General features: G+C 68.5%; 45 protein-coding genes (2 of these 45 running past the window's edge). 18 read left to right on the forward strand and 27 right to left on the reverse strand.

Annotated features, from left to right (window positions below; genetic code table 11):
* Nucleotides 1-366, reverse strand: partial view of a hypothetical protein gene (locus DMC61_RS37840; RefSeq protein ID WP_125695291.1) — the 5' end (the start) only. Its footprint begins 9,507 nt before the window's first position; only the first 366 of its 9,873 coding nucleotides appear in the window; the start codon lies at nt 364-366; its stop codon lies beyond the left edge, outside the window.
* 684 nt (nt 367-1,050) lie between these two features.
* On the reverse strand, nt 1,051-1,308 hold the full coding sequence (locus DMC61_RS37845) for a hypothetical protein (protein ID WP_125695292.1): 258 nt from the start codon (nt 1,306-1,308) through the stop codon (nt 1,051-1,053).
* Nucleotides 1,309-1,618: 310 nt separating this feature from the next.
* Here DMC61_RS37845 and DMC61_RS37850 point away from each other — a divergent pair, with 310 nt between their 5' ends.
* Nucleotides 1,619-2,398, forward strand: a complete 780-nt coding sequence (locus DMC61_RS37850; RefSeq protein ID WP_125695293.1) for a GntR family transcriptional regulator — start codon at nt 1,619-1,621, stop codon at nt 2,396-2,398.
* Here DMC61_RS37850 and DMC61_RS37855 read toward each other — a convergent pair.
* Nucleotides 2,384-3,436, reverse strand: a complete 1,053-nt coding sequence (locus DMC61_RS37855) for an alcohol dehydrogenase catalytic domain-containing protein (RefSeq protein ID WP_158634164.1) — start codon at nt 3,434-3,436, stop codon at nt 2,384-2,386. The genes DMC61_RS37850 and DMC61_RS37855 overlap by 15 nt on opposite strands.
* A complete protein-coding gene (locus tag DMC61_RS37860; RefSeq protein ID WP_125695295.1) occupies nt 3,436-4,293 on the reverse strand; it encodes a VOC family protein in 858 nt (285 codons plus the stop codon). The genes DMC61_RS37855 and DMC61_RS37860 overlap by 1 nt, the downstream gene beginning before the upstream one ends.
* Before the next feature lie 117 nt (nt 4,294-4,410).
* On the opposite strand from DMC61_RS37860, the gene DMC61_RS37865 reads away from it, so the two are divergent.
* Nucleotides 4,411-4,869 (forward strand): MarR family winged helix-turn-helix transcriptional regulator, encoded by a 459-nt coding sequence (locus tag DMC61_RS37865; protein WP_125695296.1) that lies wholly within the window; start codon nt 4,411-4,413, stop codon nt 4,867-4,869.
* 132 nt (nt 4,870-5,001) lie between these two features.
* Complete coding sequence (locus DMC61_RS37870; protein ID WP_125695297.1) at nt 5,002-7,407, forward strand: hypothetical protein; 2,406 nt, start codon at nt 5,002-5,004, stop codon at nt 7,405-7,407.
* 64 nt (nt 7,408-7,471) lie between these two features.
* Here the strand turns inward: DMC61_RS37870 and DMC61_RS37875 are convergent, their stop codons facing one another.
* Both DMC61_RS37875 and DMC61_RS37880 read right to left on the reverse strand, forming a co-directional pair.
* Nucleotides 7,472-8,659 carry a cytochrome P450 gene (locus DMC61_RS37875; RefSeq protein WP_125695298.1) on the reverse strand — a complete coding sequence of 396 codons (1,188 nt, stop codon included), beginning with the start codon at nt 8,657-8,659 and terminating at the stop codon, nt 7,472-7,474.
* Between the two features lie 59 nt (nt 8,660-8,718).
* On the reverse strand, nt 8,719-9,555 hold the full coding sequence (locus tag DMC61_RS37880) for a TauD/TfdA family dioxygenase (protein WP_125695299.1): 837 nt from the start codon (nt 9,553-9,555) through the stop codon (nt 8,719-8,721).
* Nucleotides 9,556-9,708: 153 nt separating this feature from the next.
* On the opposite strand from DMC61_RS37880, the gene DMC61_RS37885 reads away from it, so the two are divergent.
* Nucleotides 9,709-10,731 (forward strand): methyltransferase, encoded by a 1,023-nt coding sequence (locus DMC61_RS37885; RefSeq protein ID WP_125695300.1) that lies wholly within the window; start codon nt 9,709-9,711, stop codon nt 10,729-10,731.
* Nucleotides 10,732-10,733: 2 nt separating this feature from the next.
* Here DMC61_RS37885 and DMC61_RS37890 read toward each other — a convergent pair whose 3' ends face one another.
* From DMC61_RS37890 to DMC61_RS37915, 6 genes are read right to left on the reverse strand one after another with little or no spacing between them, the layout of a single operon-like run.
* Nucleotides 10,734-11,975, reverse strand: a complete 1,242-nt coding sequence (locus DMC61_RS37890) for an NAD(P)/FAD-dependent oxidoreductase (protein WP_125695301.1) — start codon at nt 11,973-11,975, stop codon at nt 10,734-10,736.
* Nucleotides 11,972-13,636 (reverse strand): prenyltransferase/squalene oxidase repeat-containing protein, encoded by a 1,665-nt coding sequence (locus tag DMC61_RS37895; RefSeq protein ID WP_125695302.1) that lies wholly within the window; start codon nt 13,634-13,636, stop codon nt 11,972-11,974. Before DMC61_RS37895 ends, DMC61_RS37890 begins: the two co-directional genes overlap by 4 nt.
* Entirely contained in the window at nt 13,633-14,619 is a 987-nt protein-coding gene (locus DMC61_RS37900) for a UbiA family prenyltransferase (protein WP_125695303.1), read from the reverse strand. The genes DMC61_RS37895 and DMC61_RS37900 overlap by 4 nt, the downstream gene beginning before the upstream one ends.
* Nucleotides 14,609-15,589 (reverse strand): polyprenyl synthetase family protein, encoded by a 981-nt coding sequence (locus tag DMC61_RS37905; protein WP_125695304.1) that lies wholly within the window; start codon nt 15,587-15,589, stop codon nt 14,609-14,611. The genes DMC61_RS37900 and DMC61_RS37905 overlap by 11 nt, the downstream gene beginning before the upstream one ends.
* Nucleotides 15,586-16,596 (reverse strand): aminotransferase class I/II-fold pyridoxal phosphate-dependent enzyme, encoded by a 1,011-nt coding sequence (locus tag DMC61_RS37910; RefSeq protein ID WP_125695305.1) that lies wholly within the window; start codon nt 16,594-16,596, stop codon nt 15,586-15,588. Before DMC61_RS37910 ends, DMC61_RS37905 begins: the two co-directional genes overlap by 4 nt.
* A gap of 20 nt (nt 16,597-16,616) precedes the next feature.
* The gene (locus DMC61_RS37915) at nt 16,617-17,105 is read right to left on the reverse strand and encodes a nucleoside deaminase (protein WP_125695306.1); all 489 of its coding nucleotides are present in this window, start codon (nt 17,103-17,105) and stop codon (nt 16,617-16,619) included.
* Between the two features lie 515 nt (nt 17,106-17,620).
* Between DMC61_RS37915 and DMC61_RS37920 the strand changes: the two genes are divergently transcribed.
* From DMC61_RS37920 to DMC61_RS37940, 5 genes are all read left to right on the forward strand, one after another.
* Entirely contained in the window at nt 17,621-18,964 is a 1,344-nt protein-coding gene (locus DMC61_RS37920; protein ID WP_125695340.1) for a ferric reductase-like transmembrane domain-containing protein, read from the forward strand.
* 19 nt (nt 18,965-18,983) lie between these two features.
* Entirely contained in the window at nt 18,984-19,400 is a 417-nt protein-coding gene (locus DMC61_RS37925) for an FMN-binding protein (protein WP_125695307.1), read from the forward strand.
* Nucleotides 19,397-20,131, forward strand: coding sequence for an FAD:protein FMN transferase (locus DMC61_RS37930; RefSeq protein ID WP_199750199.1), 735 nt, complete (start codon nt 19,397-19,399; stop codon nt 20,129-20,131). The genes DMC61_RS37925 and DMC61_RS37930 overlap by 4 nt, the downstream gene beginning before the upstream one ends.
* 27 nt (nt 20,132-20,158) lie before the next feature.
* Nucleotides 20,159-21,298 carry a homoserine O-acetyltransferase gene (locus DMC61_RS37935; RefSeq protein ID WP_370456445.1) on the forward strand — a complete coding sequence of 380 codons (1,140 nt, stop codon included), beginning with the start codon at nt 20,159-20,161 and terminating at the stop codon, nt 21,296-21,298.
* Between the two features lie 156 nt (nt 21,299-21,454).
* Entirely contained in the window at nt 21,455-28,102 is a 6,648-nt protein-coding gene (locus tag DMC61_RS37940) for a hypothetical protein (protein WP_125695308.1), read from the forward strand.
* A gap of 507 nt (nt 28,103-28,609) precedes the next feature.
* On the opposite strand, the gene DMC61_RS37945 is transcribed toward DMC61_RS37940, so the two are convergent.
* Nucleotides 28,610-29,377 carry a helix-turn-helix domain-containing protein gene (locus DMC61_RS37945; RefSeq protein ID WP_125695309.1) on the reverse strand — a complete coding sequence of 256 codons (768 nt, stop codon included), beginning with the start codon at nt 29,375-29,377 and terminating at the stop codon, nt 28,610-28,612.
* Between the two features lie 293 nt (nt 29,378-29,670).
* Here DMC61_RS37945 and DMC61_RS37950 point away from each other — a divergent pair, with 293 nt between their 5' ends.
* The 4 genes from DMC61_RS37950 (at nt 29,671) to eccCa (ending at nt 37,292) form a co-directional block, all read left to right on the forward strand.
* Nucleotides 29,671-31,038, forward strand: coding sequence for a cytochrome P450 (locus DMC61_RS37950; RefSeq protein WP_125695310.1), 1,368 nt, complete (start codon nt 29,671-29,673; stop codon nt 31,036-31,038).
* 5 nt (nt 31,039-31,043) lie between these two features.
* Nucleotides 31,044-32,069 (forward strand): hypothetical protein, encoded by a 1,026-nt coding sequence (locus DMC61_RS37955; RefSeq protein ID WP_125695311.1) that lies wholly within the window; start codon nt 31,044-31,046, stop codon nt 32,067-32,069.
* On the forward strand, nt 32,066-33,088 hold the full coding sequence (locus tag DMC61_RS37960; protein ID WP_158634165.1) for a polyprenyl synthetase family protein: 1,023 nt from the start codon (nt 32,066-32,068) through the stop codon (nt 33,086-33,088). The genes DMC61_RS37955 and DMC61_RS37960 overlap by 4 nt, the downstream gene beginning before the upstream one ends.
* Before the next feature lie 235 nt (nt 33,089-33,323).
* Complete coding sequence (gene eccCa / locus DMC61_RS37965; protein ID WP_125695313.1) at nt 33,324-37,292, forward strand: type VII secretion protein EccCa; 3,969 nt, start codon at nt 33,324-33,326, stop codon at nt 37,290-37,292.
* A gap of 573 nt (nt 37,293-37,865) precedes the next feature.
* Here the strand turns inward: eccCa and DMC61_RS37970 are convergent.
* Entirely contained in the window at nt 37,866-38,333 is a 468-nt protein-coding gene (locus tag DMC61_RS37970) for an SsgA family sporulation/cell division regulator (RefSeq protein WP_125695314.1), read from the reverse strand.
* Nucleotides 38,334-38,506: 173 nt separating this feature from the next.
* Here DMC61_RS37970 and DMC61_RS37975 point away from each other — a divergent pair, with 173 nt between their 5' ends.
* Both DMC61_RS37975 and DMC61_RS37980 read left to right on the forward strand, forming a co-directional pair.
* Nucleotides 38,507-38,899, forward strand: a complete 393-nt coding sequence (locus tag DMC61_RS37975; protein WP_125695315.1) for a DUF6069 family protein — start codon at nt 38,507-38,509, stop codon at nt 38,897-38,899.
* A complete protein-coding gene (locus tag DMC61_RS37980; RefSeq protein ID WP_125695316.1) occupies nt 38,896-39,387 on the forward strand; it encodes a hypothetical protein in 492 nt (163 codons plus the stop codon). The genes DMC61_RS37975 and DMC61_RS37980 overlap by 4 nt, the downstream gene beginning before the upstream one ends.
* On the opposite strand, the gene DMC61_RS37985 is transcribed toward DMC61_RS37980, so the two are convergent.
* From DMC61_RS37985 to DMC61_RS37995, 3 genes are all read right to left on the reverse strand, one after another.
* On the reverse strand, nt 39,380-39,901 hold the full coding sequence (locus tag DMC61_RS37985) for a LuxR C-terminal-related transcriptional regulator (protein ID WP_158634166.1): 522 nt from the start codon (nt 39,899-39,901) through the stop codon (nt 39,380-39,382). The two genes, DMC61_RS37980 and DMC61_RS37985, sit on opposite strands and share 8 nt — an antisense overlap.
* Before the next feature lie 799 nt (nt 39,902-40,700).
* Nucleotides 40,701-41,120: a hypothetical protein gene (locus tag DMC61_RS37990; RefSeq protein ID WP_125695318.1), complete on the reverse strand. Its 420-nt coding sequence runs from the start codon at nt 41,118-41,120 to the stop codon at nt 40,701-40,703.
* A gap of 91 nt (nt 41,121-41,211) precedes the next feature.
* Complete coding sequence (locus tag DMC61_RS37995; RefSeq protein WP_233595081.1) at nt 41,212-41,673, reverse strand: CAP domain-containing protein; 462 nt, start codon at nt 41,671-41,673, stop codon at nt 41,212-41,214.
* A gap of 464 nt (nt 41,674-42,137) precedes the next feature.
* Here DMC61_RS37995 and DMC61_RS38000 point away from each other — a divergent pair, with 464 nt between their 5' ends.
* The gene (locus DMC61_RS38000; RefSeq protein WP_125695320.1) at nt 42,138-43,304 is read left to right on the forward strand and encodes an ROK family protein; all 1,167 of its coding nucleotides are present in this window, start codon (nt 42,138-42,140) and stop codon (nt 43,302-43,304) included.
* Between the two features lie 394 nt (nt 43,305-43,698).
* Here DMC61_RS38000 and DMC61_RS38005 read toward each other — a convergent pair whose 3' ends face one another.
* The 3 genes from DMC61_RS38005 to DMC61_RS38015 all read right to left on the reverse strand — a co-directional run bounded on the left by DMC61_RS38005 (nt 43,699) and on the right by DMC61_RS38015 (nt 46,276).
* Nucleotides 43,699-44,796: a transglycosylase SLT domain-containing protein gene (locus tag DMC61_RS38005; RefSeq protein WP_125695321.1), complete on the reverse strand. Its 1,098-nt coding sequence runs from the start codon at nt 44,794-44,796 to the stop codon at nt 43,699-43,701.
* A complete protein-coding gene (locus tag DMC61_RS38010; protein ID WP_125695322.1) occupies nt 44,793-45,179 on the reverse strand; it encodes a hypothetical protein in 387 nt (128 codons plus the stop codon). Before DMC61_RS38010 ends, DMC61_RS38005 begins: the two co-directional genes overlap by 4 nt.
* 125 nt (nt 45,180-45,304) lie before the next feature.
* On the reverse strand, nt 45,305-46,276 hold the full coding sequence (locus tag DMC61_RS38015) for a LysR family transcriptional regulator (protein WP_093935471.1): 972 nt from the start codon (nt 46,274-46,276) through the stop codon (nt 45,305-45,307).
* A gap of 233 nt (nt 46,277-46,509) precedes the next feature.
* On the opposite strand from DMC61_RS38015, the gene DMC61_RS38020 reads away from it, so the two are divergent.
* Nucleotides 46,510-47,151, forward strand: a complete 642-nt coding sequence (locus tag DMC61_RS38020; RefSeq protein WP_233595082.1) for a sigma-70 family RNA polymerase sigma factor — start codon at nt 46,510-46,512, stop codon at nt 47,149-47,151.
* A gap of 40 nt (nt 47,152-47,191) precedes the next feature.
* On the opposite strand, the gene DMC61_RS38025 is transcribed toward DMC61_RS38020, so the two are convergent.
* Entirely contained in the window at nt 47,192-48,598 is a 1,407-nt protein-coding gene (locus DMC61_RS38025; RefSeq protein WP_125695323.1) for an amino acid permease, read from the reverse strand.
* A 716-nt stretch (nt 48,599-49,314) separates the two neighbouring features.
* On the opposite strand from DMC61_RS38025, the gene DMC61_RS38030 reads away from it, so the two are divergent.
* Nucleotides 49,315-51,414 (forward strand): BTAD domain-containing putative transcriptional regulator, encoded by a 2,100-nt coding sequence (locus tag DMC61_RS38030; RefSeq protein WP_125695324.1) that lies wholly within the window; start codon nt 49,315-49,317, stop codon nt 51,412-51,414.
* Nucleotides 51,415-51,579: 165 nt separating this feature from the next.
* Here the strand turns inward: DMC61_RS38030 and DMC61_RS38035 are convergent, their stop codons facing one another.
* From DMC61_RS38035 to DMC61_RS38060, 6 genes are all read right to left on the reverse strand, one after another.
* Nucleotides 51,580-52,326 carry a type VII secretion system-associated protein gene (locus DMC61_RS38035; RefSeq protein ID WP_233595083.1) on the reverse strand — a complete coding sequence of 249 codons (747 nt, stop codon included), beginning with the start codon at nt 52,324-52,326 and terminating at the stop codon, nt 51,580-51,582.
* A gap of 178 nt (nt 52,327-52,504) precedes the next feature.
* Nucleotides 52,505-52,843, reverse strand: coding sequence for a hypothetical protein (locus DMC61_RS38040; RefSeq protein ID WP_093935474.1), 339 nt, complete (start codon nt 52,841-52,843; stop codon nt 52,505-52,507).
* A gap of 2 nt (nt 52,844-52,845) precedes the next feature.
* On the reverse strand, nt 52,846-53,310 hold the full coding sequence (locus DMC61_RS38045; protein ID WP_125695325.1) for a YbaB/EbfC family nucleoid-associated protein: 465 nt from the start codon (nt 53,308-53,310) through the stop codon (nt 52,846-52,848).
* 5 nt (nt 53,311-53,315) lie between these two features.
* Nucleotides 53,316-54,887 (reverse strand): WXG100 family type VII secretion target, encoded by a 1,572-nt coding sequence (locus tag DMC61_RS38050; RefSeq protein WP_125695326.1) that lies wholly within the window; start codon nt 54,885-54,887, stop codon nt 53,316-53,318.
* 3 nt (nt 54,888-54,890) lie between these two features.
* Nucleotides 54,891-57,239, reverse strand: coding sequence for a hypothetical protein (locus DMC61_RS42045; protein WP_125695327.1), 2,349 nt, complete (start codon nt 57,237-57,239; stop codon nt 54,891-54,893).
* 63 nt (nt 57,240-57,302) lie between these two features.
* Nucleotides 57,303-57,671, reverse strand: partial view of a hypothetical protein gene (locus DMC61_RS38060; protein WP_125695328.1) — the 3' portion only. It continues 63 nt past the right edge of the window; only the last 369 of its 432 coding nucleotides appear in the window; its start codon lies beyond the right edge, outside the window — the gene reads right to left on this strand; the stop codon is at nt 57,303-57,305.

Raw genomic sequence — 57,671 nt, forward strand, 5'->3', positions numbered from 1 at the left:
TCCCGCGCCGACCGCCTTCAGCACATGGATCCCGAGTTCCCGATTGAACTTCAACGCGGCCAGCGCCTGCATCCTCGCCACCAGACCACGCCACACCGCCATCAACGCCTGCCGCGCCGTCAACTGCGCCAACCCCACAAAGGCCGCACCGATCAGCGTCGCCAGCAAATGCACGATCGTCGCCAACGCCATCGCCGCCATCGCGACCATCATGACCTTGGCCTTCACCACATCAGCCGCGGCCGTCTTCGCCATCGACGCCAGATCGCCCGACGCCTCCCCCAACGCCTCCACACCCGACACCATGTCCTTGCCCAGAGAAGACGAAAAGAACTCCCCCGTGTCCCCCTCCAACGCCGCATCCACCCCAGCACCACTCGCCCGCAACGCAGCCTGATACTCCCCCGCCGCCACCTCGAACCCACGCCACGCCCGCTCCAACGCCGACAACGCCACATCATCGCCCTCAGGCCACGACATCCCCAACGTCACCAAAAAAAACTTCTGCAACTCCGGGGGCAACCTCACCGAACCACCCGACACCTCTCTTCACCTCCTCCCGCCAGGCTTGAGTGCGCGTGGTGTCTAGGCGAATATCATTCTTTCGGAGTAGTTCCTGGTCGGAAATGCGCTTACCGCTGATTCATCGGGAAATCCCTCGCCCGCGGACGTCCGACGTCCCGTAAGCGGGTGCGCGTGAGTGGCGTTTCGGGTTCTCTTGAGAGGTAAGGCAAAGGTGTCTTGCTGGAGGTGATGTCCGTGAAGGCCTCCTTGAGGGACCGACGTTCAGGAGACGTGAGCGAGGCGAAGGGGCTTTCCCCTCATCACATGAGCGGAAAGCCCCCTTCACCACCGGCCTTGCGGGTACTGCGGGACTCGCGGGCGGCTGAGGTACGCCGTGTCGCGAAAGCCGCTTTCGCAACCTTCAACGTCGCCAAAGCGGCTTTCACAACCTGCCTGACCAGCGGAGAGGCGACTTTGCCGAGCCCCTGGCGCCTAGGTACAGGACGGGGGCCTTCGCGGACTCGGCGAGGCCTTCACGGACCATGGTCAGGCTGTCAGGGTGCGGGCGGCCGCGAAGGCGTCACGCGCGGCGTCCGTGAGCTGGGCGGGCACCAGATCGCCGACTCTCGCCGGGCGTGCCGCGCAGATCCAGCCGCCGAGGATCAGCCGCGTGACGGCGACGCGGTCGCACCAGCCGCCGTCCACGGCGAGGCCCGGCTCGCAGCCTGCCAGCAATTCGCCTCGGCCGGCGGCGACAGCGCCCAGAATGGCGCGTTCGCGATGATTCAGCTCCGCAGGATCCATTCCCGATCACCGTCCCGGTGCTCTCGTTCGAGGACGTCTCAGGCATCCTCTCTTCCCAGTGAGCCCGATCCGCCCCGCCAGGACAACAGAACGGACCACGTTCGGAGGTATCCGGACAGCACTTCGGCCCTAGCGGGCAGAAATGGCGGGCATTGCGCCATCCGACGGCATTCCGTGGCCGAAAGTGCGGATACGACCGGACGAAAACACCCTTCGGCGTTGGCGTCCGCCGGAAAACCGGCCGAAATGGTTACGATCGGCGTTCGTGAAATCTCGCTGCGTAGAACCGCACTGCACGGACTCGGGCACCATGACCGATCCGGCACGCGCCGGAATCCCGGAAGACGGCCGCATTCCGCGCTACTACCGGGCGAAAAGGCAGATTCTCGCACTGTGCAAAACGCTGGGCGAAGGCGTCGCGCTGCCTTCCGAGCGCCAGTTGTGCACCCAGTTGGGGGTCGCGCGCGCCACTCTTCGGCAAGCGGTACTACAACTCGTGGTCGAGGGCTGGGTGGACTCGCGCCAGGGCAGCGGCAGTTTCGTCGTCGGACGCCGGAAAATCGCGCAGCACCTGGGTTCGGCCGACGGGCCGGACCAGGACGCCCTGACCGGCCGGACCTGGACCACGTTCGAACGACGCCGAGCAGGCTGCGAACTGGCACAAGAGCTGCGAATACACCGGAACGATTCAGTGATCCACCTGGAATGTGTGCGCGGCTCCGGCAACGAGATTCTCGCCGTCGAGTCGGCGTTCATCCCGGCGAAGCGGTTTCCCGGTTTCGACCACGCCCCCGTCGGAAACCGATCGTTGCACGACGAATTGCGGACCCGGTTCGGCGTCTCGTTCGGCGGAGCCGACCAAGGAACGGAAACCGCGCACGTGAGCCCCCGGGAAGCGGACCTGCTGGGCACCCTCCCCGCGCTGCCGGCGCTGGTGGTCCACCGGACCTCCTGGGACGCTCTGGGCGAGCCGTTCGAGCGGGTCCGCACCCTCTACCGAGGGGATCGGCTGACCTTGGTGAATCGGCTGGGCTCCGTCGAACGTCGTCCCGAGCACGAACAAGCGGAGAACCGGTCATCCAGCAGCTGACGACGCGTCCATGGTCAGCACCAACTGCCCGCTGGTGCCGCCCGACTGGAGTGACGCGTGCGCGTCCAAGGCCCGCGTCCACGACAGGGTGTGCACGAACCCGGCCGGGAGCCGGAACCCGGCGGCGACATCCGCCCACAGCCGGTCGATCTGCCGGCGGTTCCCGGTCCGGACGCCGATCAGCGACTGGCTGCGCAGGTAGAACTGGAGCAGCCGGATCGGCACCGGGTCGTGGTTGACCGCACCCGAGACCACGACCCGGCCCAGCGCGCCGAGAGCGGGCAGGTAGGCCTCGCACCACGCCGTGATACCGAGGTTGTCGACCACACAATCCAGTCCGCCGCTTCCGGCGGCCTCGAGAATGCGCGCGGGCAGGTCGTCGGCCGCGCCGTCGAGGGCGACGAGCGGCAACCCGGCCAGTCTTGGCGGACGCCGGTCCACGCCGATCACGCGGGCGCCACGGAACGCGGCGAGCGCGGCGACGGTCACCCCCAGCGCGCCCCCGGCGCCGGGCACCAGGACGGTGGTACCAGGACCGGCGGCACCGGCGTCGAGCTGGGCGCTGGCGACACCGCCGTTGGCCGCGAGGGCCGCCGCCTCGGGGAAAGCGACCTCGTCCGGGATCTCGCGAACGTTGTCCACGGGTACGACGCAGTACTCCGCATAGCTGCCCTGCCGGTGGATCCCGACGAGAGCGAACTCGCTGCACGCCTCCTCCCGGGACACCAGGCAGGCGCGGCATCGTGAGCAGCTCAGTACCGCCGAGACGGCGACCCGCCTGCCGACGAGGCCATCGTCCAGGCCTGGCCCGACCCGATCGATCACCCCGGCGTGCTCGGTGCCGAGCACGTGCGGGAAAGTCTTGATCTGTGGCGCGAAAGGCGGTTTTCCCGCCCGGGCGGCGACGTCCTTGGTCCGGGCGACCACGACCGCGTGGACGCGCACCCGCACTTCTCCAGGCCCTGGCTCCGGGTCGGGCAGTTCGGCCATCTCCAGTACCGCCGGGCCGCCGAACGCACGGATGACGAGCGCCTTCATCAAGCAGGCTCCCGGGGCGGGTTGCTCATCGCCTCGATCACGGCGGGAGTGATTCCGCCACCCGTCCCCCACACGTCGGCGTTCTCCGGGGTCCGTGCCCATTCGCCGGGCACCCAGTCGTCCCCCACCTCGAGCAGTTCCGCCGTGTACTCGATGACGTTGCCGGCCGGGTCGAGGAAATAGCAGAAGACGTTACCGCCGGGGCCGTGCCGGCCGGGCCCCCACACGGTGTCGAAGCCGGCCTTGCGCAGGCGGCCGAGCGCCTTCATGACCTCGTCGGTGTCGCGGACCTCGTAGGCAACGTGGTTGAGCGAAGTCCATTTCCCCGGCGCGAGCACGACGCAGTGGTGCAGGCTGTTGCAGCGCAAGAAGACCATCTGGTCGTTCTCATAGGTGTCCGAGACCTCGAAGCCGAGCACCCGGGTGTAGAAGTCCTTGGCCGCGGCGAGATCCACCGAATTGAGCACGACGTGACTCAGCCGATCGGGCCCGTGCGCCTTCGGGGAAGGGGCCGTGTGTTCGGACAGGCCACAGGCCACCTCGATGCGACGGCCTTCGGGATCGAGGAACTCCACCCGCGTGTCGCTTGTGGACAGGAGCTCGACCTGCTCGCCCCGCAGGCGATCGGTGAGCTTCGCGATACCGCGTTCCCCGTCGGCGGCGAGGCTTATCCCGCCGAGGCGGTGTTCCTCGCCGGTGGCGAGCGTGAGCACATGGTGTTCGGTTCCCCGGCCACGCAGCCGGATCCGATCGTCGGTCTCCTCGACCACCGCGAGCCCCCAGACGTCCTCGTAGAACGACAGGAGCTCGGCCGGGTTCGTCACGTGGATCTCGACGCTCCGCAGGTGGGTGATCATCACGGATCCCTTCGAGGAGGCGCACGCATGTTATCAACCACTTGATAACATGCCAAGGTGTCCGAACCGCCAGGACGCTCGCAAGGAAAGGCGTCCGTGGGACCAGGAGACGAAAACGTGCCCGTCGAACCGGCCACCCGGGTCGCCTATCTGCTCAGAATGCTCTCCAGCACGCTCAACCAGCAGATCGAACGCGCCCTGCGGCCGCTCGACCTCACCCAGGCACAGCTGGCCGCCTTGGCCCAGCTGGCCATCAGCGCCCCCGACCGGCTCTCCAGCGCCGAACTCGGCCGCCGCGCCGGTGTCACCCCGCAGGCGATGTGGTCGGCCATCTCGAACCTGGAGCACCGCGGACTCGTGCGACGCTCGCCTCACCCCACCCATGGTCGCGTCCTCGAAATCGCCATCACCGAGGTCGGCTCGTCGGTCCTGGAACAAGCACAGGAACTGACCGCACCGGTCGACGCCCACGCCATGGCCACCTTGACGGAAGCGGAACAACGGCAATTCCGCTCCCTGCTATTGAAAACCATGACAGGACTTGGCATCCCGCATCCCGATCCAGGGCGGGGTTAGCGCGGATCGTTTAACCGAAAAGACCTTCTTCGCCGAGCACCCCTTGACCGCCGGACGCCTCACTTTAGCGTTCAAGTACGTCACCCTTCCCGCGTCCTCACCTACTGGACGCCAGGCGCAGCGAGGAAACGCATGTTCAGCGCAGTACCGTCGAGCACCTTTCAGGTGTGGTGGCGTGCTTCGGGCTCGACGGAGTGGACGCCGGGTCACGAGTTGCTGGTACACATCGGCGACGGCGAGAACGCCGCACTCGAGGAACTGTCCTGGGGCGCCGCGGACGGTTCTTCCTGCGCGGTCGGTTTCTCGCCGGGTATGGCCGAGTGCCGCGGCCATCGCCGTACCGGAGGGGGCGACGTGCTGGAGATACGAGGCGAACTCAGCGGCGAGCCGGTGAATTCGCCGGACAGCGGCGATGCGCGACATCATGCGTTCGACACGGAGATCGAGGACGTCACCGGACGGCGGCCGTCGGAACCGCTCAGAGTGCTGATCGACGACGGATCCGGCGTGGCGCCGTCGTGGCTGGCCTGGCGCGACCGGACGGGCGACTCGTGCTCGATCGTCCTCCGTTCGGCCGGTCCGGCAGGCAACGCGGATGTCACCAGGATGGTGACCGAGGTCTGGGCCAGCGCCGAGTACGACGAAGTGGACGAGGTGGCCGCGAACCTCATCGAGGAAGCACCCAGCAAATGGTTCGCACCTCATGACCGTGCGTCCCTGGAATTCCAGTTCTCACGACCGGTCACGGTGGACCACTACCTCCTCACCTCCGCCAATGACGCGCCTGACCGGGATCCTGCCGCATGGGTCCTGCGCGGCTCCCTGAACGGGCACCTGTGGCGGACCCTCGACACGCGCTCGCATCAGTCGTTCACCGCCCGGCACGAGACCAGGACCTATCGGATCGCCGCCCCCGCGGCCTACCACTGCTACCGCCTCGACATCGTCGGGAACAACGGTTCTCCCCACCTGCAACTCGAGACCGTCCGGTTCTTCGCCCCGGTGAACGGGTTCACCGGCTACCGGCGACGCGCTGGGCACGCTCCCCACGCCTACCGCGGATCGTGTGCCGCGCCGCAAGCGCCGGACATCCCGATGGACCCGTTACCGGACGGATTTCCCGACCGGCGAGGAAAGCGGCTGAGCCGCTTCCCCGGCACCGAGGTTCCCACGTCCTTCGATCGCGCGCTTCCGGCGCTCCCCAAGGATGGCGACGTGATGACCGGAGGCCATCGCATGTGGGCGGGCGAGAGCCTGCGAAGGCAATCCCTGACCTCACTCAACGACGCTTTCACCCTGAAACACTTCGGTTTCGACGATCTTGTTCTCATCCGTAACCACGATCGGCGGCCGCTGTGGTGGTCGAGTGATTTCAGCCCCGGCGACTGGCGTCGGAAGACGCGCGGCTCCGGCGTCAGCGATGTCACCCTGCGGCCGGACGGCGATCTCGTGGCCCACGATGAAAATGGTGTTCCGTTGCGGTCCACCGGCACGGCGGACCGCGGTGTGGTCTTGCTGGAAGTCCGCGACGACGGCGACGTCGTTCTGCTCAACGGCGCGGGCGAGATCGTCTGGCACACCGACACCGCCACCACCGACGTGCCGCGGCCCCCGTCGCCCATCGCGCGGGGAGACCGCATGCTGGTCGGGCAGAGCCTGGCCGACCAGAGCCTCACCTCTCCCAACGGCCGGTACGTGCTGGTGCACGACCATCAGCACGCCGGTACCTTCCTCTACGGTCCCAGGGGCCGGATCACTCGCTGGTTCTATCTCGTCCCGTCGATGTATCCGGATCCTTTCGGCACCCGCCTCGTCCTGGAGGAGGACGGCCTGTTCCTGCGCTGGTCCAAGGACGAGGCCGACGGGGTGGACGTGCGCGGCGTCCGCAAGGCCTGGGACAGCCTCACCACGCCGAATTTCCCGTTCCATCCCCGGCAGGTCGTGCTCCGTGACAGCGGCGATCTGGAGATGCTGGACTCCGACGGCGAAGTCATGTGGCGCAACGGGTACAAACGCGACAGCGACAAGTTCGCGAAATCCTCGAACCGGCGAAGGCCGGAGACGAACCGCAAGCGCGCCGCGGCCGCGTCCGGACTGCCCCGGCTGCCTGCCACGCCGAACGTACCGGTGATCCGGACCGACTTCTCCGACGACGATGCGTGGTATCGGGTGAAGACCGGAATCGGCCGGGGCACGCCGGACGGGTTCGAGGCCAACGTGAGCTATGTCGACGACCCGGCCTTCACCGGAATGACGAGTACCGACCTGCTGGAATCTGAAGTGGACCGTGCCGAACACGCGATCATGCTCGTCGTGGACGAAATCACGATCCACTCCCCCGAGCACCCGATCCTGGTGGTGGATCTCGGCTCGGAACCCGACCCGGACGACGACTGGGCAGGAGTGCCCGCCGGCCGGTCTTTCCGCGCCGTTCCGCACGCCATTCAGGAAATCGAAAACAACCTTTCGCTCGCCAACGCGGATTGGGAGGACTTCGCCGATCACCTCGACGACGACGGAGTACGACGGGACACCTGAGCCACGGCCGTGCCTCGGACCTGGCCGCCGATCACGCGAACAGCTTTGCCCGCGCCCCGGACCTTCACGGGTCGAGCACGACCGGGAAGGTCCGGGGTGCGTGGACGTGCACGCTTCGCCGGAAAGTCAGCTCCTCATCGCCGGATGCGGCCCGCATCCGCGGGAACCTGCCGAACAAGGCGGGCAACGCCACTTCGGCCTCCAACCGCACGAGTGCCGCGCCGAGACACCGGTGAAGCCCGTGCCCGAAGGCGAGGTTTCCCGTCGTATTGCGCTCCGGATCCAGGGTGTCCGGGTTCGGGAACCGGTCCGGATCGCGATTGGCCGCCCCGACCGAAAGCGTGACCGAGGCACCGCGCGGAATCGAGACCCCGCCGATCGCGAGATCCTCGGTGGCGAACCGCGAGGACGCGTTGAGCGCGGGCGACAGCCACCGTAAGAGCTCCTCGATCAGCGGCCCCGCGGTCTCGGGCGAGCCGAGGCGTGCCCGCGCGGCGGGATCGCCGAGCAGCACTCGCACGCTGTTCGTGAGGAAGACCGCGCTGGTCTCGTGGCCGGCGATCAGCAAGGCCATCGCCATCGCCACGATCTCGACGTCGGACATCCGCTCCCCATCTTCGGAAGCCGCGATGAGCTCGGAAAGCAAGGCGTCGTCGGGCTCACGCCGACGGGCCGCGACGAGTTCTTCCAGATAGTCCGACAGCCGCTTCGACGCCTCGATGAGCAACGGTTCGGGACATTCGTCCATCAGCACCATCGACCAGTGCGCGAAGTCCTCCTGGTCCAATTCGGGTACACCGATCAGTTCGCAGATGATCTCCATCGGCAGCCGGATCGCGAAGCGCCCCACGAGGTCCACCGGCTCACCGGTGGGCAGTTCGGAGAGCAGGGCATCGGTGAAGGCCTCGACCCGCGGACGCAGCCGGGCCAGCCGTCGCGCGGTGAACGCGTGGCTCACCAGCTTGCGTACTCGCGTGTGATCGGGCGGGTCGAGCGAGGTGAGCATATGGGAGAGCGGCGCGGGCAGACCCGGCGGCGCCGAACCCCGCTCGGAGGGCGGCAACGAAGCCCTCCAATCCTTCGCCAGCCGGGGGTCGGCCAGGCCGGAACGAACGTCGGCGTAGCGGGTGACGAGCCAGGTCGGCCCCCCTTCGAAGGTCACCTCGCGCACAGGTGTGTTCTCGCGGGCGTGGTTCAGGGTGGCGTGCGGGTCACGCCAGTAGGAGTCCAGGAAATCGGCGTGGTCGCTCATCGAATGCTCCGTTCGTCGTGGGGTAAGGCGAAGGGTTCACGCCACCCGAGAGCGTTGCCTCAACCCTTCACCACCGTCGCGCTCATCTCCGCGACCCGGTGACGCGGCCAGCGCGCGCCCTCTCCCTTGGGCTCGTCGCCGAGCACGGTGACCCGGCGGCCGACCCGGCGCTCGGTGTAGTCGTTCACGGCGTAGTGCTGCGTCGCCCGGTTGTCCCAGACCGCGACGGCGCCTTCGGTCCAGCGGTAGCGGCAGACCCGTTGCGGGCTTTCGGACACCGCGAACAGATGCCCCAGCAGCATCGCGCTCTCGTCCGGGGTCAGCTGCGGAACACGCCGGGTGAACATCCGGTTCACGTAGAGGGAGCGCCTGCCGGTCTCCGGATGAATCCGCACCACCGGATGCTCGGCCTCGCTGCGGAAAGAACCGTTGGGATGCTCGAAGACGTGGAGCGCGGTGAGCCCGTCGGCCAGTTCCCGGATCGGCGCGGACAAGGCCTCGTAGGCGAGGTACTGATTGCTCCACATGGTGTCTCCCCCGACCTCGGGCGATCGCACGATCTGCAGGACCGAGGCGATCGGCGGGGATTGCGCGAACGTGACGTCGGTGTGCCAGACGTCGGCCTTGGCGCCCAGCTCGGAATCGAGAACGACGATCTCGTCGTGCCCGGCCAGCTTCGGCAGGAACCGATGCACCTCCAGGCTCCCGAACCGACGGCCGAACGCCTCGTGGTCGGCGGGCGTGAGGCCCTTCTCGTCGGGGAAGAACAGCACGAGATGGTCGAGCAGTAACCGGTGGATCCGTTCGAACAGGGCGTCGTCGATTTCCGCGAACGTCACCCCACGGATCTCCGCGCCCAGCGCGCCGGTCACCGGCCGTACCTCGATGGAATCCATTCCTTGTTCCTTTCGCGCAGTATCGATCCGCGTTCCGCGGCTCGGCGGAACGCCTGTCGAATTCGACCCGGAACCCTTGCTTGCCAAGGCTTTCCGGTGCATTGTTCAGTGAAATACCGAAGTTTTCTCTTTCTCCTTCCCGAAAGGACCGCGGTGACGGCCGAGAACACGGATCTCCAGGACGGCACCAGCAGGCTCGCCGAACTCGTCGACCTCGCCACCCCGTTCGCGGTGCGGACCGCGGTCGCGTTGCGGCTGCCCGAACTGATCCGCGACGGGTATACGACGACCGCCGCGCTCGCGACGGAATCCGGGTCCGACCCGGCATCGCTCGCCCGCTTGCTCAACCATCTCGTGAAGGTCGGGGTGTTCGCCGAGACCGAACCGGGGCGGCACGGGCTCACCCCGGTGTCGCAAGCGCTGCTGGACGAACGCAACGCGCTGCTGCGTTCGTGGCTCGACGCCGACGGCCCCGGCCTCACGATGGATCTGGCCTACAGTGGGATGCCGCATTCCGTCCGCACCGGCGAGCCCGCCTACCCGGTCGTGCACGGCGCCGACTTCTGGTCCGACTACCGGGCCGACGAAACGCTGAGGCGGTTCTTCGGCGCCACGATGGCCGGATTCGCCTGGCAGACCGGGCCCGAGGTCGCCGCCCGCTGGGACTGGGGTTCCGTGTCCACCGTGCTCGACGTGGGCGGCGGAACCGGATCGCTGCTGACGGCGATCCTGACCGCGCATCCGCATCTGACCGGTGCGGTGCTGGATCTGCCCGAAGTCCGCCCCGAGGCGGAGAAACTCCTCATCGGCAGTGGCCTGAAAGACCGGGCTGAATTCCTCGGCGGAAGCTTCTTCGCCTCGATGCCGCCGGGCTACGACGTCGTGATCGTCTCGCGGGTGCTCACCGACTGGCCCGATGCGGACGCCCGCGAGATTCTCGGCCGCTGCGCGGAGGCCGCGGGCGACAAGGGACGGCTGCTGGTGGTCGAAGTGCTCGCCGGTGCCGAACACGCCAAGAACAACTCCTCGTTCGATCTGCAGTCGCTGACGTTGCTGGGCGGCCGGGAGCGCCGTCCGGAGGACTTCGACGAGCTCGCGACCGGCGCCGGGCTCGTGCGCCGGGCGCGGCTCGACGGCGCGAACGGTCTCGTGGTCCTGGAGTACGCGCGCGGATGAGTTCACCGCACCCAGCCGGGCAACCGGTTCGACCTCGGGTCGGGCAGCCCGAGCTGGTGCAGCCGGTCCAGCGGGGTCAGCCGCCGGACGCCCAGCCCGGACATCGTGTGCGTCACCTCGTGCCGGAGGCGGTCATTGGCACCCGTGCCCGCCAGCGCGCGGTCACCGATCCTGCTGCCGCCGGTGATCATCCGGGCCGCATTGTGGCTGGTCCGGCCGATATGGCCGAGGTTCTGCCGTCTCGCGGCGTCGTAGCGGTGCAGCGCGTGATCGACGACGTCGTCTGCCAGGGAACCGCCTTGGCGTAACTTCGCGGCGAGGTCGTACGCGTCGGCGATCGCGCTGTTCATTCCCTGTGCCGCCATCGGATGCACCAGATGACCGCTGTCGCCGACCAGGGCTATTCCGGGGGCGGTCAAGGAATCCGCCAGCGCTCTCGACACCGGCAGCACCTGTTTGCGGTCCAGTGCGGCGCGGAACGACGACGCCAGCGGGTCCAGCCCGGGACAGCCGGCCAGCACCTGATCCGCCCACCGGACCATCCCGTCCGCGTCGACACCGCGGAGTTCGTCCGGCGCGATCTGGACGTAGAGCCGGACTCGCCCGCCGGGCAAGGGATAGTGCAGGCGTAAGCCGTTCTCGGTGACGTAGGCGGTGAATTCCGGCGGTACGGCCACGCCGTGCAGGTCGAACGCGGCCAACCGGTGGGGATAGTCCCGCCGGGGCGCGTCCAGCCCGACCGCGGCGCGCAGCCGCGACGAAACCCCGTCCGCGGCCACCACCAGCGACGCGGAGAGGTCGCCGTCGTCGCATCGGACCCCGGTCACCCGGCCCGCGGTCGACCGCGGTTGCCGGAACTGCACGCCCCGTCGGATTTCGACGTTGCCGGGCAGTGCGTCCTCCAGCGTTTCGAGGATCACGGGATAGTCGTGCGCCAGCAGCCACGGATGCGCGGCCGGGAGCCGGGAGTAGTCGAGGACCATCCGCGGCTCACCGTCCGGGGCGCGGGCGGCCAGTCGCGAAAGGCGCAACGCTCCCGCTCGATCGAGCGCGTCGGTCACTCCCCACTCGTGCAGGACCGCCAGCGAGCCGGGCTGCAGAACCTCCCCCTTCGCCACCGGTGCGGGCGTCAGGCGTTTGTCCAGCACCAGGACCCGGTGCCCGAGCCTGCCCACCGCGCACGCGGCGGCAAGTCCCGCCACACCCGCGCCGCAGACGACGACGTCGTAGTGCTCCGGCCTCATCGCGTCACCTCGAGATACCGGCCCAGTGCCCGTAACGCCATGCCCTGGGTGAAGGCAGGGTTGGCGTACCGGCTGACCCGGCGCACGTACTCGTGCACCGGCTGCGGCGTCCACCCGCCGCCGGTCGTCCGGGCGTCGAGGAGCCAGTGCACGCCGTCGATCACCGCGACGGAATCCTTACCCGCCGTCAGCAGCGCCGAAACCGCCCATCCCGTCTCCTCGGCGGAGCCGGGAGCACCGTGCCCGTCACCCCAGGAACCGTCGGGGTTTCGGGCTCGCACCAGCCACTCCTGAGCCCGTGCCGCGGGCCCCGAACCGGTCCGGCCGCACCGGGCGAAGGTCTCCAGCACCGCCGCGGTCCCCATTGTGTGCTCCCGATACCAGACGGATTCGTAGCTCCCGTCGGGCAGTTGCGCCGTGCCGAGCCAATGCAGCGCGTGATGGATCCGCCGATCGGTGACGGGGACACCCGCGTCGAGAAGCGCCCCGACGGCCTGTGCCGTCGTCATCGGGCACGGCCCGCTGTTGACCACCTTGGTGTTGCGGACACAGAGGCTCCACGAACCGCGGCTGTCCTGACGGCCGCTGAGCCACGTGACACCCTTGCGGACGGCGTCGGCTTGCGCGTCACCCGGCAACCGGGCCAGCACGGAGACGACCTCGCCGGTCTCCAGCACCGCGGGCCAGCCGTTCGGACCGGACCAGCCCCAGAAGCCCGGCGGGCAGCCGAAGGCCAGGAACGGCCGGTGCTGCTGGAGACGTACGAAGAGATCACGGGAGACCGCGAGCCTTGGATCGTCGCGGTAACCGGCTTCGATCAGGCCGCGGACCGCGTACATCGTCCACGCGCCATCGAGCGGTGTGGTCGTCCACGAACCGTCGGGGTGCATGGTGCGCCGCAGCCAGCCGACGGCGGCGTCGACCATGTCCTGTCCCAGCCCGGCCCTCGCCAGCCCGACGCAGACGAGGCCGGTCACCCAGGCGTCCTCGGACCACGACCCCGCCGAGCCCTCGTGCTCGAACGCCTGCCGGATCCCCAGCATTGCCCGGGGTTCGGCTCGCCGGGCGAGCATCCGCTGCAGCCGCGTCAGGGGCCGGTGCCTGGTCTGCGCGAGGCCCAGCGCCGACGCCATCGGCAACCGGAGATCGAACAACCGGCGGTAAAGTCCTGGCAGTAAAGCCAATTCGAGCGGGAAGCGGCGCATCTCCCGCTGGTCGAGCCAGCCCGCTATACCGTAGAACTGGCGGCACCACAGCAGCACCTCCGGATGCGGGATCGCCTCCAGACCGCCGTAACCGGCCATCCACTCCCGTCCCGCCGCGACGGCCGCGGCATTACCGACGGGCCCCACCAGATGCAACGCGGCCGCGGCCACCGCGGTCGGACCCGGTTCGCTGTCCTGCCCGGGGACCATCGACCATCCGCCGTCGTCGTTCTGGACACGGCGGAGCCGCTCGGCTCCGGCCTCGATCAGGTCGGCGGCGCCACCCGGGTCCGCGAAGTGCAGCGCCGTGATCGCGCCCGCGGTCGCGAGGGTGGACCGCAGAGTGCTCGCCCCGTAGTCGAACACCCCGTCCGGCCGCTGTGCCCGCCACAGCTCCTCCGCTCCCTCCGCGATGGCCGTGGACAACTTCCCCTTCGCCGACTGGACTGAGCTCAAACCGTGTCCTCTCCGTCCCCTGCCGGGAACTCGTGCCGGGCCCGCATCCGGGCCTGAGTGACGAGCGAGAAAGCGAGGGCGGGCAGCACCAGCAGTGCGGCCACTCCGGCCCCGACAGCGCCCGCCGTGACAGCCGCCGCGAGCACCAGCCGCTCCGCGACGAGCACCTCGTGCGAACGCAACGCCCGCCGCGCGGTGAGCGCCGTGGGCCGGACGGTCGCGAACGCAAAGAAACCGGTCACGGCCGCGATCGCGACGAACGCGATCTGGTCTCCGGGCAAGCGGGCGACGAAAGCGCCGGCGCCCACCGCGGCGACGCCCGCCACGTACAGCACCACCGCGAGCCGCACCGCGACCCGCACGCCATGGCGTACCGGCACCGAGTGGTAGCCGCCCGCACGATCGCCCTCGACGTCGCGGACCGTGCCGATCAGATTGGAAGCGCTGTCGTGGAGCAGAAATCCCAGCGCCACCGGGACGAGTGTCCAAGGCGGCCAGGTGGTCACGGTCATCGCGCCGATCGTCAGCGCGAGCGCCGACAGCACCCCCCGGCTGAGGTTTCCGGCGAAGCCCCTCCGCTTGAACACGGCGCTGTAGGCGACGATCCCGCCCATCGCCAAGGCGAAGACCGGCAAAATCCGCCAGTTCACCGCGATCAAAGCCGCCAGTGACGTCGCCGCGCAGCCGATCCCGCAGGCCAGCGCCACGGCGGGCGACAACCGCCCGGACGGGATGGGCCGCTGTGGTTTCGCGATCGCGTCCAGGTGCCGGTCGAAGTGATCGCCGAGGTAGTGCCCGGACAGCCAGCCCAGGACCGGCGCCAGTACGGCGACGAAGAGCTCGACGGGCCGTCGCCCGCCCGCTGCCAACGCTCCCGCGAGACCCAGCAGGGCCGGGTAGCAGGTCGTGTACGGCCGCCAGGTCTGCCAATGGGCCGCGGCGACCTCGCGGAGCGCGCGGCGCGCGGGGCGATCAGCGGTCACGGTCCACGGCGCGGTCGGTGATCCCGGCGAGCCGGGCCGCCGCCGCGGCCACCGGCAGTTCCCTCAACCGTGCCCTCGCCCGGCCGGCGTGCTCCCGTGCGCTCCGGCAGGCGGAATCCAGGCCGCCGCTCGCCAGCACGGCGATGCGGAGCGACCTGAACGTCTCTTCAGGCGGGAGTGTCCCCGACAGCGCGGTTTCGATCAGTCGCCGGTGCTTCGGTTCCCCCTCGCGATACGCGAGCAGGACCGGCCAGGTCGGACGGAGGTTGGCCGCGTCGCTCACGGCGGGTTTGCCGGCGCGGGCGGTGTCCGCGAGATAGGGCAGGCAGTCGTCGTACATCTGGTAGGCGATCCCGGTGTGCTCGCCGTAGCTCCCGAGCAGTTCGATCTGCCCGGTTGAGCCGCCGCCGAGCAGCGCGCCCGCCCGGCAGGCGGCACGGAACAGCGCGGCGGTCTTCAAACCGGCTACCGCGAGATAGTCCTCCAGTGCGCTGTCGTGCTCCAGCCCCGACTCCAGTACCTGCCCTCGGCACAGGTCGTTGCCCGCACGGGCGATTTCGGCGACCACCGGTGCCACCGTCCCGGCAGGCAAGCCCCCGTCGGCGATGATGGCGAACAGGTCGAACAGCAGCGCGTCCCCGGTCACGATGGCTTCGGCGACCCCATAGCGCGCGTGCACCGACGGGCGACCCCGTCGCAGGTCGTCGCCGTCGATGATGTCGTCGTGCACCAAGGACGCCACATGCAGGTACTCGACCGCGATCGCGGCGGAGAGCGCCGAGCCCGCCGAACCGCCGACCGCTTCTGCCGACGCGATGAGCGCCAAGGGGCGCACCAGTTTTCCCGGTCCCGCCAGCGCGTGACCGATCAGCTCGTCGAACCGGTCACCCGCTCGCCGCTCCCGTCGTACGAGCGCGTCGCGGATCATCGCGGACAGGTCGCCGACCCCTGGCCCCAAGGTTTCGATCATCGGGTCGCTCCTTCGGCGGCGAAGGCACACGCAGCCGCGAGAACGGCGTCGTTGGCATCCGGAAGTCCAGTGCTGACACGGACTCCGGCATCGCCGACCACCCGGACGGCCACCCCGTGCCCGGCCAGACGCGTGACGAAATCCTGATTCCGCGCCCCGAAGCGGAGCCACAGGTAGTTCCCACCGCTCGGCGGGACGTCTAAGCCCAGGTCGATCAGGCCGTCGCGGACCCTGTCCCGCTCCGCGGCCAGCTCACGACACTGCTCGCGCATCCGGTCTTCGGCGTCCAGCGCGGCGATCGCGGCCGCCTGGGCCGGAGTGGGCACGCGATGGAAGGGCGTCGTCGGTCGTACCGGGCCCACGACCTTCTCGGCGCCGACGAGGTAGCCGACACGCAGGCCGATGAGGCCGTGCGATTTGGAGAAGGTGCGCACCACCACGACCCGGGGATCATCGGGTATCAGGCTCACCGCGTCGGCGATCTCGTCCGGTTCGGCGAACTCCCGGTACGCCTCGTCGACGAGCACGAGGACGTTCGCGGGCAGGGCGTCAAGCAATTCAGCCAAGCGTCCGGTTCCGAGTACCTCACCGGTGGGGTTGTTGGGATTGCACAACAGCACTACCCGGGTCCGGGTGGAAACGGCCGCGGCGACCCCGTCCAGATCCTGGCGGTCCCCGGCGTCACCGGGCACGGCGACCGGTTCGGCGCCGGCGTTGCGGATCAGCAGGGGGTAGAGATCGAACGAAGGCCAGGTGTGCACCACGGTGTCGCCGGGTGCGCAGTGCGCGGAAAGGAATTGCTGCAGCAACGCCCCCGAACCCGCTCCGGCGACGACTTGTCCCGCCGTCACCCCGAGTTCGTCGGCCAGCCGTGATTCCAGCCCGGCGGCGAGCGCGTCACCGGTCAGGTTCACCGAGCCGAGGGACTCGGACAAGGCTTCCCGCACGCCGGGCAACATCGGCCAGTGGTTCTCGTTCAAGGACAGCTGGTGCACGATCCGGCGCACTACCGCCAACCTTTCCTGCGTCAGTAGTCGATACGGTCGGCTTGCCTCGCCCAGGCCTCGAACGGCAGGCAAGCGTCTGGGACGCGCAGGGCGGAAACCGGGACCGTCCAGGTGTCGCGCGGCTTTTCGAACAGTTCGTAGAAGGCGAGGTCGTCGAAGCCCGCTTTCGCCGCGTCATGCCGATCGGCCGCGTAGACGACCTTCTCGAGACGGGACCACAAGGCCGACGCCAGACACATCGGGCAGGGCTCGCAGGAAGACACGAGCACACAGCCGGCGAGTGAGAATCTCTTGAGTTTCCAGCAGGCCTGGCGGATGGCGACCACCTCGGCGTGCGCCGTCGGGTCGAGCAGGGAGGTGACCTGGTTGACTCCGGTGGCGACCACCTCGCCGTCCCGGACGATGAGGGCACCGAACGGACCACCGCCGACTTCGACGTTGCGGGCGGCGATCCTGACACTCTCGATGAGCCAGTCGCGTTCCTCGGCTCCGCCGTCCGCTCGGGTCATTCGAGACCTCACTTCCGTCGTCGGGTGGCACGGATGACCGGGCGACCGGCTGAAGCGATCATCTTCGGTCGCGGCACCGATGCCCGGCGCGACAACGGGAACCGAGGGGGGAACCCGAGGGAAAGCCCTCACGAACCGACGGTGCGCCCGGTCGGAAAGCGACGGAGGCGACGGCGGCGGATCGGTCGTGGGCGTACGGGCTTGGGGGTTGTGAAAGCCACTTTCGCAACCTTGAACATTGCGAAAGTGGCTTTCACAACGCTTCCTTTCCTCTCGTGTGATGAGGGGAAAGCTCCCTTCAGTCGCCTTATCGCTCCTCTGCCCGCTGTCCATCCACAGTGGACTCGGACAGGTGTGGGCAAACTGCTAGCGGCGATGCCCTTCCGCACCTGGCACACCGGGGCCCGGTGAACCGATCATCGACTGTGGTGCCAGGGCGAATCGGCGCACATCCTGGCCGATCCCCGCATCACGGCCCCACGACGCGAAGAAGGGAAGCGAGAGTGACCGCAGTCATGCGACCAGCCGACCGGCCACTGGCCTCCGTCCGGCCCAGAATCCTCGCCACCGTGGTCTTTCTCGCCGTGATCGCGGCCAACGTCGCCGCGACGACCGTGCTCTTCTTCGCCGCCGGGCTCTCGGGCAACACCCTCGTCGACATCGGCAGGCTCACCGGCCTCTACGGCGGCTTGGTGCTGACGTTCCAGCTGATCCTCGTCGCCCGGCTGCCGTGGCTGGACCGGCGGATCGGCATGGACCGGCTCACCACCTGGCACCGCTGGACGGCCATCGGGCTTCTCTGGTCGTTGGTGGCCCACTTCGTCTTCACCGTCTTCGGTTACGCGGAGCTCGACGACAAGGGAGTCGTCGACGAATTCGTTTCGATGATCACCCAGCTCGAAGGCGTTCTCCGCGCGGTGGTGGCGTTCGCGCTCATCGTGCTCGTCGGAGGCGTGTCGGCGCGGTTCGTCCGCAGGCGACTGTCCTACGAGACCTGGCACTTCATCCACCTCTACGCCTACGCCGCGGTCGTGCTGGGCTTCGGCCATCAGGTGATGCTGGGCAAGTCGTTCGCGTCCGGCGGAATCGCCTGGATCTACTGGTACCTCGTCTGGGTGACGGGGCTCGCATCGGTCATCGTCGGGCGGCTGGTGCTGCCGCTGATCCGGAACCTGCGTCACCGGCTGAGGATCGTCGCCGTGGTTCCGGAGTCGGCCGAAACCGTGTCGGTGTACATGACCGGCAAGCATCTGGAGCGGATGCCGGTCAAGGCCGGGCAGTTCTTCCTGTGGCGGTTCCTGACCAAGGACCGGTGGTGGCAGGCCAATCCGTATTCCCTTTCGGCCGCACCCGACGGGCGCACCCTCCGGCTGACCGCGAAGGCCGCCGGTGACGGCAGCTCGTCCCTGCGCTCGCTGAAGGTCGGCACCTGGGTGTTCGCGGAAGGTCCCTACGGCGCTTTCACCGCGATGCATCAGCGCAAGACACGCGCCCTGCTCGTGGCGGGCGGGGTCGGGATCACGCCTCTTCGCGCGCTGCTCGAAGAGATCGCCGGGCACGTGATCCTGGTCTACCGCGTCCGGAGCGAACAGGACGCCGTGCTGCTGCCGGAGATCAGGGGCCTGGCACGGGCACGGGGCGCGGCGGTCCATGTCCTCGCCGGGCCGTCCGATCGGTCCGGGCCGTTCGGCCCCTTGCTCGGACCGGACAGCCTGTGGCGGCTGGTGCCGGACATCCGTGAGCGGGACGTCTTCGTCTGCGGCCCGCCCGGCATGACCTCGGCCACGTTGCGCAGCCTGCGGGAGATCGGGGTTCCGCGTCAGCAGGTGCACGCCGAGCGCTTCAGCCTCACGATCTGAGCCGGGAGTCGACCGACCCATGAAGAAAACCGTCCTCACCCTCATCGTGGCCTTGTCCACCGCGGGGTTCATCGGTCTCTACGTCTACGACCCGGGTTCGCCCGCGCCGGAGCCGGCCGCACCGGCCGCTGCCCCGCCGAACATCTTCGAGGCACTGGAGGCACCGCCGAGCGCGCAGGCCGTGCGCACGGTGGACGGCTCGGCGGAGACCGACAAGTACGGCACGGTGCAAGTACAGCTCGTGGTGTCCGAGAACCGGATCTCGGAGATCCGGCTGCTACAGCAACCTGAACCGGGAAGGGGCGCGGAGGCGGTCAAGGCTCTCCAGCAGGCGACGCTGACCGCGCAGAGCGCCGCCATCGACACCGTGTCCGGGGCGACGATGACGAGCGAGTCGTACCTGAAGTCCCTTCAGGCCGCGCTGGACGCGAGGTGAAGCGGGTCGAGCAGGTCATGGGGTTGCCGGTTTCGGTCGACATCCGTGACGAAGGTGACCACCTGACGTCGCTCGCGCGCGTTTTCGCGTGGCTGCACGAGGTCGACGAACGATTCAGCCCGTTCAGGACAGACAGTGAGGTGAGCCGCTTCGATCGCGGCGACCTGGCCGTGTCCGAGCTCAGTGACGACCTGCTCGACATCCTGATGACCTGTGACCACTACGAACAGCTCTCCGGCGGGGCGTTCACGGCGCGGCTACCGGGCAAGCCGCTCGATCCCAACGCCATCACGAAGGGCTGGGCGGTCCAGCGGGCCGCCCGGCTCCTGAAATCCGCGGGACTCGAAGTCTTCTGCGTCAACGCCGGTGGTGACGTGGTGACCGCGGGAGAGCCGGAACCCGGACGCGGCTGGCGGATCGGCATCCGTCATCCCGAGCAGCGCGGAGAGATCTGCGCCGTCGTGGAATCGGCCGACGGCGCCGTCGCGACGTCCGCCTGCTACGAGCGCGGTTCGCATATCTTCAACGGCCGCACCGGGCGGCCCGCCGAGGGGCTGCTGTCGGTGACCATCGTCGCCGAAGACCTGCTTCGGGCGGACGCGTTGGCCACGGCCGCCTTCGCGATGGGTGTCGACGGGATCGCCTGGGCCGCCTCGCAGCCCGGGTGCCGGGTCCTGATCGTCGACGCCGATCGGCAAGTGCACCGGTCGTCCGACCTGAAGCTGTTGTGAGAAGACCGAACGGAAAGAGCTGTGACCTTGCTGAAAACCGCTGTTTCTCCGCCTCCGGCGACGGGTGCCTGGCGTGAAGGCGACCCACCGGGACGCCGCCGGTGGTTCACTCACGCCGGCGCCTTCGCGCTGGAGGGTGGCGGAACCCTTCCGGAATTCACCCTGGCCTTCGAGACCTGGGGGCGGCTGAATCCGTCGAAGACCAACGCGGTTCTGCTCGAACACGCCTTCACCGGCGACAGTCACGCCGCGGGAGAAGCCGGCCCTGGACACCCCAGCCCTGGTTGGTGGGACTCGCTGATCGGACCTGGGCTTCCGCTCGACACCGACCGGTACTTCATCGTCGCGGCGAACGCCCTCGGCGGCTGCCAAGGCTCCACCGGTCCGGCTTCCCTCGCCCCGGACGGCACCCCGTGGGGCAGCCGCTTCCCCCTGCTGACCCTGCGGGACCTGGTCGCGGCGGAAGCACGGCTGAGCACCTGGCTCGGGATCTCGCGCTGGCGTGCCGTGATCGGTGGCTCGATGGGCGGCAACCGGGCGCTCGAATGGGCGGCGACCTGGCCCGAGCGGGTGGCCGCGATCATGGTGCTGGGCAGTGCCGCCGTCACTCCGCCCGATCATCTCGCCCTGGGCTCGGCGCAGATCCACGCGATCACCGCCGGCCCTGGCTGGCATGGCGGGGACTACCACCATCTCCCGCCGGGCGAGGGCCCGCACCGGGGGTTGGGCACGGCGCGGCGGATCGCGCATCTCGCCTACCGGGCGGAGGCCGAACTCGAGCAGCGGTTCGGCCGGAGACCTCAGGACGGGGAAGATCCGTTCCTGGGCGGACGCTTCGCCATCGAGTCGTATTTCGACCACCACGCGGACAAACTGGTGCGCCGGTTCGACGCGGGAAGCTACGTCACCCTCACCAGGGTGCGGAACAGCCACGACCTCGGCCGTGGCCGGGGCGGCGTCTCAGCGGCACTGGCCGGGATCACGGCCGAGGCGATCGTCGCGAGGCTTTCCGGTGACCGGATGTACCGGCCGTCCGCGCTCGACGAGCTGGCCACCGGAATCCCGGGCTGCGCCGGGATCTCGGAGATCGTGTCGCCACACGGCCACGACGGTTTCCTCACCGCGATCGACCAGATCGGCCCGTTGCTGCGCTCGCTGCTGGACTGATCCTTCCGCGTCCTCTCACCTGGTGAAGTAAATCCCCCTCTTTCGGCCCGTGCGGACGTAACCCGGCGGTAACAGCCACTCGGTTGGCGCAAAGTAGACCTGTTCGGGTGCCGCTTCGCCGGGTCGAGAGGTAAGGCAACGTTGGGTGAAGGCGGTGTGCACATCGCACCGGAGGTCCGGAAGTTCCTCGAGGTCACACTGGGCTTCTCGTGGCCGGAGAGTGACGACCGGGGCTTGACGGCGCTGTGGCTGGCGTGGGCGGAATTCGAGAAGGCGGCCACCGCTTACCAGGCCGCGACCGAGGTGGCGGGGATCGCGGCGGCCGAGGCACTGGTAGGCGAGACGGGAGAGTTCTTCGGCCACTACCTGGGCTCCACCGTCCCCGCGGGTCTCGATGCCCTGGCAGGCAGCGCGGGTGAGCTGGCGAAGATGGCGAAGAACGCCGCCGCGGACGTCTACAAGACCAAGGTCATGTTCGTCGTGTTCGCCGCGTTCGCGCTGGCCACGGTCATCGAGCTGCTCGTGTCGGTCATCGGGGCCCTGTTCGTCGCCCCGGTCCTGGCCGCCGCACGCGTCAGTATCGGCGCGATCTGGCGCGCCCTGATCACCGAATTGGGTGCGCTCACGCGGCCGGTGATCCTGCGGGGTCTGGCCGAGGCCGGGAAGCAGACCGCGAAATTCGCCGCCATCGGCGCGGGACTCATGGCGGGCACCGACTTCGGCGTTCAAGCCCAGCAGGTCGCCGACGGACTCCGCGACGGCTGGGACACCCGTTCGCTGACCTCATCGCTCGTCGGAGGCTTGCTCGGCGGCGGCTTCGCCGGGCTCTTCCACGCCGGAGCCGGCCTGATCCGTTCCACCGCTTTCTCTCTCGAAGGCCGGCTGGTCAAGACCGCCGCGGGCAAGATCGTCACCGCACCCGAAGGCGTGCTGCTGACCGAGCTGGCCGGCCCTCTCAAAGCGATCGGCCATCTCGCCTACGGCACCGGACAGGTCGGCATCGCGCTGCTCACCGCGCCGCTCGTCAACGTCCTCACCGGCAACGCGGGTGCCAACCCCTTCCTCGGCATCGTCAGCGCGTTCAGCGCCCACGGCGGACGACGAGCCGCCACCACGGGCTCCCCCGCGCTCGATGCGATCCACCCGCCCGTCCTGCCCACGTTCACCGTTCCCGAAGTGAAAACCCGCCCGACCACGGAGAAGAACCCGATCGCCGACGCTGGTGTTCCCCCGACGTACACCGCCGTGGTGGCGAGCAGGGAGCCCCTGCCGGCACTGGAAACGGCATCTGTTCACGCCGCGGCCCCGACCGTGATCGGCGGCGACCCGCCACTCACCAAGGCAATGGTCCCGGCAAGCCCGTGGCAGGCCGCCGACGCGCGTGAGCGCGGGCCGTCGGCCGCGGCCGTCCTCACCCAGCCGGCCCGGCTGTCGGTGCCGACCACCACCGCGGCAGCCGGCTCCCGCGCCGCAGAACAGGGAGCGGCGATATCGCCTGCCCGGAACGACCGGGGTCCCGTGCTGTCCAGCGTCATCACGGCACCGACGGCTCTGTCCGCGAACACCGGGGGCCGCGTCCACATCGTCCCGGACGGCGACGGTTCCCCGGTGCTCACACCGGGGCTCCCCGCAGAACGCGGTCTCTCGTCGGCCGCCACCTCGTTCCTGACCGAACCGCCCGGAACCACCGTCTCGATCGCGCCCCATCCGGACGCCGTGCAGGGCTCTCCCGCCCTGTTCCCTGATCTCACTCCCCGCGAACTCCTCCAGGGCCTTCCCACACATTCCCCGGTGCAGCCGGTCCGCGCGATCCCGCTACCCGGTGGTGGCGGCGTCGCGTTCATCACCGGACCGCAGACCCGGAACGTGCTCAACGCCTTCCCGTCTCCCGAACCCGGCGTGTTCCGTCTCGTCACCCACCAGGATGGCGGCCACCTTGTCTTTCCCGGCGATGACCACCGCCCCCTTCCCCATCGCCCGGGTCAAGTCGCCGAGGTCCTCAACCACCTCGACCCGCGGCTCGGGTCCTGGCGCGCCTTCAAAACCGTCGAGCTCTGGACCTGCGACCTCACCCCCGAGCACGCGACGACGCTCGGCCGCGCTGTCCGCACGGTCCTCGGCGCCGACCTCACCGTCGCCCACCCCGGCAGGCCCGTGTACCTCACTCCTCAAGGTGCCGTGCACACCACAGACCCCGGCGTCGAGGGCACTCTCACCCTCGGTCCGAAGCGGAACGCCACCGATCTCGGTTCAGCTTCCCGTGGCGCGCCCAGACGCCGCCAGGCCGCTGCCCCGCATGCCGCCGACGATCTCACCGAACTCGTCGATCCCGAAACGGCGACGCGACTCACCAGCGCGGCGATCGGAATATTCCATCGGTACGGCGACCTGAACCGGGCACATCTGCTCAGCTATCTGCGTGAGCATGGCGCGGCACTGAGAATCCCCACGGTCGCCGCCAAGGTGATCGGGCCGGCCAGGGAAACCGTCGCGAAGAACGACGAGCTGTGGACTCCGCTCTATCGAGGTGAACTCCAGCAAGGGACGTTCGATCTGCGCGAGCCCGACGAGTTCACCGTGTGGTCGTGGCAGCAGGCGATCACCCGCCCCGTCGACACCGCGGAGCAGATCGTGCGAACCGCCTACGAAACCGGATTCAGCGGTCCCGCGGACGTTCTTGTCGCCGGGGCCAGGAAGGCGATCGAGGCCGCGAAAGCGGATGATCGCCGGCATCCGGAGCTGGTCCTGAAGGCAATCGACCACCGTCCGATGATCGAGGCGCTGGCTGATCGGTTTGTCACCGATCATGGTTCGAGCCAGGCGAGCATCATCGAGCGATTGCGGGCAAGGAACGTACGAGGAGAGGACGCCGAACTCCAGCGGCTCGTGAACGAGCGTCAGGAAGCGTGGCGTGGAAGAACAGCCGCGGGCGCCCGACCGGCCTTACCCTCCGGCAAAACGTTCCTCGGCCGTTCTCTGGACGCGGACCGGCTCACCGATCATGAACTGATCGACAAAATCGCCTACGCCGCGGCCTGGGCCGACAAGAGCGCGACGCCCGCGGACCTGACCAGGAACCTGATCGAGGGCGGCGTCACCGGAGCGTGGGCGAATCTGTTCCGCTTGGTCGAAACGGCCACCGCGGAGGCTGCCCGCAACGGAGACCGGCTTCTCCCTTTGGATTCGGAGAACCCTGCTCATCACGACGCCATCCGGAGCCGGATCGGCACCATCTTGCGCGTGACGCCCGAACTGCGTGACCCGGCCCGGGTCAAGCGCTTGGGGAGGCACGCGCGAATGCGGCACATCTCCGGTTCCCAAGCCGCGCTCGAGGAGCACGTCCGGGCAGCGCTGGAAACGCCTGCCGACCACCTGCCGGCGGGCCCCGAAACCGCCGGACCGGAATTCAATCCCATCGTCATCCGCGCCGGCGAACTCGACCCCGGCAACGAGGAGCACCACCGTGCCCTCGACGAGTTGGCCCGCAAGGTGGTCGAGGAAAACGGAAGCCTCCTATCGGCGACCTTGTGCTTCCACATGTATCGGGAAGGTGCCGCCAGAAAGGGAGGGATCGCAGAGCGGGTGGCCGCGGCGTTGGCCCAAGCCGCGGACGAAGGATCGTTGTGGCAACCCGTTTACCGTGGCCGCGCGCAGGACCTTCGTTTCCAGACGACCTATCCGAACGACTTCACGGCCGTGCTGTGGCAGCTGGCGATCAGTCATCCGAACGAAAAGGCGACGGAGATCGCCCGCCGCGCCGAACACGCCGGTTTGGTCGCCAGCCGGGACTTGCTGGTCGCATCCGCCAAGCAGGCCATCGAGGCCGCCGAACTGCATCAGCGTCGGCGCCCGGTCTTGAACATCGCCGATCGACAGCACGATCCGCGGGTCGACGAACTCCTCGATGCCGTTGTTCCCGCTCTGCTGAGACAGAAGTCCGACGACGGCGTCGACCGTTTGCTGACAGCCGTTCGAACGTACAATCTGGAAGGAACCAATAGTAAGCTGCGTGCCGAATTGGCCGAGCGCAAAGCCGCTTTCGCACAGGCGAACACCCTGGGCACGGGACACCACCGAGCCCAGACCGGTCCCGAAGGTGAGCCGCCGTCGCTGGTTTCGGACGGACTGTTCCTGGGCCGGTCACTCGACGCCGACAATCCGGCGGATCACGGCTGGATCGACAAGCTCGCCTACGCCGCGGCCTGGTCCGACAAGAGCGCCACTCCCGAACAGCTGACCCGCCGCCTGATGGACGAGGGGATCAAGGGGGCGTACGACACCCTGGCGGCCCTCGTCGGCAAAGTCGTCGCCGAAGCCGTCAAGAACGGAGACCGGCTGGAGCGATTGTCCGGCGACTCGGTTTTCGCACGGCAAGACGTCCAGAGCCGAATCGGTGAGCTGCTCCTTCGCGACGCCTCGCTCCGCGATCCCGGCAACCCCGACCGAGTCACCCAGCTCGTCAAGCAGATGCGTATCCGGCAGATCACCGGCTCCCGACGCGGTCTCCGTGCCCTCGCCGAATCCATGCTCGAAATCCAGGCCCACCGGCCCTTGCCCGACAGCTCCGGAATCCCCGCTCGCTCACCTGTCCGGCCGGTCCGCGCCATCCCGCTTCCCGACCAGGTCGGGTTCGCCTTCGTTCACGAGAGATACGCCGGGAACATCGCCGCGGCCTTCCCCACCCCGGAGCCCGGCGTTTTGCGCGTCGTCGTCGATCACGACAACGGCGTCTTCTCCCTGCCGGGCTTCCTGGGCGGCGAGATCACCCACACGCCGGACCAGCTCGTCGAGGTGATCTCCACCCTCCCGATCCCGCTCGCGACCTGGGACACGATCGGCGAAATCCGGCTTTGGGCCTGCCGGATCACCGAAACCGACGGCTACGCGCGGCTCGCCAAGGCCCTGCGAGACCATCCCTCCTTCGCCGCGGGAGGTCTCCGGCTGTCCGTCGCGCATGCGGGTCTCCCCATCCACATCACCCCGGACGGTCACGTCCAGCACGTTCCCTCGACCACACCCGGCACCCTCACCCTCGGCCCCGGTCACCCGGAAGCCGGCCCCTCGACGCTCACTCCTGCGCAGACCCACGTGTCGAGACTGTTCACGAGGCTGTCCGATCGGCTCGAACACGCGCAACGGCATATCACCGCGCTGCCCGCGACCTTCGAGCCCGCCCTACGCGCCGAAATCGACCAGCGGCAAGCCGCGCTGAGCCGGGTCACCGTGCGTGACCTGACCGCACGGGACGCGGCCGGGCTCCCCGCCAAGCTCGAAAGCGTCGACCGCCTCGTCGCCGCGCTGCGAGACGCCCGGCTGACCCGGATGGAGGCCCTGCACGACGCCGCCATCGCCAGGATCGGGCGCGGCGAAAGCCCGCTGCGGTTCTATCCGGACGGCGTACCCGACGGCGTGACCAGCAACCCGGACGCCCGGTTCGGGCTGGAGATCGAATTCCAGCTCCTCAGCAAGGACTTCGACGGGGATATCAAGAGCCTCGGTGAACAACTCGAGACCGAAGGCCTTCTCGAGTGGAACGACGGCAAGGATTTCCACGATACCGAAACCCAACCCGGCCGATGGACCTTGGTGACCGAGGACGTCCACGAGGGCGGCGGGGAGCTGCGTTCGCCGATCCTGCCGGGAGGACCTGGCAGCTGGACCGACGTCGCGAAAATGCTGCACAGCCTCAGGACCTACCGCGACAGCGAGGGCGAACCGCTGACCGCCGAACGGACAGGCGGTCACGTCAACCTCAGCTTCGACCACCAGCTCAGCCTGCCCGCCAATGGCAGGCTGGCGCGGCTGGCCAAGGCATACGAAGACGTCCTCTACCGCTTGGGCAACCACCACGGTCCCGCTTCGCCGCCCCGGCGGCTCACAATGGTCGGCCCGACTCCGCTGCCGCCACCCGAGGTCACCTCACTCCTCGACGTCCGGGGCCTCAACTTCGACCGAAGTGATGCGATCAATTTCACGCATGTGCGCTGGCGCCTGAGCGACCGCTACGAATTCCGGTTCTGGGCCGGCGCGCTCACCGAGTCCGAATGGCAGGTGCACGCCGAACTCAGCGGCGCGATGCTGCTCGCGGCGGAGAATCCGTCCCTTGACGGCGTGCTGGGAGACCGGCTGACCCGGCCACGCCTGGTGGGGCACACACCCGGGTTCTCCAGCGCGCGGGACGAACTCGCCTATCTCCTGGACTTCCTGGAGCTGCTGCCGCTGAGTCCCGCCGCCGAAGAGCAGGCCGTCGCCCTGCACTCCTGGACCCGTCCGTTGACGGTGACCAGGGCCAACGATCCGCGATACCGGGCACAGACCGTCATCGGACCTGGCGGCCGTGGGTGGTACTTCCCGATGCGGGGAACCAGCATCGAAGACGCGGTGGCGACAGCCTCGCGCCTTCCCCGCTACCCTCACGCGGAGGTCGTGGCGGCCAGCCTGACCTCCGCGGAGGACGCGATCGACGCCTGGACCACCGGTCCGATGTCCTACGGCGACTTCCTCCACGCGCTCTCCTCCCGTGACGTGACCCTCCGGGCGCAAAGCGCGAGACTGGACGAACCTCGTATCGTCCTCGCGGTCCGGAACGGAGCGGCACGGCTGGGTCCCACGGTGTCGCTCAGCATGCGGGAACCGGTCGTGGTCACCGAAGGCCAGGTGCGGATCACGCCGGACGGCAGGCTGGAGACCGACACGGAATGGATCGAACTGGAGTCCGGCTCGGTCCGGCTCCGGACCGGCCAGAAGGACCTCGGAGCGGCTCTCGAGGCCATGGACGACATGGACAGCGAAGACGATTATTGAGCCGGCGTGGAAGCTCGGTCACGTGTCGCGAAAGTGGCTTTCGCGACACTTCCAGCGATGCAGCGCACAAAGGCGCGGACGCGTTTCCGGCGAACACGCGTGATTGAGCGGCGATCACACTGGAAGACGACGAATGGACATGAACCGAAAGCGCGGCCTACCAGGTCGTCCCATCCTCCGCGAGGTGGTCACAGCGCGCGAGATGTCCTTCGGGGAGCGTGCATGTCCACCCGTCGTGATCGGTGTCCGGCGGCACCGGAGTGAGCGAACTCGAACAGCCATTGACGATTTCGGACGCCTTCAGAACGGCTTTGTTCCTCGTCGAAAATTCCATGGCATGACCTCTCCGTACAGTTCTGCTGAACCCGCCGGGAGCAATACGTACGCTTCCCGGCCGAAAGCAGCTCAGCAGACTGGTCGGAAGTTGACCAGGAATCACCAAGAGTCGACAACAAACGGCCATCGATGATTAGACGTAAAGACGATCAAGGCTCCGGGGAATACCGATCAGCCGGCCTCTTGGCTCAGCACCGACGCGCGCGTCGCGACCACACGGAGGTGTTTAGCGAAGGCGAAGGCAGTACCACGAAGCGACTTCGCGGTGGAATTGACGTCGAGGCTCCCGGTCCGGCCGGTGACCGCCAAGGCGACCGGCCACGGCACGGACGCGTGCGGCACGGCCACGGCGAGCGTGGTGATCACCCCGGACCGGCACTGACTGGTGGCGATCCCGGTCTTGCGCGCGGCGGCCAGTTCCTTCGCCCTGGCCACCGCGGCGGGCACCCTGCTGCTGTGCGCCAGCAGGATCCTGGTGATCGCGGATTCCGCCGAGGTCTTCCTGGCGGCCACCTGCTCGGGAAGACGACAGGTCCGGTGACCGTAGAGCTGGTTGAGGTGATGCACGGTGTCGCCGACGAGGACGCTCAGGCTCGCGGTCTCGCCCGACGCGCGGTGCAGATCGAGCAGGAACGGCGTCGATTCCCGGCGGAAGATGGCGAACAGATCCGCGTTGGCACTGAGGCCGGCGTCCACTAATTGTTCACCTGCAAGATACCCGGCCTCGGTCCGCGCCACGACACCGTGCTCGTGCAGGACGTTGAGCACCCGGTGGACGGTGGCCTTCGCCAGGCCGGTCTCCCGGGTCAGCACGGCGAGGGTGGCCGAGCTTTCGTGCGCGATGACCGCGTTCAGGACGAGCATCGCCTTGTCCACCGCACTGAGTGTTTCCTTCGACCGCATCGGGTTCCCGGACAGAGAAGCTGGGGAAATGCTCATGGGTATCCGTCCACTTCGGCCGCCTGGCAACTTTGTCACTCGATCGTGCGGCCGTGAAGCGGAGGGCGCCTACGCGGCCGCTCCCCTCAGCGCATTTTCGGTCAGGCATTGTGCACTTTGGACCGGTTCCCAAGATCATCCGACGGGGGCGGCCGTCGTCCGCGCGGGCATAACCGTTCACCGAAAAGGCGTTCCGAAGGCCACGCAGGGTCATCGTGCGGAACAGTGCGGATCAAGGCCGACAAGACCATCCCCGCCCCGGGTGGCCGACCGGACAAGGTCGAGGAGCACAGATGAGCATCACCTCGGAATCGTCGCAGTACCGGCTCGGTGACGCACCGGGCCGGATACCGGTGCTCGGCAACGCGCTCAAGATCTTCAAGGATCCGCTGACGTACTTGCCGCGGCTTCGCGATCAAGGTGACGTCGTCCGGGTGAGACTCGGCCCCGGTATCGCCTACATGGCGGTGACCCACGACGTGGTCCAGGAAGTCCTGCACCGTCCCCGGGTCTTCGACAAGGGTGGCGAGTTCATCGACAAGATGCGGGTCATCCTCGGCGACGGTGTCGGTACCTGCAGTGTCACCACGCACAAGCGCCAGCGTGCGTTCATCCAGCCCGCTTTCCAGAAGCACAAGATCACCGGCTACACCGAGGTGATGGCGAAGCACGTCGCCGACCTGGTCGGCTCCTGGCGGTTCGGTCAGGAAATCGACGTGCTGGAGGAGATGAGCAGACTGACCACGCGGGTCACCGCGCAGGCCATGTTCTCCGACGACGACCTCGGCGCGGAGGCCATCGCCGAAGTGCAGCGCTCGTTCCCGGTGGTCTGGAAGGGCGTCTTCCGCCGGATGATGCTGCCGTTGCCGGTCGTCCACGAGGTCCCGACCAAGGCCAACCAGGACTACCGGCAGGCGCTGGCGCGGCTCGAAGGCGTGATCAACTCGATGGTGAACGCGTATCGTGCGGACGGCCGCGAACACGACGACATCCTGTCCGTCCTGCTCGCCGCCCGGGACGAGGACGGCACGGCGATGACCGACCTCGAGATCCGCGACGAACTCATGACGATCCTCGCGGCGGGCGTGGAGACGCCCGCTTCCGGCCTGGCTTGGGCCCTGTACCTCACCAGCACCCACCCGGTCGTCGAAGCGAAGCTTCACGAAGAAGTCGACAGCGTGCTCGACACCCGGACGGCCACGCCCGAGGACTATCCCCGGCTCCCCTACACGAACCGGATCGTCAACGAGGCACTTCGCATGTACCCACCGGTGTGGTTCATCACCCGGCGCGCCGTCGTCGACACCACGCTGGGCGGTCACCACGTACCGGCCGGCTCCAGCATCCTTTTCAGTCCCTACGCCCTGCACCGGGACCCCGCCGTGTTCGCCGCGCCGAACACCTTCGACCCGGACCGGTGGCTGCCCGAACGGCTCCGGGAGCTGCCGAAGAACGCGGTGATCTCGTTCAGCGGGGGAAGCCGGAAATGCCTCGGCGACGTCCTGGCCAACCACGAGATGACGATCGCGCTCGCCTCCATCGCCGCGCGCTGGCGGCTGCGGGAGAAGGCGGGGCATCAGCTCAAGCCCGTCCCGAAGGCCGAACTGACCATCGGTCACATGCCCATGACCGTCGAACCCCGCGGAACCCGGAAGAGCTGACCACCGTGCACCCAGCCGAACTCGGGATCTGGCCCCCGCCCGGCCATTCCCTGCTCCAGCTGCCCGACCGTATCTCGCCGTACGCCGAACAGCTCGAACAGCGGATCCTGCACTGGGCGGACGAGTTCCAGGTGCTCGACGGCGAACGTGCCCGGACGAAACTCGAACGCACGCGGCTCGGCGAGTTGATCGCCCGGTCCTATCCGCACATCACCGAAGACCGGCTCGACGCGCTGGCGGGATGGTTCCTCTGGGCGTTCGTGATCGACGACTGCTACGACGACGTCGTCGGTGACTACGACGCTTCGGCGGAGCGCGTGCTTTCGGTCCTGCGCGGCGAGCGGATCCCGGACATGACAAAGCTCGACGCGTTGCTCGCCCAGGTCCGGGGCCTCTTGGTGGAGGGCAGGAGCAGGCACTGGCAGGCCCGGTTCGAGCAGCATATGGGGCAGTTCCTGACCGGGTTCAAATACGAGGCGGACAGCCGCGCCAGCGGGCGGACGCCCAATCTGCTCGGCTACACCCAGCTGCGCCGGGCGACCGGCGGGATCACCCCGTCGCTGGATCTGCTGGAGGTGGCGACCGGCCACGAGGTGCCGGTCCTGATCCACGAGACGGAGCAGTTCCACATCCTGTTCAACCGGGCCGCGGACGTCGTCGTCTGGGTGAACGATGTCATGTCGCTGGAAAAAGAGCTGCTCTCCGGCGAGACGAACAACGGCGTCCTCGTCCTGCGCCAGGAGATGGAGCTGTCGGACCAGGAGGCGATCGACGCCGTCTACGACCTGGTCGAGGGACAGATGGAGCAGTTCGACCGGGCCCGCACCGTCCTTTTCGGACTTCTCCCCGGCTGGGGTGGCCTGACGGTGAGCGACCTGGCCGCGATCGAGTTGTTCGTCGAAGGCCTGCAGACGTGGATGCGCGGCAACCTCGAATGGTCGCGGAACTGCGCTCGCTACCGGGTCGTCGACGGCGTCAGGCTGAGCACGGATTCCACATTGGTGAACTCCACGAGGCAGGTGCCGGAATGACTTCGACCACCGATCTGGCGACCGATCCGATCGCCGCCCGCACCCGGGTGCGGGAACTCATGCGGGACACCGTGCGTCGCTCGTGCCCCGCTGTGGCACATATCGCCGGCTATCACGCCGGCTGGCTGGACGCGACGGGACTGCCCCGGTCGGAACCCGGCGGGAAGGCGGTGCGCCCGACCTTGGCACTGCTGGCCACCCGTGCGGTCGGCGCGGACGAGGGTCTCGGCGTCGTCGCCGGTGCGGCGGTCGAGCTGGTGCACGACTTTTCCCTGCTCCACGACGATGTGATCGACGAAGACGCCGAGCGACGCCACCGGCCGTCGGCATGGACGGTGTTCGGGAAACCGGCTTCGATCCTGACCGGGGACGCCTTGCTCGCGGCCGCGGTCGAGGTGCTCGCCACCAGCGCGGCTCCCGGGGCGGCCGAATCCGTACGTCTGCTGTTGTCGTCGATCCAACGGCTGGTTTCCGGGGAATACCTCGACGTGGAGTTCGAAACCCGCGAGGTGGTGACGCCGGCGGAGTACCTGCGGATGGCTTCGGCCAAGACTGCGGCCCTGATCACCACGGCCGTCACGCTGGGGCCGACCCTGGCTCAGAGCCCGCCCACCTTCGTCACGGCGCTCGAAGGTTTCGGGCGGCACCTCGGCCTCGCCTTCCAGATCACCGACGACGTGCTGGGCATCTGGGGAGATCCCCGGCTGACCGGTAAGCCGATCCTGGGCGACATCAAGCGCCGCAAGCGATCCTTCCCGGTCGTCACCGCGATGGACGCCGGAACTCCCGATGCGGCATGGCTGCGCCGGCTCTACCAGAGCCCGGCCGTCATCACCGACGAGCTGGCGGAGGAGGCGGCCGAAGTGATCGTCCGCACCGGCGCGCGCGAGCGGGCCGAAAGGGAGGGCCGCCGCCATGTCTCCGCGGCCGTCGAACTGCTCGGGCGTCTCGGCCCGGGCAACGAAGCGGCGAAGAAGCTGGCGGAGCTGGCCCAGACCGTCACTAACCGCGAACGGTGAACGACCCGACCAGAAAGGAACTCGCCACCGTGGCACTCGAAGAACGACACGGCGTCACCCGCCCATCCACGTTCAGGCAGCTCGCCCAAGGTGTTTTCTGCTACGCGCGGGCGTTGGCGCGGGCGACGTTCCGCCGGAACTGATCGCCACACGCGCGAAGAGCCTTACGGTCCACTCGGACCCGTGAGGTGGAAGCACGGGAAAGCGGAAGTTCACTCACCGAGTGGAGAGCGACATGGCCACGACCTTGTTCCCCCGGCGCACCCGGCGGCCGAAACCGCCGTCCTCCGGCGCGGACATCGAACTGCAGCCGCCACCGAGTGTTCCCGAGGACACCGGTGGCGGCGTCAGCTCGGTGCTGATGTACGCGCCGATGGGGCTCGGCTCGCTCGCGATGGTGATGATGTTCGTCCGGCCGGGAGCGGGGATCTTCGCCTATCTGGGCGGTGGCCTCATGATCCTCTCCACGATCGGCATGCTGGTCGCGCAGATGCTGCGGAACTCGGTGACGCACAAGCAGAAGCTCAACGGGCACCGGCGTGACTACATCCGCTACCTGGCGCAGCTGCGCGGTCGCGTCCGCAAGGCGCTGACCGATCAGCAGAAGGCGGCACGCTGGATCCACCCCGATCCGCACTCCCTGTGGTCCATGGCGCTGGGCTACCGCCTGTGGGAACGCCGCCCGGCACACGACGATTTCGGCGAGGTCCGCATCGGGCTCGGCACCCAGCGGTCCTCGCTCAACCTCACCCCGCCGGACAGCAAGCCGATCGAGGACCTGGAACCGCTTTCGGCGCACGCCCTGCGTCGTTTCATGCGCGCCTATTCCACCCTGCCGAACTCGCCGATCGCGGTCTATCTCCGCGGCTTCGGCCAGATCCAGTTCAGCGGCGACGACGAGGCCGTGCTCGGCGTGCTGCGGGCCATGCTCGCCCAGCTCGTGACGGCGCACGCCCCCGGTGACGTCCGGATCGCGCTGTGCGCCACCGAGGAGCGGCTGGAGCGCTGGGACTGGCTGAAGTGGCTGCCCCACAACCAAGACCAGGAAAGCCACGACGCCGCCGGGGCCAGGCGGCTGATCACGACGAGCCTCGACGAGGTCGAACTCCTCGTGGGCGGCCCCTCGTTCACCGGCCGGCCGCGATTCGAGGCGGACACGCCGATCACGGCGTCGGAACCCCTGGTGGTCCTGCTGGTCGACGGTGTGTCCGTACCTTCCGATCACCGGATCGCCGACGAGGGCTACCGCAACGCGGTGGTGCTGGACGTCGGCGGCGCGTTGCCCTGGCAACAGCGCCCGGACGTGCTCTTCCTCGAGATCGACGCCGACGAGATCCGGACCGTGTCGTTCGACCGGGTCGGCAAACCGCAGACCGCGCCGCTGTGCAGTCCGGACCAGCTCAGCGCGACCGCGGCGAACGCGCTGGCCAGGACCATGGCCCGGTTCCGGATCGGCGAAGCCGCCGACGGGGACGACGAGCCGCTGGCCGTCGACTACGACCTCGCCGCGCTGCTCGGCCTGGGCGACGTGGCGACCTTCGACCCCGTCAAGTACCGCCGCGAGCGGATGACCAGCAAGCGCAGGCTGCGCGTGCCGATCGGGATCGCCGCCAACGGGGTCCCGCTGGAGCTGGACATCAAGGAGGCCGCGGAAGACGGGATGGGGCCACACGGGCTGTGCGTGGGCGCGACCGGTTCCGGCAAGAGCGAGCTGTTGCGCACCCTGGTACTCGCGCTGGCCACCACGCACTCTTCGGAGGATCTGAACTTCGTCCTGGTGGACTTCAAGGGTGGCGCGGCCTTCCTCGGTTTCGACCAGTTGCCGCACACCTCGGCGGTGATCACCAACCTGGTCGACGAGATCGAGCTGGTCGACCGGATGCAAGACGCCCTGACCGGTGAAATGAACCGGCGGCAAGAACATCTGCGAGCCGCCGGGAACTACGCTTCCCGGCGCGACTACGAAGCGGCCCGCGCCCAGGGTGTCCCGCTGGAGCCGATGCCGGCGCTGTTCGTGGTGGTCGACGAGTTCAGCGAGATGCTCACCAGCAAACCCGAGTTCATCGACGTCTTCGCGATGATCGGCAGGCTGGGCCGCAGCCTCGGTGTCCATCTCCTGCTCGCTTCCCAGCGGCTGGACGAAGGCCGCATCCACAAGGTGGAGACGCATCTGTCCTACCGGCTCGGTCTCCGGACGTTCTCGGCGATGGAGAGCCGCAGTGTGATCGGTGTGCCGGACGCCTACGAACTCCCGAACAGCCCCGGTAACGGTTACCTCCGCCCGGACACGCAGACTTTGGTGCGGTTCAAGGGGGCCTACTCGTCGGCGCCGTATCGGGTCAAACGCCGCCGGATCGACGCCGCTTCGGTCGGTCAGAACGTCGTCCCGTTCGGCACCCGGTACGTCGACCCGGTCTCCACTCCCGAACCGGAGCCGGAAGAGATCGACGAGCAGAGCGACTCCACGGACACGATGCTGGACGTGTTGCTCGGCAGGCTGAAAGGCATCGGCCCGCGAGCCCACCAGGTGTGGCTGCCGCCGTTGAAACAGGCCCCGACCCTCGACCAGCTGCTGCCCCCGCTGGTGGACCATCCCGAGCTCGGGTTCCGCCCGATCGGCGATCTGCAGACCGCGACCCTCGACGTCCCGGTCGGGCTGATCGACCTGCCCGCCCAGCAACGACGCGAGCTGCTGAGCGCGAACCTCTCGGGCAGCAAGGGAAACGTCGCGATCGTAGGTGGACCGCAGAGTGGCAAGAGCACGATGGTGCGCACGCTGATCTGCTCGCTGGCGCTGACCCACACCGCCAACGAGGTCCAGTTCTACTGCCTCGACTTCGGTGGCGGGCTCACGGCACTGGCCTCGCTCCCCCACGTCGGCAGTGTGGCCAACCGGCTGGACCGCGACCGGGTGACCCGGACGGTGCTCGAAGTGACCAACCTGATGGCGCGGCGCGAAACGATCTTCGCCGAGCACAACATCGACTCGATGACCAGCTACCGGCGGGCCCGGCGGGAAGGCCGGTATCTCGATCTCGACCCGTACGGCGACGTGTTCCTGATCGTCGACGGCTGGTACACGGTGCGGCAGGACTTCGAGGAGCTGGAGGAACGGTTCAGCGAACTGGCCGCCCGCGGCCTCAGCTTCGGTATCCACCTGATCATCGCCACCAACCGGTGGTCGGAGATGCGGCCATGGTTGCGGGACGTGGTCGGCACCCGGTTCGAGCTGAAACTGGGCGACCCTGTCGACTCTGAGGTGAACAGCCGCTTCGCGGCGACCGTGCCGTCCATTCCCGGACGAGGGATCACCCCTGACCGGTTGCATTTCCTCAGCGCGCTGCCACGCATCGACGGCCTTTCGCGGACCGACGACCTCGCCGACGCCACGGTGGAACTCGCGGAAGCGCTGACCACGCCCCAGGCGCCGAAGGCACCGCAAGTCCGGCTGTTGCCGCACAAGCTGACCGTCCGTGAGCTGCCCGGCCCCACGGCGCCGAACCCGGCCGCGGAGATGCGCGTCCCGCTCGGGGTCGAAGACGTCCACCTGGCGCCCGAGTGGCACGACTTCGACGCCAGTCCGCATCTGCTCGTCTACGGTGACGCCGAAAGCGGCAAGACGAACCTGCTCAAGCACATCGCGCGCTCGGTGGTTGCCCACCACTCCTCCAGCGAGGCGCGCGTGATGTTCGGCGACTTCCGCCGCGAGCTGCGCGGCTGCATCCCGGAATCGCACCAGCTCGAATACGCCGTCGGCGCCGAAGCGTTGACGAAGTCGATCGCCGGCGCGGCGACGATCTTCGAGAAACGCATCCCCGGCCCGGAAATCAGCCCGAGCAGGTTGCCGCTGCGTGACTGGTGGAAGGGCGGGCGGCTCTACATCATCATCGACGACTTCGAGCTCGCCGAGACGGCGGGCAGCGCGGGCCCGCTGCAGCCGCTCCTGCCCGTGCTGGCACAGGGCGCCGATGTGGGTCTGCACGTGATCATCGCCCGCAGCACCTCGGGTGGCGGCCGGTCGATGTCGAACCCGGCGATCCGCCGCATGTGGGAGCTGGGCACCCCCGCGCTGATGTTGTCCTGTCCCAAGTCGGAAGGGGCCTTCCTCGGCAACCTGAAGCCCCGGGTGCTGCCGACCGGACGTGCTCAGTTCGTGAACCGCCGGCGGTCCGTGCGACTCGTGCAGACACCTCTCGTCGAATAAGGTGTCCTGTCGGGTCTCGAAGTCCGTGAAGGCCTCCTTGAGGGACTCTGGGTCCCTTAAGGAGGCCTTCACGGACCTGTGTTCCTCGGCGGTCGCGGAGCATGCGGTCTTCGAAGCGGTGAGGGAACGGGAGTGTCGCGAAAGCCACTTTCGGGACTTCCGGTGTCCCGAAAGTGGCTTTCGCGACACCGAGGCCGGCCATGCAGGCGAGCGACCGAACCCGACGCAGTTGCCTTGCCCCGAGACAGCCACGCCACACCCCACCGGAAAACGAAAGAAGCCGACCGCCGAGGCGGCCGGCTGGAGTGTTCGGACGGAACGCGCCGTCGCGAAAGTCTTCCCACCGAGCGGGCTGGGGACTGTCCGGGGGGCTGAACGGCCCCCAGCCCGGATGCCGGCGGTGGTGGGGCCCGATCTCCCGCCGGTTCGCGCTGACGCTAACGCGCGATGAGCCGACTGGCCGTGCCGGTTGTCCTTCCAGCCAAGGCCACTGCCCGAACAGCCGCCGGCCGAACCGAGAACATCGGCTCCATGGCCCGGGAATCACGCTGTGAGGCCCAACACCCAAAGCCCTCAGCTCTCCCGTTCTCCGCCACCGACCAGGTGGCTCAGCTCACGGTCGAGATCGAACCAGCGCCATTCCTCGCCGGGAGCCACCAGGGCATGGCTGCAATCGAGAAACTCGACCAGTTCGCCCAGCCGGACGGTGAAAGTGGCCGCGCCCTCGGTCGTCATCAAGGTCACCATCACCCGCCTGGCTCCGTCCGGGTCCGGACCGATCCGCACGTCCCCCTCACCCGATGGCGTGAGTATTCCCGCGGACAGAAGTTCCCTTGAGAACAGCCATTCCACCTCGATCGCCGGATCGCGCAGGAACCGCACCACGACGGCGAACGGATCGCTGGTGTCGTACCTCAGTTCACAGCTCTCCGGCAGCTCTGCCCCGTCGGGCAGCAGCCGCCCGAAAACGATCTCGTGCCGGTGCGTCACGTGCCGGACCGAAAGGTCGTCCGGCGTTCCTGAATCCACTTCTCGGTTCATCCGACCAAGATCCCCGCACTGTCTTCATTCGACCTCAATCGCTCCGCGGAGGCACGGACGATCGCACACTGGGCGTTTCCGTGCGTGGATCATGCCCGAAGTTCTCTGGTATCGGACGGCCTTTTCCGGCGACCATCGACAAGCGCGGCACTCTGCCGGGGAAAGGAATCACGATGCGCACCATTCACCCCACCCGCCCTCCCGCGCTGCGGATCATTCTGGCCCTGATCGCGGCACTGACCATCAACATGGTCATCGCGCTCGTCGCGGGGTCCCTGGACGAGGGACCGGCCACGGTCGGGCTCGACCCCACCGAGTACCTTCCAGCCACGGTGGTGGGTTTCCTCGTCGGTTCCCTCGGCTTGAGCCTGCTCGCGCGCTTCGCGCCACGGGCGCCGCGGGTGGTCGTCCCGGTCGTTCTGGTCCTGTCGTGGATCCCCGACCTGCTCCTGCTGAACGACGGCGCGACCGCCGTCAACGTCACCGGCCTCATGATCATGCACCTCGTGGTCGGCGGCGCGGTCGTCGGCGCCTTCGCCAGGACGATCCCGGACGTGGCACGGTGACGGCCGCTCCCGAGACCTCGCCGCGACTGCTGGCGGCGGCCGAGTTCTATCGCGGCGCTTTCGCCTGGGACGTCGAAATCGGCGAACGTTCCCTGGCCTTGGTGCTGACCGGGGGAATGGCCGCGTTCTCGGTTCCCTTCCACGCCAAGAATCAGCATCTCTTCTCGGCGCGGGACGCCGTTCCACCAGGTCCGCTGATCCTGACCCCGGGCGTCCCCTTCCGGGTGCACGCGCTCGTCGACGCGAGCGACTTCGTCATCCCGGACCAGGATCTTCCCGAGAACGTGCTGTTCCACCGTCCGCTGAGCAAGCTCCTGCTACCGCCGACGGTCGATACCCGCGGAGCGGTCCGCTGGCTACGTGAACCTTCGCCGCAGGAACGCTGGCTTCCACTGGCCGCGGGGGTCTTGTCGGCGCTCTCCCGGCCGAACCGCCGGATCGCCGCATATCGGCGCCGGGTGCGGCGTGACCGCAACGGCCTCAGCTGATCACGCCGGCGCGCAAGGCCAGCAGCACCATCCGGGTCCGGTCCCCGGTCTGCAGTTTCCGCGCCATATGCGCGAGATGTCCCTTGACGGTGTTCGGCGAGACCAGGAGTTCGGTGCCGATCTCCTGGTTCGTCCGTCCGTCGGCCACCAGGCACAGAATCTCGATCTCACGTTCCGAGAGAACCGCCTTCCGCACGGCGTACTCGGCGACGACGCGTCTCTCGTCCTCCGAAGGTGACTTGCGCGCCGCGATCCGGGTCGCCGAGTCGGGCGAATCGGCCAGGTAGCCGACGGCATCGGCGCGGAGCGCCGCCACGGCGAGACCGGGGTCACGCGAACCGGCGACCACGACCACCCTCTCCGCTCCGCGCCGGTACAGATCGCCCACCTGATCGACCATGGCACGAGCGTCGCCACCCGCGTACAGGACGGCGACATGGGTCCGGCTCGCCGCGGTCTTCCCCGCACGGAAACCGCGGGGCGTACTGCCTTCGACGACGCGCTCGGCCCCCATCCTCCGTAACCGGCCGGCGTACGCGCGCCGCCTTCGAGGATGAGGATCCACCACCACGGCGCGGAATCGCGCTTCCCTGGGAACCTCCGGATCCCGGCCTGCCTGCTGGAGTGGCGGCTCAAAGTAGGATCTCACACGGACAGGGGGCAACGAAGGTGAATTATTCTCGTTCATGCTCCGCCGAATTCTAATTAAGCGGAGCGCGCAGTCAAGGAGACAGCGCGAAATTCGGCGAGACATGCCCTTTCGGCCCGATCAGCCCCTAGGCACTCACCAAATCACCGATCATCCTATGTACGAGCCGTTCGGCTCGCACACCGCCGCCTTGAAATCATCGGCGAATAACCACCAGAACGGAATGCGAAACCCGCTCACCTTTCACGAAGGCCGTCGATGTCCAACGACAATGCCCTTATTCCCCTTTTCCGCGCCACCGTTCGCGGATAAAGTCTTCGCTGTGACGCCCGATCGGTTCCCCCGCCGATCTCGTCACCGAAAAGAGGAAGACCGCGGCACGCTTCGTTTTCACGCATCCCCGCCCGGAGCGGGCAGCGGTCACGACAGTTCTCGATCACCGAGGACTCCCGGCCTTGACCGGGGTAGTGCAGGCTGATTCGCGCCCCCATCGCGGGCCTGCCGGAACCCGAGGAGCCGACGACGATGCACCCCTCATCGTCGTCGGCTCCTCGGCGTCGTCACCGGCTCCCGGAACGCGAGCCTTCCTTCCCGCGCGTCCGAACCTCAGCGCGGCACGGCTCACCCGACAGCGCGGTGAGCCGCCCTCTCCCTCCGGACCGGATCAAGCGCTGGGCAGGGTCTCTTCGGGCACCGGTCGTCCCGCGCGTTCCCAGTCGGCGAAGGTGATGACGAGGCGCTGCCACAGCAAACGATCCCCGATCTCCGCCACTTCCATCCTGGGACACTGCGAATGCTCGTCCCAATGAGTGAGGACCCGGACGCCGGTGTTCGTCGCCTCGTCGACGAACAGGTGCTCGTCGAGCAGCCAATGGATACTGCGCCGGGTGTACGTCACCGAGGGCAGGGCGGCGTGCACGATCGCCGCGGCCGCGCGGTGCTCGATTCCGGTGATGAACACCGCGGGCGTCAGCGGGCTCTTGCGGAGAGCATCGACGAGTACGGCCCGATCAGGCGGGCGCTTCGGAACACGGCAGCGCCCGACGAAAGCCGACCGAGCGCTTTTCTCAGGAAGGTTGTTCATACTCGGATATTCCCACTTCCGACCCCGTTCGGAGAGGGTAAGTACCGTCCGTAGGGATGAACACGGGAAACAGCCGACAAAAGGGCGGCCCTCAGTAACCGAAATTCTGGGTCCAGTACGGCCCCGCGTCGGCCAGGAAATAGACCCCTACGCCGATAGTGGTGAATTGGGGGTTGGCCAGATTCGCCCGATGCCCGGGACTGTCGAGCCAAGCCTGCACGACCGTTCGCGGATCGACCTGACCGCGAGCGACGTTCTCCCCGCCCGGATGAGGATGTCCGGCCGCACGCATCCGGTCGGCCGGCGTACTGCCGTCGGGCGCGACATGCGCACAGAAGTTCCTGCGGGCCATGTCCTTGCTGTGCCGGCGCGCGGCCGTCCGCAGCCGTTCGTCGGTCTCGAACGGCGGAAGGCCGGACTTCTTCCGGAACACGTTGACCAGCCGGGTCACCACATCCTCGTGCCGGGCCTGGTGCGCGGCGCTGCCCACGATCGAGGCGAACGGCGAGTCCCGCTCGGACGGCGCCGCTTCACGCACGGAGGTACGGACCACCGAATCCACGACCGGGGTGGCTTTTCGGCGCAAGGACCCGCGCGCGGCGGACTTGCCACGCTTCCGGTTTCGACGACTTTGGGGCATGCGATCCCTTCCCGCCCACCGGAGATACCCTCTCCGCAAGCTAACACGAAAGTGCCCTCACATCCCGCGACCGGCCTCCGGGGTCAGCCGGACCGCCCCTTCGGACAGGATTCCGACAGTGGATACTTCCCAGTAGTGATACTTGGACTTCACCTTCCTTGACATGCGTGTCGCAAATCGACCCCCATTGTATCCCGAATACGCATTTTATTGACATGCGGTCAACACTCCACCCGAACGGTGTTCAACGAGCAACCGGGTGACGAACCGCCACGAACGGGCAGCCACTTTATCCGAAAAAGCAAACAATATTGCTTTCAACGGAAACCGAATGGTGAAGTCGATTTTCGAGGGTCAACGGGGAGGAAAGTGACTCCATGCGCGGCGAAGCCGGCCGGGAAATGCGCCGTTATAATCGATCTTCGGTGCTGACTGCCCTGTACCACGAAGGTCCGTCGAGCCGGGTGGAGCTCAGTGACGCCACCGGGCTGAGCTGCTCGGTGGTGAGCCGGGTGGTCACCGAGTTACTTTCGAATCGGGTGATTCGGACGGTCGGAGCCGCCGACTCACGAGGGGGACGGCCGCGAATCCTGGTCGAGGTGAATCCCGACTACGGTTCGGTGGTCGGCGTCGACGTGACCGAGGACAATGTCCAAATAGGTCTCTACGATTTCGCTCTTCGGCAGCAAGCGGTTTCGCATTTCCGCGCTCCCGGTAGCCTGTCGGACCTCGGCGCGCTTTCCCAGCGGATCATCGCCGGGCTGCGGTCGGTCGAACGCGCGGCGAAGACGACACGCGGGGCGATCATCGGCGCCGGAGTCGCCGTACCCGGCCCGATCGGTGTACCCGCCGGCGCGGAGCTGGCGACCGAATTGGCCGGTCGCAGCGGTCTGCGCATCGTCCTCGGCGACAACCGGGTGCGTTCACTGGCACGCGCCGAAGGCTGGCTGGGCGCGGCGGGCAAGGCCGGTCGCACAGCGGTCGTGGTGCTCGAAGCCGAGGCGCATGTCGTCCTGATCGAGGATCGGCGGATCGAGTGGTCCGGCGATTGGGGCCACACGACCTTGGTCTACGACGGACGGCCTTGCCGGTGCGGTGCGCGCGGATGCGCGGAGACCTATATCGGGGCCGACGGAGTGCTCGAACGCCACCGTCAACTCTCCGGCGGCACACCGAAGCCGGGTTCCAAGGCGGGCCGCCGTCTCCTGACGGCTCCTCATCCGGAACTCGCCCGCGAGACCGTCGGTTATCTCGGCGCTTCTATCGCTGGGATGACAAATCTTCTGCAGCCCGAGCGCGTCGTCCTCACCGGATGGTTCGGCCGCGCACTGAGCGAACGGCATCTCGACGAACTTCGCGAAAACCTCGCCGAACGCGCGCTCGGGCCCACGACGATCGAGGCGGGCCTGGCCACCGCGGCCACCGCCCGGATCGGAGCGGCGGCGCTGCCGATCTGCGCCTTTCTGGAGTACGGACAGGATCCACGCAAGGTCATCCCGCTGGAAGACGGCAGACCCGCCGGTTTTCCCTACGCGGTGCCGTGATCGGACGCGTGGCGCGAAGGCGTCTGCGGTGTAGGTCGGAGTGTTGTGAAAGTGGCTTTCACAACATCACCGACGCGTGGCGCCGGAGGTGCCGTGTCCAGTGACGCCACGCGGGCATGGATCCGGGCCCGCGGTGTCCTTTATGGACAATCGAGGCCACGTCGTGTGCGGCCTCCCGGACAAAGCGGCCGCCGGTACTGGGAGGGCACTCCCGTTGTCCGAAAGATCACCGGTTTCCGCGTGACCGGGGCCGTCGGCCCTACGGTTGGCCTGTCGGCGGAGTTACGGTGATCCTAGGTGTCCGAGCGCCGCAGACGACCATGACGGCCGGTGAACGCGACCCGGACCCGGACCCTGTCCACTTTCGCGTTCGCCGGCCGTCTACGGGTTCCGGTCAGTAGCCCCGGTAGGCACCGCTTGCCGCCATCGCCTGCAGGCCGGGCACCTCGCCGATCGAACCGTAGCGGTCGAGCGCGTACCGCACTCCCGCGATGATGTTGTCGACCGGGTTGTAGATGTCGTCGTGTCCCGGGAGTTTGTGCGCCTCGAACGTCGGGTCGATGCACTGCATGAGCCCCTTCGAGGGATGCCCCGCCGCCGCGTTGGAATCCCAGAGATTGATCGCGTTGGGGTTCCCGCTCGACTCGTGCTGAATGATCGCCCAGATGTTCGCGATATCCGCTTCGGACACCGGTACGCCGGCGGCCTGGAGTTCCTTGATGGCTTCCAGGATCCACTGGTGGACGTCGCCGGGCGGCATCGTGGCGGGCGGCCCTCCACTCGTCGTCGCGGGTGCGCTCGCCCCGCCTCCGCCGGACCCAGCACCACCGCTGGTGCTCGGCGCGGCGCCCTTGCGTGAGGTGCCGACGGCGGGCTTCCCCACCGCGGAGAAGGTTCCGCCGGTGTGCCGGCTCATCACCTCTCGGGTTCGCCCGATCGCCGTGTCCGCCTCGGTGGCGAGCCGGTCGAGGTCTTCGCCCGCGGCGCGGGCCACCGTGGCCGCACGCTCGGCGGCTTCGGCCAGAATCGTGGTGGGCGGCTTCTCCGGCGGCACCGCACCGACGACCTGCCGGTTGACGGCGTCCTGCCGCGCCTCGGCTTTGGCCGCGGCAGCGGCCGCTTCGCTGTCGATCTGCCGGATCTCCCGCCGGGCCGCTTCGACCCGCTCCCCCGCCGAGGTCCGGATGCCGCCGAGCCGCTCCCGGAGCGCCGAGAGATCGTCGGCGACCGAACCGAGACTGCCGCGAAGCCGGCCACCGGCGCCGGCGAGTTCGTCCACATAGCCGTAGAAGCCCTCGGCGGTCTGCCCGCTCCAGGCACCTTCACGTAGTCCGGTGACTGCGGCGTGCAGCCCGCTGGTGTGGCCATCGAGTCGTTCGGCGGCCTGCCGGAAACTTTTCGCCGTTTCCTCGACACGCTCCGGTTCGAGGGCTTCGAACCGCGCGGCTTTCTCCTCGACCGCACCCCATTCGGGTGGCATCGGCGCGGTCATCGGATCTCGTCCAGCCAGGCGTTGCCGACCTCGGGGGTGTCTCGCGGCGGTGAAGCCGGTACGGGATCCGCTGAGGCCGCACCGGTGGCATGGTGCACGATCCGCGCGTTGTCCGTGTCGACGCCCTGGGCCTCACGGGCGGTCTGCCGCAATTTGGCCGCCGAGAGGTCCAGATGCTCGATGGCGTGCCCGAACTCCCCGTGTACGCCGGCGTGGAACCCGGAGACCGACGCGTGCGCGCCGTCGCCCGAGCCGAGTCCGCCGAACGGATTGCTCGCGCCGGCGCCGTCCCCCAGCAGGGTGCGCGCCCGGTCCAGTTCGTCCCTGAGCGCGTCCAGCCGCTTGCTCGCCGCTTCCATCGCCGCCACGTCGTACTGGACCACGACCGTCTCCTCCGGACTCGTTCCTCGGCTGAGGTTCCCCCGGTGACGGCCGGACACAAGGGCCGTCTGGCGGCACAAGCGTCCTTTGGAGGGAAATCCTCCGCTGATCACGAACGGACAATCGATCAGTGACGGCCGCGCAGCACCGTCTCGACGTACTCGCGATCAGTCGACGGAAGCCACCAGGATTCCCACGGCGGGATGAGCCAGCCCAGTTCGGTGGCGGCGTCGCGAACGACCTGGACCGCGCGGGTGATCGCGCCGTCCGCCCGATCCGGCCGCCACAGCAGCGAGAACGGGTACAGCGGGACGGGGTCGACCACCGGGATCACGACGACACCGTCGGGCACCGGTGCGGTCAGCGGAGCGATCGCGGGCAGACCGTAGGCCAGGATCGCCGCGTTGGCGGCGCTGCGCCCGTGGCCATGCAGCTTCTCGGCATGGGTCAGGCCGAACTCTTCGGCGAGTTCCTCGTTCCAGTTGTGCCAGTCGAGCGCGCGATCGGAGGTGTGGAGCAGCAACGGATGCGCCTGCAATTCCCGCATCCGGAGTTCCGCGCGGCCTTCCAGCGGGTGGCCCTCCGGCACGACCAGACCGTGCGGCTCCAGGCGCACCAGTTCGTGCTGGATCGACTTCGGCAGCACCATTCCCGGCCAGTTCACCCGCCCGAACGCCATGTCGAGCCTGCCCTGCGCGAGGTCGGGGAGAGCTCCCGCGAGCCCCTGCCCTTGAAGGACTTCAAGGGGTTGTCCGGACAGCCGTTCGCGAAGTACCTGTGCGATCGCGTTGGTCACCAGGCCTTCGGTGATCACGTCGATCCGCAGCGGCAGTGCCGTGCGCCCGAGTGCCGTGACGAGGTCCTCGGCGTCGGCGAGCAGCCTGCGGCCGCGTTCCACGAAGACCGCCCCCGCGTCGGTCACTTCGACGTGCCGGCGGTCGCGGATGAACAAGACCACGCCGAGCCGCTGTTCCAGCTGGCCGATCTGGGCGGACAGCGTTTGCTGGGCGATGAGCAGCCGGTTCGCCGCGCGCCCGAAGTGCAGTTCTTCGGCCAGTGCGACGGCATATCGCACCAGCCGCAGGTCGAGGTCGGTCACCGGGTGACAGTATCCCGCTGTCAGAGACGGCTACAAGAAACGCGCCCGGCGGCGAATCGCTCGATCGGATGACGATTCTTCACTTCGGCGGTCCGTGCGGGAAACCCCTACGTCTCGTTGCGGCGCTCGACGCGCCGTGGACGGCTTCGCATCATGGCGGAACGAGAGAACCGGAACGCACGCGAACGTCCGTTCGCGGTGCCCATCCCGGGCCCGGCCGGACGGAGCATCCGATGACCATGTCCTGTATCGACGCGCCCGCGAACGGCACGAACGCGGAATTGCTCCGCCTGGCGCGGGAGGCCCGGCTGGATTTGTCCCGGCCGGAACGAGGGGCCCGGACGGGGCAGGCCGTGAACGAACTGCTGCGCCTCGTGTACCCGAAGATCGTGGCGTACTGCCGGATCCGGCTCGGCCCGGACACCTATCGGATGTGCACCGCCGACGACGTGGCCCAGGAGACAGCGATGGCACTGCTCACCGCGCTGCCCCGGTTCCACGATCAGGGCACTTCGTTCCTGGGCTACGTCTACCGCATCGCCGAATACAAGGTCGTCGACGCCCGGCGGCGGCACCAGCGCGACCGGGCGAAACCGGTGGCCACGCCGCCCGAGCGGCCGCAGCCCGGACCGTCTCCGGAGGACCATCTCCTCACCGAGGAGTTCCTCGCCCGGCTGCACGACCTGCTCCGCTACCTTTCCGACAATCAGCGCAGCGCCGTGTGGCTCAGGGTCTTCGAGGGGCTTTCCGCCATCGAGGCCGCGGAGCGGCTGGATTCCACACCCGGCTCGGTCCGGGTCGCCGTCCACCGCGCCCTGCGCCGGCTTCGACGCCTGATCCCGCCCTCCGACCCGCTGGTGCGAGCGCCACGATGAGACCGGGGTGCCGACGGGAACTCCGGCGCCCCGGCCCACTTCATCGGGAGCGCGTCGGCGCCCGTCCGGCGACCACGCGGTTACGCGACACCAGCCGCCAGCCCACGGCGAGCACCACCACGACCACCGGGATGGAATAGAAGGCGATCTTCTCCGGACCGGTCGAGAAGCCCATCAACACCAGTACGAGTCCGAGGAAGCCGAGTGTCAGCCAGCCCGTATACGGTGCGCCGGGCATGCGATACGACGGTTGTTCGATCTCCCCCGCGAGCACGGCCTTGCGCAACCGCATCTGGCAGATGAGCAGGGTGGCCCAGGTACTCACGACACCGATCGACGAGACGGCGACGGCGATGTCGAACGCCTCGGTGGGCACCAGGTAGTTGAGGCCCACGCCGAGCAGGTAGGCCCCGGCGGTGAACAGGATCCCGCCGAACGGCACCTGACGGCGGTTCATCCGCCCGACGAAGGCCGGCGCTTCACCCTTTTCCGCCAGCGCCCGCAGGATGCGTCCGGTCGAATAGAGCCCCGAGTTGCAGCTCGACAACGCCGCGGTCAGCACCACCGCGTTCATCACGTCGCCGATCCCCGGGATACCGAGCAGGGTGAACACGGTCACGAACGGGCTTTCGCCGCCTTGGTAGGCCGACCACGGCAGCAGCATGGCGAGCAGGACCACCGAACCGACGTAGAAGATCGCGATCCGCCAGACCACGCCGTTGATCGCCTTGGGCAGCACCTTCTCCGGGTTCTTGGTCTCTCCGGCCGTGATGCCGACGACCTCGATCGCCGCGTACGCGAAGACCACCGCCTGAAGGGTCATCAACGTGATGCCGATCCCGCTCGGGAAGAAGCCGCCGTGCCCGGTCAGGTTGTGCACACCGGCCGTGGTGTCACCGACCTGCGCGGCCGAGAGCACCAGGCCCGCGCCGACCGCGAGGAAGACGACGATGGCGAGCACCTTGATGACCGAGAACCAGAATTCGAGCTCGCCGAACAGCCGCACCGACAGCATGTTGACCCCGAGCAGCACCCCGAGGGCGATCAGCGCGGTGACCCACTGCGGTACGTCCGGCAACCACTTGTGGACGTAGATCGCCACCGCCGTGATCTCCGCGATACCCGTCATCGCCCAGTTCAGCCAGTACATCCAGCCCGCGGCGAAACCGGCCCATGGCCCGATGAACCGCCGCGCGTAGGTGACGAAACTCCCCGACGACGGGTTGTGCAGCACCAGCTCGCCGAGGGCACGCATCACGAAGTAGGCCGCGATACCGCACACGGCATAGGACAGGATCAGCGCCGGCCCGGCCTGGGCCAGCCGCCCGCCCGCGCCGAGGAACAGCCCGACGCCGATCGCACCCCCGATCGCGATCATCTGGACATGGCGATTGCCGAGGGATTTCGAATACTCTTCCTTGCTCTTTTCCTGCACAGCCGGATCCATCAAAATCCAATCATCATCAAAACAGGACGGACATTTTCTTGAGGTTCCACGCAGCAGGGGCCGAAGAACCATTTCTCCACGGCGGGAACATACGCACCAGCAAGGAAAACAAGCACGCACGCTCGACGACAGCCGCGCCATGTCGCCGTTGTCCGGACTTGGACCGGGCGACTCTACTGAACGGCCGCATTCACTCGAAACAGCCAAGGGAATGCAGTAGGGGAAACCCCCACCAATATCCGGCGAAGACGATGCGAATGCACGTGCAGCGCTTCCGTTGAATTGTGTTCATAGAGTTCTCCGGAACATTTCACCGCAACGCTTTCGCCGGATCTCGTCCCGTGCTAATGCACGACAGCCGCGCCGGGTCACCCCACAGCCGGGACGGGTGACCGCGCGGGTTCGGTGCGAACCACCGCTCCGCACTGGCGAAACCGCAGGCCAGGACCAGTGCGACCAGTCCGGGGTCACCCGGTCGTGGACCCGTTTCGGGCGACCCCGCGGCCCAAACCCTGTGGTTCGACCACACAGTTCGGCCCTGGAGGCTTCTCCTACCCCCTTGGCAAGCCCCTCACGAGGTAAAAAGTCCCATCGGATGTTCTCCCGGCCCGGGCCCTGTGGCCCGCGAACGGAGACCGATCGACCCAGGAGGAGGCCACCATGCAGCTCGATATGGACCGCCTCCGCCCAGCCGCCCTCGAGACCCGGATCCAGCCATGACCGAGCACTCCCTGCGCGTAGACCTCCTCGGCCCTTTACGGGTCCGTCGAGGCGACCACGAGCTGGATCTCGGACCGGCGCGGCAACAGGCCGTGTTCGCAGTTCTGGCACTTCACGCGACCGTCCGGCCCATCAGCCGGTCGGAGCTGATCTACGGCGTCTGGGGCGAGAACGCGCCCGCCAGCGCGGCCGGGAGCGTGCACACCTACGTTTCGGGGCTCCGCCGGGTGCTCGACCCGGGGCGCGCTCGCTGGTCCACCGACGGACCGCTGGTTTCCGGCCCTCAGGGGTACCGGCTGGCGTCGGCGTCGGGAGCACTCGACGCCGACGAGTTCGAGAAGGCGTTCGAAGCTGGCCGGACGGCGGCGCGTGGCGGGGATCCGGTGGCCGCGGTCGCCAAGTTCGACGAAGCACTCGCCCTCTGGCGGGGTGAGGCGCTCGCCGGCCTGCCCGGTCCCTTCGCCGAGGCGCACCGTGAGCGGCTGGCCGATCGGCGGCTGACCGTCGTCGAAGAACGCGCTGCCGCCGCCGTGGAGACCAGCTCCTACGCGGACCTCGTTCCCGAGCTGACCGCCGCCGTGCGGGAACATCCGCTTCGCGAGCCGTTGTGGCGCTCGCTGATGATCGCCCTGCACCGCGGTGGCCGCACGAGCGAAGCACTGGAGACCTTCCACCAGGCCCGCCACACCCTCCGCACGGAACTCGGCGTGCACCCTGGGGACGAGTTGATGTGGGCCTACCACCACATCCTCGACGGCGAACCCGTTCACCTGGCCCGCGAGCAGGAACGACAGACCCCGTCCCTGGTGCGCATGTGGCCGGAACCCACCGCGAGGACGACCCGCCTGCACGGACGTCGTGCCGAGATCGCCTCCCTGCACCGCCTGGTCGGTGTTCTGCGGGACGGCCACGGGGCGGCCGCCTGGTTGGAAGGCGAGGCCGGGATCGGCAAGACGGAACTGCTGTCCACCGGCCTGGGCGAACTCGACGGGGTTCCCTGTCACCTGGCCTGGGCGAGCTTGGGTGAAGCCGGCGCCCCGCGACCGCTCCAGGCCGTCGCGCGCGCGTTGAGGACCACTACGGAAGACCTGCCGCCGGAAGCCGCGGTGGAGCGTCTCCTCGACCGCGTCGACGAGCTGTGCGCCGAAGCGCGGCTCGTGGTGGTCCTCGACGACTTCCACCAGGCCGACGAGGCCACGTTGCGACTGTGGCACCGGCTGGCCGCGGCCAGCCGACGGCTGCCGCTGCTGACCTTCGCGGTCACCCGGCCCGCCCCGCAGCGAAACGCCGTCGCCCGGCTGCGGGAGAAGGTGGCGCACCGAATCGACGACGTGATCCGGGTGTCGGCACTGCCGGACACCGAGGTGAACGACCTCGTCGGCGAGCTCGTCGGCGCACCGGCGGGCGCCTCACTGCGACGGCTCGCCGCCGGAGCGGCGGGCAACCCGCGCAGGCTCCGTGAACTGGCCGAAGCCTTGCTGGCCGGTCCGGCGCTGACCGTCGTCGACGGCGTCGTCGAGGTGGCACCGGGGACGACCCTGCCCGAACCGGCCGAACCCGATGCCACGGCGGTCGTCCGCCTGGTCCAAGGGCTCGCCGTCGAGACGCGGGAGCTGCTGCGCCGGGCCGCGATCGCCGGCCAGGAATTCGACTTCGGCTCGGTGGCCTCGGCGATGGGAAAGGCGGCGTCACACGTCGTCCCGGCGCTCGCCGAGGCGATGGAAGCCGGTTTGCTCGTCGAAGCGGGCACCAAGCTCGCGTTCTCGCGGCCGTCGGTGCGCTCGGCCGTTCTCGACGCGCTCGGGGCCGAGATCTCCGTCCGGCGGCTCACGGGAAAGACGCCGGCCGATCAGTCCCGGTCGCGCGCCGGGCGTCCGTCGGCGGCGAGCAGGCGGCGCAAGCCGTGTCCCACCGCACCGCCTGGCCTTGCGGCGCCTTCGCGGCTTCTCGGATTCGGGATTCCGGACGCGGCCTCGCTCCAGACGGACTCCATGGTGCCTCTGGCCCTCCGCGCCACCCGTACCGCGCTGCGTGGCGGGCACCCGGCGGATCCGAACGGCGAATTCACCGTCGGTCTGCGCGCCTGTCAAAGCTGAAGTTCCTCGCGAACGAACCACGCCACTGGGTAGGCCGTGTCCGTGGATGGCGGTCTCGCGTGACGGAATGGACGACACTCGTGCTGGAATGGACGGCACGCGTGATCAGACGGACAGGACAGGTGTCGTCCGTCTGATCACGCGTGCCGTCCGTTCCGGCCCGGCCTACACCTCTCTACGCGCCTCGGCCACCGGTTCGGCTTCGGCCTTCGGGGTCTCCGGGCCCGCCGAAGTCACGGTCACCGGAACGTCCTCGGTCTCGGACTCCGCAGCCGGTTCGGTCTCGGCCGGGGTCTCGGCGTCGCTCGACACCACCTGCACCTGGGCCCGGTCCCGGAAGGCCTGCTGGATCTCCTCCAGCTCCTCTTCCGACAACTCACCGGTCATCCGCAGGAAGTCCCCGGTCAGCCGCACCGAGGCCGGACCGCCCGAGTTGAACAACACGTCGTACTGGTCCTCCAGCAGCTCGACGAGCCCCGCCAGATCCGTCCGCAACCAGCTCGGCGACACGACCAGGTCCCGGTACGAGCCCGCCGTCGCCACCACCACGCACCGGACGTCGTCCGGCGACTTCATCACCAGCGGACGGCCGTCGCCGTTCATCGCCACGTCCATCAGCGTCCCGCACAACATCGCCTGCAGCTGCTCGGTCTCCGCCGATCCCTCGATCATCAGCCGCAACACCGCGTCCAGGGGATCAGCGGGCGAGTTCTCGTCCGTCGGCCGGTATTCCGGATTGCCCCGGAACTTGCCCACCCGGTTCTCCTCCAGTACCGGCCACATGCCCACCACCGCCTCGACCGGCGGCTCCTGCCCTTCCTCGGACGGGCTCCAAGCCGGGTCCAGCAACAGCAGCCACTGCTCCGACTCGGGATCCGCGGTCATCGTCTCCTCGCCCACGACCACCCTCACCACTTCCTTTCACCGAAATACCGAGACCGATTCACTCTCAGAGGACCATGGGCCGCCCACCGCCACCCGACCGCAGGGCACGCACTAGCCCGAATGGGGACTTTCCCCCGCGCACCGAGACCTGGAAGGGCCGCCCCGCCAGCGGATCGGCGGAGCGGCCCGTACTCGCTTCGACGCGCTATTTGTTCTGGGAGAACTGCTCACCCATGCTCTTGTCGAGCGCGCGGGCGTTCTCCTCGTCGAGGCCCACGAACTGCTTCGACGCGTCGCGCAGACTCCCGCAAGTGCTCTCCACACCGTCGGCGGTCTGGTGGGCGCCCGAATTCGTCTCCTGCGCGGTTTGGACGTAGTTCTTCGCGAACGCCTTGCCCGCCTCGTCCTCGCCCCAGCAGCCGTAGTGTTCGGCGAGTTTGCCGCCCAGCTCGCGCAGGGCCTCCTTGAATCGCGCGGTGGCCGCGGCGAGGTCGCCGTTCACCCGCTCCAGTGCCTCCGGGTCGAGCCGGAATTGGTCAGCCATCGTCACTCCTCACGCCGCGGCGTTTCCCGCCGTCCGGGCATTTCGACGCCGAATTCGTCCATTTTCTCGTACATCGGACCCATCAGTGATTCCATGATCTTCTCGGCATCGAGCTCGCCCGTGGCGAACGCGGCGAGGTCGATACCGTCCTGAGAACCGCCGACACCCATGATCTCGTTCATGCGTTCCAGGCTTTTCGCGCGCCCGTTGCGCAAGGTTTCGAGAATGACGCTGGCCAGCTGGGCCGGCGGCATCGCGCGGTACTTCGATTCGTTGAAGACGAGTTCCACCAGGTCGCCTCGGCCGTCGAAGGTCATCGACAGCGACTGGTCCTTCGCCTTGATGGTCGTACGCTCTTCTTTCCACACGCGGCTCAGCTCGGTGAGTTTTTCGCGTTCGGCGTTCAGATCGGCCATCGCTTTTTCCAGCGCGCGTTCCGAATCGCCCAGTGAAGCCCAATCGCTCATGTCGTTCAGCTCTTTCGTCCATCGATGCGGCCGGAGGCAAGCCAGCCCGGCGTGAATTCGTTCGTGCCCGCACCGTCGTCCAGGGCGGGTGGGATCTCTTCCTTGGGGCGGCGTCCCAGCACCGCCGCTCCGGCACCGGAGTCCCAGACCTCGGGCGCGGCACCGACCGGGATGTCCGGATCCCGGCCCTCGGCCCCGGATTCGGCGCCCATCCCGCGGCCCATCATCCCCATCGGCATCATCGGCGCGCCGTGTCCGGTGGTGGCCGGGGCGGGTGTACCGGCGGGCGGGGGCACGGGTGTCACCGGCAGGGTCGCGTCGAGCCTGCTGACCGGGGGCACGGCGGGAGTTCCGCCGCCCGCGGGGGCGGCCGGGACCGGCGAGATCGTGGAACTCCCGGAGGGAAGCGACAGAGGCGCGGTGGCCCCGCCGCTACCGGACGACCCCGAAACGGGTGCGACCGCCGACGGCTGGGACGGTCCTGGGACCGGTGTGCCCGCCGAAGCCGTGCCGCCCGCCGACGCGGTCGCGACAGCGGGCGCGCTCGCCGGTGCGGGCGAGGCGGCGGTGGCCACCGCCGGAATCACGATTCCGGATTCCGACGGCGCCGATGACTTCGCGCCGACACCGTCGGGAACCGACGAGGTCGTGCTGACACCCGCCGCCCGCTGCCGAGCGTCCTCGACTGTTCCCGGTGCCGCCGTCGCGTCTTCCTGTCGCACGGCGAACGTCTGCCGCTCCCGCTCGCGTTTCTTGTCCGGGCGGCCACGGCCCAGCGCGCCGACCAGACCGCCACCCATCGGTCCCCGGGCGGTGTCGGCCCTGGCGACGGGCTGATGTGCGGCTTGGGCCGCCATCGGCGCGGACCGGCCCAGCACCGGAGGTCCATGGCCGGTGTACCCGCCGCCTCCAGGGACCGCCGAGCCCATCATCGCTCCGGCGACGCCGAAAGCGTGGGCGGCTCCGGCGGCCGCCCAGTCACCTTGTCCGTGCCCGGCGGCGTCCGCGCTCGCGGCGGGGCTGGCCGTCGCGAGAACGGGCGACACGCCACCCGCCGCGGCGCCGCCGCCCCGGACACCTTGCGCGTCCGCCGTGGCACCGGGCAGGCGCCGCACGAACTCCGGCGGTAGCGGCATGGCCCCGCCGGCCTCCTGGTACGCGGCCGAAAGGTCGTGGACGATCTGCAGGGCGGGCCGATTGTCCGCCTCGTGCCCGGGCTGAGCCCGCAGCTCCCGGAAACGCTGCTGCGCCACGGTGAGCGCGTCACCGGCACGGCGCAGCAGCACACCGTGACCAGGACTCTCCATGGTCTGGACCATTTTGTCGACGCCACCGGTCAGCTCGGCGGCGAAGGAGTCGAAGGCTTCGGCGATCTGGCCGTCCCAGAGCTCGCTCACCTGCCGGCTCTCTCGCACGATCTCCGCGAAGATGTCGTGGTACCGCATGAGCGCGCTGTCGAAAGCGGCCGCCTGCTGATACAGCGCGTCCGGATTCTGTCCTTCGACCAGCTGGGCGAGCTGCTCGAAGTTGAGACCGGCCAGGGCCGGGTCGTCGACGGGAGGCGCGGGCTGGGTCATGGCTCAGTCCCTGCCCAGCACCGGACGGTGTCGCGGCCCGTCCTTGTCGCCGTCGCCCCACGAGCCCTCTTCGGCCTGCAACCAGATCTGCGGCTCGCGCTCCTTCTGCTCGCCGTTGGCCCCGGCGCCCATCCCGCCGCCCATCGGCGCACCGCCCATGGGCATTCCACCCATCGGCATACCGCCCTGGGCCGCGAGGTTGGGATCGAGGGCGGGCATTCCCGAGACCGTCGGCACCGCCGCGGCGGGTACCGCCGCTCCTCGCGCGGGTTGCGTGTCGAACTGGCCCAGCGCGGCGGAGCCGGCCGCCGCGGGAAGCGCGGCGGAACCCCCGGCGCTGCCGCCGGAACCACCGACACCGCCACCCGAGCCGCCCGAACCGCCGACGTCGAGGGACCCGGCGTCGATACCACTGCCCAGCGGCGCCGGCGCCGAGGCCGCCTGGGCCGCCGCCTGGTCGCCACCGAGGAAGTCCGCCAGCGGATCGGAGCCGGAGAGCCCGTCGATCGCCTTGTCCACGGCGGTCTTCGCGTCGGCGAACGCCTGCTTCTCCTCGGGCGTGGAGTCGGGCTGTTCGAGCCCGTCGATCGCCTGGTGCACCGCGTTCTTGGCGCTGTCCAAGGCTTCTTGCCGCGGGGTGTCCGCGGCGGAGTCGCCGTTGATGGCGTCCAGGGCGGCCTGCTTGGCGTTGGCGAGGGCTTCCTGCGTCGCGGGATCCTGCGTCTGCTGCGCCATCTTGTCGATGGCGTCGCTCGCGCCCTGGCCCAGCGCCGCGGGATCGGTGACCCCCTGGCCGGTGAGGTCGTCGATGGCCTGCTGTGCGGCCTGTTTGGCCTGATCGAGAGCCTGCTGCTGCTCGGGCGAGCTGCTCGCGAGATCGTCGATCGCCTGTCCGGCCGCGTCCTTCGCCGCGCCGGCCGGGTCACCGGCGGATCCGGCACCGCCACCGGCGGGTCCGCTGGATTCCGTGGCCGGCTGACCGGTGAGACCTTCGATGGCGTCGTTCGCGGCCTTCTTCGCGTCGTCCAGCGCCTGCTTCCGCTTGGCGTCGGCGGCCGTTTGTGCCTGCTGTTGCGCCGAAGGCACTCCGACGCCTCCTGCCGGCACAGCACCGCTGCCTTCGGAGCCCGGGGTGGCACCGCCACCAGTTCCGGCGCTGCCGTCGGTTCCGGCGCCGGCGGTGTCTCCGCCCGGCGGGGAGGTGAGGCCGTTGATGGCGTCGTTGGCGGCCTGCTTCGCGTCCTGGAGCGCCTGATCGGCCGCCGGGTCGGTCGCGGGAGCGGGCTGAGCGGTGCTCGCCTCGCCGGGCGCGGCCGCCCCCTCTCCGGCCGCCGCGCCTTCTGTCGCGGGCACAGCCGCGCCGGTGAGCGCTCCGGCGGCATCCGCCGCCTGCTGCTTGGCCTGTTCCAGCGCGGGATCCGTCGCCGAACCCGCTCCGCCGGTCCCTGCCCCGCCCGCGGCCTGCTCGGCCGCCGCCTGGGCCTCTTCCGCTTGGGCGGGATCCGTCGCGACAGCACCTTCGGTGGCCGGTTTCAGCTCCGACAACGGGTCTTGGGTGCGGTCGACCTCTCCCCCTGCCGCCAGCTGATCCGTGCCCTTGGCAGGGGACAACGCCTCTTGTTGTTGCCGGGCGACATCGGTCGCCGCGCCGGGGTCGGCGAGGCCGTTGACGATCTGGATCGGAGCGAGATCGTTCCCACGGTTGTTGTACTGGTTCGCCAGCGCGCCGACGGCTTCCTGCAGGCGGTTGAGACGCTCTTCGGCGGCTTGGTCGTACATGCTGTCGAGCTCTTTTTTCAGCCACGGCTGCACGCTGTCGACCTGCTGCTGTGTGGTGGCTTCCTGGATGTACCGCGAAGCCTCGTTCTCCAGGATCTCCTTGGCGGAGTTCTGTTCCTTGTCCATTTGGGACTGGATCTGCCACCAGCCCGCCGCGAAGGCCTGGATGGCGTGCCCGACGTTCCCGATCGCCGCTCCGTACTGGCCACCGTTGAGGGCGCTGTAGAGGTCTTCGCTCTGCTTGAGGATCGCCGTGCCGTACGACTGGAGCGCGTCGCCCGCCTCACCGACGAGACTGTCCCGCAAGGCCTTCAGTTCGGTGGCCATCGCCTCGTTGATCTCACCGATGCGCTGCACCGCCGTGTTCACCGAGGTTTCCAGCTCGTAGAACCGCTCGGCCGCCGACGAGTGGGACAGGTCGGCGTGCGCGTCGTCGGCGTTGTGCGTGAGATCGTGAACGGCCTTGGTGATCTCGGTGAGGTTGCCGTACTGCTTCGGGTCGAAAGCGGGAGCCGACTGAGTGAATTTCGCTCCGTCGAGCGCAGACGCGGGTGCGGCGGGTGCATCGGACATGGCTGGAATTCCTTCAGGCGGTGGCAGCTGACCGGTCGGAAGCGAGGCGTGCTGCGGCGAGGGTCACACGGATTGGCTTTGCGCCGGATCGTTGTAGCCGTCCCCGTCGTCGGGTGTGGCCTGTCCGGCGGTGTTCTGCTGTGCGGCTTCGGTCTGCTGGTCGAACTGGGCGATCTCGCCGGAGATCTTCGCCTCGAGGCCCTGGATGCTCCGCAGGATCGACTTGGCGTTTTCGTCGTCGGTGTTCTTGAAACCGTCGGCGATGGAGATCAAGGTCGCCCGGAGGTCGTGGAGAACGGTCTGAAGGTGCTCACCGTGGGCGACGATGCCGTTGCGGCGGTCGTCGATGATGTGTTCCAGCCAGACCGCGGTCTCGAACTTGCCGGCGTTCGGCCACTGCGCCTTGAGCGCCTGGAAAGCGCTCATGTCGTC

This window comes from Amycolatopsis sp. WAC 04169, from assembly GCF_003947535.1.
Taxonomy (GTDB): domain Bacteria; phylum Actinomycetota; class Actinomycetes; order Mycobacteriales; family Pseudonocardiaceae; genus Amycolatopsis; species Amycolatopsis keratiniphila.

Excerpts from the sequence above, each read along its gene's own strand:
- DMC61_RS37845 (WP_125695292.1), bottom strand. The coding sequence starts at position 1,308 with ATGGATCCTGCGGAGCTGAATCATCGCGAACGCGCCATTCTGGGCGCT.
- DMC61_RS37850 (WP_125695293.1), top strand. The coding sequence starts at position 1,619 with ATGACCGATCCGGCACGCGCCGGAATCCCGGAAGACGGCCGCATTCCG.
- DMC61_RS37855 (WP_158634164.1), bottom strand. The coding sequence starts at position 3,436 with ATGAAGGCGCTCGTCATCCGTGCGTTCGGCGGCCCGGCGGTACTGGAG.
- DMC61_RS37860 (WP_125695295.1), bottom strand. The coding sequence starts at position 4,293 with ATGATCACCCACCTGCGGAGCGTCGAGATCCACGTGACGAACCCGGCC.
- DMC61_RS37870 (WP_125695297.1), top strand. The coding sequence starts at position 5,002 with ATGTTCAGCGCAGTACCGTCGAGCACCTTTCAGGTGTGGTGGCGTGCT.
- DMC61_RS37875 (WP_125695298.1), bottom strand. The coding sequence starts at position 8,659 with ATGAGCGACCACGCCGATTTCCTGGACTCCTACTGGCGTGACCCGCAC.
- DMC61_RS37880 (WP_125695299.1), bottom strand. The coding sequence starts at position 9,555 with ATGGATTCCATCGAGGTACGGCCGGTGACCGGCGCGCTGGGCGCGGAG.
- DMC61_RS37890 (WP_125695301.1), bottom strand. The coding sequence starts at position 11,975 with ATGAGGCCGGAGCACTACGACGTCGTCGTCTGCGGCGCGGGTGTGGCG.
- DMC61_RS37905 (WP_125695304.1), bottom strand. The coding sequence starts at position 15,589 with ATGATCGAAACCTTGGGGCCAGGGGTCGGCGACCTGTCCGCGATGATC.
- DMC61_RS37915 (WP_125695306.1), bottom strand. The coding sequence starts at position 17,105 with ATGACCCGAGCGGACGGCGGAGCCGAGGAACGCGACTGGCTCATCGAG.
- DMC61_RS37920 (WP_125695340.1), top strand. The coding sequence starts at position 17,621 with ATGCGACCAGCCGACCGGCCACTGGCCTCCGTCCGGCCCAGAATCCTC.
- DMC61_RS37925 (WP_125695307.1), top strand. The coding sequence starts at position 18,984 with ATGAAGAAAACCGTCCTCACCCTCATCGTGGCCTTGTCCACCGCGGGG.
- DMC61_RS37945 (WP_125695309.1), bottom strand. The coding sequence starts at position 29,377 with ATGAGCATTTCCCCAGCTTCTCTGTCCGGGAACCCGATGCGGTCGAAG.
- DMC61_RS37950 (WP_125695310.1), top strand. The coding sequence starts at position 29,671 with ATGAGCATCACCTCGGAATCGTCGCAGTACCGGCTCGGTGACGCACCG.
- DMC61_RS37960 (WP_158634165.1), top strand. The coding sequence starts at position 32,066 with ATGACTTCGACCACCGATCTGGCGACCGATCCGATCGCCGCCCGCACC.
- eccCa (WP_125695313.1), top strand. The coding sequence starts at position 33,324 with ATGGCCACGACCTTGTTCCCCCGGCGCACCCGGCGGCCGAAACCGCCG.
- DMC61_RS37970 (WP_125695314.1), bottom strand. The coding sequence starts at position 38,333 with ATGAACCGAGAAGTGGATTCAGGAACGCCGGACGACCTTTCGGTCCGG.
- DMC61_RS37975 (WP_125695315.1), top strand. The coding sequence starts at position 38,507 with ATGCGCACCATTCACCCCACCCGCCCTCCCGCGCTGCGGATCATTCTG.
- DMC61_RS37985 (WP_158634166.1), bottom strand. The coding sequence starts at position 39,901 with ATGGGGGCCGAGCGCGTCGTCGAAGGCAGTACGCCCCGCGGTTTCCGT.
- DMC61_RS37990 (WP_125695318.1), bottom strand. The coding sequence starts at position 41,120 with ATGAACAACCTTCCTGAGAAAAGCGCTCGGTCGGCTTTCGTCGGGCGC.
- DMC61_RS38000 (WP_125695320.1), top strand. The coding sequence starts at position 42,138 with ATGCGCGGCGAAGCCGGCCGGGAAATGCGCCGTTATAATCGATCTTCG.
- DMC61_RS38005 (WP_125695321.1), bottom strand. The coding sequence starts at position 44,796 with ATGACCGCGCCGATGCCACCCGAATGGGGTGCGGTCGAGGAGAAAGCC.
- DMC61_RS38020 (WP_233595082.1), top strand. The coding sequence starts at position 46,510 with ATGACCATGTCCTGTATCGACGCGCCCGCGAACGGCACGAACGCGGAA.
- DMC61_RS38025 (WP_125695323.1), bottom strand. The coding sequence starts at position 48,598 with ATGGATCCGGCTGTGCAGGAAAAGAGCAAGGAAGAGTATTCGAAATCC.
- DMC61_RS38030 (WP_125695324.1), top strand. The coding sequence starts at position 49,315 with ATGACCGAGCACTCCCTGCGCGTAGACCTCCTCGGCCCTTTACGGGTC.
- DMC61_RS38040 (WP_093935474.1), bottom strand. The coding sequence starts at position 52,843 with ATGGCTGACCAATTCCGGCTCGACCCGGAGGCACTGGAGCGGGTGAAC.
- DMC61_RS38045 (WP_125695325.1), bottom strand. The coding sequence starts at position 53,310 with ATGAGCGATTGGGCTTCACTGGGCGATTCGGAACGCGCGCTGGAAAAA.
- DMC61_RS38050 (WP_125695326.1), bottom strand. The coding sequence starts at position 54,887 with ATGACCCAGCCCGCGCCTCCCGTCGACGACCCGGCCCTGGCCGGTCTC.
- DMC61_RS42045 (WP_125695327.1), bottom strand. The coding sequence starts at position 57,239 with ATGTCCGATGCACCCGCCGCACCCGCGTCTGCGCTCGACGGAGCGAAA.